51 protein-coding genes (1 of these 51 cut by a window edge) are annotated in these 57,671 nt (G+C 60.7%); 22 read left to right on the top strand and 29 right to left on the bottom strand.

Going from position 1 to position 57,671, the window contains the following annotated elements:
- Positions 1-24 precede the first annotated feature (24 nt).
- The 3 genes from ilvC to C7378_RS01230 are packed head-to-tail and all read left to right on the top strand — an operon-like array spanning position 25 to position 3,101.
- Positions 25-1,074: a ketol-acid reductoisomerase gene (gene ilvC / locus C7378_RS01240; protein WP_131990910.1), complete on the top strand. Its 1,050-nt coding sequence runs from the start codon at positions 25-27 to the stop codon at positions 1,072-1,074.
- Positions 1,075-1,134: 60 nt separating this feature from the next.
- Positions 1,135-1,614 (top strand): DUF4174 domain-containing protein, encoded by a 480-nt coding sequence (locus tag C7378_RS01235; RefSeq protein ID WP_131990908.1) that lies wholly within the window; start codon positions 1,135-1,137, stop codon positions 1,612-1,614.
- A 47-nt stretch (positions 1,615-1,661) separates the two neighbouring features.
- On the top strand, positions 1,662-3,101 hold the full coding sequence (locus C7378_RS01230; protein WP_243647976.1) for a sensor histidine kinase: 1,440 nt from the start codon (positions 1,662-1,664) through the stop codon (positions 3,099-3,101).
- Between the two features lie 106 nt (positions 3,102-3,207).
- On the opposite strand, the gene C7378_RS01225 is transcribed toward C7378_RS01230, so the two are convergent.
- From C7378_RS01225 to pruA, 8 genes are all read right to left on the bottom strand, one after another.
- Positions 3,208-5,883 carry an ABC transporter permease gene (locus C7378_RS01225; RefSeq protein WP_131990906.1) on the bottom strand — a complete coding sequence of 892 codons (2,676 nt, stop codon included), beginning with the start codon at positions 5,881-5,883 and terminating at the stop codon, positions 3,208-3,210.
- 15 nt (positions 5,884-5,898) lie between these two features.
- Positions 5,899-6,264: a PadR family transcriptional regulator gene (locus C7378_RS01220; RefSeq protein ID WP_243647975.1), complete on the bottom strand. Its 366-nt coding sequence runs from the start codon at positions 6,262-6,264 to the stop codon at positions 5,899-5,901.
- 36 nt (positions 6,265-6,300) lie between these two features.
- Positions 6,301-7,122, bottom strand: a complete 822-nt coding sequence (locus C7378_RS01215; RefSeq protein WP_243647974.1) for a hypothetical protein — start codon at positions 7,120-7,122, stop codon at positions 6,301-6,303.
- A 173-nt stretch (positions 7,123-7,295) separates the two neighbouring features.
- The gene (locus tag C7378_RS01210; protein WP_131990904.1) at positions 7,296-8,117 is read right to left on the bottom strand and encodes a hypothetical protein; all 822 of its coding nucleotides are present in this window, start codon (positions 8,115-8,117) and stop codon (positions 7,296-7,298) included.
- A gap of 228 nt (positions 8,118-8,345) precedes the next feature.
- Positions 8,346-11,498 (bottom strand): Rne/Rng family ribonuclease, encoded by a 3,153-nt coding sequence (locus tag C7378_RS01205; protein WP_131990902.1) that lies wholly within the window; start codon positions 11,496-11,498, stop codon positions 8,346-8,348.
- Positions 11,499-11,923: 425 nt separating this feature from the next.
- Positions 11,924-13,024 (bottom strand): rod shape-determining protein RodA, encoded by a 1,101-nt coding sequence (gene rodA, locus C7378_RS01200; protein WP_131990900.1) that lies wholly within the window; start codon positions 13,022-13,024, stop codon positions 11,924-11,926.
- Positions 13,025-13,118: 94 nt separating this feature from the next.
- The gene (locus tag C7378_RS01195; protein WP_165876578.1) at positions 13,119-13,496 is read right to left on the bottom strand and encodes a response regulator; all 378 of its coding nucleotides are present in this window, start codon (positions 13,494-13,496) and stop codon (positions 13,119-13,121) included.
- A 99-nt stretch (positions 13,497-13,595) separates the two neighbouring features.
- Entirely contained in the window at positions 13,596-15,191 is a 1,596-nt protein-coding gene (pruA, locus tag C7378_RS01190) for an L-glutamate gamma-semialdehyde dehydrogenase (protein WP_131990896.1), read from the bottom strand.
- A gap of 348 nt (positions 15,192-15,539) precedes the next feature.
- On the opposite strand from pruA, the gene C7378_RS01185 reads away from it, so the two are divergent.
- A complete protein-coding gene (locus C7378_RS01185) occupies positions 15,540-16,484 on the top strand; it encodes an IS1595 family transposase (protein WP_131990894.1) in 945 nt (314 codons plus the stop codon).
- A gap of 25 nt (positions 16,485-16,509) precedes the next feature.
- Here the strand turns inward: C7378_RS01185 and C7378_RS17605 are convergent, their stop codons facing one another.
- Positions 16,510-16,680, bottom strand: coding sequence for a hypothetical protein (locus tag C7378_RS17605; RefSeq protein WP_165876577.1), 171 nt, complete (start codon positions 16,678-16,680; stop codon positions 16,510-16,512).
- On the bottom strand, positions 16,677-17,459 hold the full coding sequence (locus C7378_RS01180) for a hypothetical protein (RefSeq protein ID WP_131990892.1): 783 nt from the start codon (positions 17,457-17,459) through the stop codon (positions 16,677-16,679). Before C7378_RS01180 ends, C7378_RS17605 begins: the two co-directional genes overlap by 4 nt.
- A gap of 159 nt (positions 17,460-17,618) precedes the next feature.
- On the opposite strand from C7378_RS01180, the gene C7378_RS01175 reads away from it, so the two are divergent.
- Positions 17,619-19,007 (top strand): nicotinate phosphoribosyltransferase, encoded by a 1,389-nt coding sequence (locus C7378_RS01175; protein ID WP_207901288.1) that lies wholly within the window; start codon positions 17,619-17,621, stop codon positions 19,005-19,007.
- A gap of 183 nt (positions 19,008-19,190) precedes the next feature.
- A complete protein-coding gene (locus C7378_RS01170) occupies positions 19,191-19,784 on the top strand; it encodes a LolA family protein (RefSeq protein ID WP_165876576.1) in 594 nt (197 codons plus the stop codon).
- 10 nt (positions 19,785-19,794) lie between these two features.
- On the opposite strand, the gene C7378_RS01165 is transcribed toward C7378_RS01170, so the two are convergent.
- The gene (locus tag C7378_RS01165) at positions 19,795-21,336 is read right to left on the bottom strand and encodes a carboxylesterase/lipase family protein (RefSeq protein WP_243647973.1); all 1,542 of its coding nucleotides are present in this window, start codon (positions 21,334-21,336) and stop codon (positions 19,795-19,797) included.
- Between the two features lie 237 nt (positions 21,337-21,573).
- Between C7378_RS01165 and C7378_RS01160 the strand changes: the two genes are divergently transcribed.
- The 4 genes from C7378_RS01160 (at position 21,574) to C7378_RS01145 (ending at position 29,205) form a co-directional block, all read left to right on the top strand.
- Complete coding sequence (locus tag C7378_RS01160; RefSeq protein ID WP_131990886.1) at positions 21,574-22,149, top strand: ribosome maturation factor RimP; 576 nt, start codon at positions 21,574-21,576, stop codon at positions 22,147-22,149.
- Positions 22,150-22,182: 33 nt separating this feature from the next.
- On the top strand, positions 22,183-23,847 hold the full coding sequence (gene nusA, locus C7378_RS01155) for a transcription termination factor NusA (protein ID WP_131990884.1): 1,665 nt from the start codon (positions 22,183-22,185) through the stop codon (positions 23,845-23,847).
- Positions 23,848-23,992: 145 nt separating this feature from the next.
- Positions 23,993-27,172, top strand: coding sequence for a translation initiation factor IF-2 (gene infB / locus C7378_RS01150; RefSeq protein WP_131990882.1), 3,180 nt, complete (start codon positions 23,993-23,995; stop codon positions 27,170-27,172).
- A 188-nt stretch (positions 27,173-27,360) separates the two neighbouring features.
- The gene (locus C7378_RS01145; RefSeq protein WP_131990880.1) at positions 27,361-29,205 is read left to right on the top strand and encodes a glycoside hydrolase family 43 protein; all 1,845 of its coding nucleotides are present in this window, start codon (positions 27,361-27,363) and stop codon (positions 29,203-29,205) included.
- A gap of 3 nt (positions 29,206-29,208) precedes the next feature.
- On the opposite strand, the gene C7378_RS01140 is transcribed toward C7378_RS01145, so the two are convergent.
- Positions 29,209-29,631 carry a cupin domain-containing protein gene (locus C7378_RS01140; protein WP_131990878.1) on the bottom strand — a complete coding sequence of 141 codons (423 nt, stop codon included), beginning with the start codon at positions 29,629-29,631 and terminating at the stop codon, positions 29,209-29,211.
- An 84-nt stretch (positions 29,632-29,715) separates the two neighbouring features.
- On the opposite strand from C7378_RS01140, the gene C7378_RS01135 reads away from it, so the two are divergent.
- The 3 genes from C7378_RS01135 to C7378_RS01125 are packed head-to-tail and all read left to right on the top strand — an operon-like array spanning position 29,716 to position 31,496.
- Positions 29,716-30,885, top strand: a complete 1,170-nt coding sequence (locus C7378_RS01135; protein WP_131990876.1) for a M24 family metallopeptidase — start codon at positions 29,716-29,718, stop codon at positions 30,883-30,885.
- Positions 30,886-30,903: 18 nt separating this feature from the next.
- Complete coding sequence (locus C7378_RS01130) at positions 30,904-31,317, top strand: DUF6677 family protein (protein ID WP_131990874.1); 414 nt, start codon at positions 30,904-30,906, stop codon at positions 31,315-31,317.
- Complete coding sequence (locus tag C7378_RS01125; RefSeq protein WP_131990872.1) at positions 31,314-31,496, top strand: hypothetical protein; 183 nt, start codon at positions 31,314-31,316, stop codon at positions 31,494-31,496. The genes C7378_RS01130 and C7378_RS01125 overlap by 4 nt, the downstream gene beginning before the upstream one ends.
- A gap of 30 nt (positions 31,497-31,526) precedes the next feature.
- Here C7378_RS01125 and C7378_RS01120 read toward each other — a convergent pair whose 3' ends face one another.
- The 5 genes from C7378_RS01120 to aroB form a co-directional block, all read right to left on the bottom strand.
- Positions 31,527-32,291 carry a PASTA domain-containing protein gene (locus C7378_RS01120; RefSeq protein ID WP_131990870.1) on the bottom strand — a complete coding sequence of 255 codons (765 nt, stop codon included), beginning with the start codon at positions 32,289-32,291 and terminating at the stop codon, positions 31,527-31,529.
- A complete protein-coding gene (locus tag C7378_RS01115; protein ID WP_131990868.1) occupies positions 32,291-32,689 on the bottom strand; it encodes an OsmC family protein in 399 nt (132 codons plus the stop codon). Before C7378_RS01115 ends, C7378_RS01120 begins: the two co-directional genes overlap by 1 nt.
- Before the next feature lie 37 nt (positions 32,690-32,726).
- Entirely contained in the window at positions 32,727-34,142 is a 1,416-nt protein-coding gene (locus tag C7378_RS01110; protein ID WP_131990866.1) for a cation-efflux pump, read from the bottom strand.
- Positions 34,143-34,209: 67 nt separating this feature from the next.
- On the bottom strand, positions 34,210-34,950 hold the full coding sequence (locus C7378_RS01105) for a ubiquinone/menaquinone biosynthesis methyltransferase (RefSeq protein ID WP_131990864.1): 741 nt from the start codon (positions 34,948-34,950) through the stop codon (positions 34,210-34,212).
- Positions 34,947-36,038 carry a 3-dehydroquinate synthase gene (gene aroB, locus C7378_RS01100; protein WP_131990862.1) on the bottom strand — a complete coding sequence of 364 codons (1,092 nt, stop codon included), beginning with the start codon at positions 36,036-36,038 and terminating at the stop codon, positions 34,947-34,949. Before aroB ends, C7378_RS01105 begins: the two co-directional genes overlap by 4 nt.
- Before the next feature lie 118 nt (positions 36,039-36,156).
- Between aroB and C7378_RS17600 the strand changes: the two genes are divergently transcribed.
- Both C7378_RS17600 and C7378_RS01095 read left to right on the top strand, forming a co-directional pair.
- Complete coding sequence (locus C7378_RS17600) at positions 36,157-36,306, top strand: hypothetical protein (protein ID WP_165876575.1); 150 nt, start codon at positions 36,157-36,159, stop codon at positions 36,304-36,306.
- 65 nt (positions 36,307-36,371) lie between these two features.
- Positions 36,372-36,797, top strand: a complete 426-nt coding sequence (locus C7378_RS01095) for a DUF1440 domain-containing protein (RefSeq protein WP_165876574.1) — start codon at positions 36,372-36,374, stop codon at positions 36,795-36,797.
- Between the two features lie 13 nt (positions 36,798-36,810).
- Here the strand turns inward: C7378_RS01095 and C7378_RS01090 are convergent, their stop codons facing one another.
- From C7378_RS01090 to C7378_RS01080, 3 genes are all read right to left on the bottom strand, one after another.
- Positions 36,811-37,278, bottom strand: coding sequence for a DUF1641 domain-containing protein (locus C7378_RS01090; RefSeq protein WP_131990858.1), 468 nt, complete (start codon positions 37,276-37,278; stop codon positions 36,811-36,813).
- Positions 37,279-37,295: 17 nt separating this feature from the next.
- Positions 37,296-40,310, bottom strand: a complete 3,015-nt coding sequence (gene fdhF, locus C7378_RS01085; protein WP_131990856.1) for a formate dehydrogenase subunit alpha — start codon at positions 40,308-40,310, stop codon at positions 37,296-37,298.
- A 105-nt stretch (positions 40,311-40,415) separates the two neighbouring features.
- Positions 40,416-41,708, bottom strand: coding sequence for a homoserine dehydrogenase (locus tag C7378_RS01080; RefSeq protein ID WP_131990854.1), 1,293 nt, complete (start codon positions 41,706-41,708; stop codon positions 40,416-40,418).
- A gap of 64 nt (positions 41,709-41,772) precedes the next feature.
- Here C7378_RS01080 and C7378_RS01075 point away from each other — a divergent pair, with 64 nt between their 5' ends.
- Together C7378_RS01075 and C7378_RS01070 are read left to right on the top strand one after the other, a co-directional pair.
- Positions 41,773-42,153 (top strand): hypothetical protein, encoded by a 381-nt coding sequence (locus C7378_RS01075; RefSeq protein WP_131990852.1) that lies wholly within the window; start codon positions 41,773-41,775, stop codon positions 42,151-42,153.
- 114 nt (positions 42,154-42,267) lie between these two features.
- Positions 42,268-44,538, top strand: coding sequence for a TonB-dependent receptor (locus C7378_RS01070; RefSeq protein ID WP_131990850.1), 2,271 nt, complete (start codon positions 42,268-42,270; stop codon positions 44,536-44,538).
- Positions 44,539-44,595: 57 nt separating this feature from the next.
- Here the strand turns inward: C7378_RS01070 and C7378_RS01065 are convergent, their stop codons facing one another.
- The 6 genes from C7378_RS01065 to C7378_RS01040 form a co-directional block, all read right to left on the bottom strand.
- Positions 44,596-45,954 (bottom strand): sensor histidine kinase, encoded by a 1,359-nt coding sequence (locus tag C7378_RS01065; RefSeq protein ID WP_131990848.1) that lies wholly within the window; start codon positions 45,952-45,954, stop codon positions 44,596-44,598.
- A 54-nt stretch (positions 45,955-46,008) separates the two neighbouring features.
- Positions 46,009-47,376, bottom strand: a complete 1,368-nt coding sequence (locus tag C7378_RS01060; protein ID WP_131990846.1) for a sigma-54-dependent transcriptional regulator — start codon at positions 47,374-47,376, stop codon at positions 46,009-46,011.
- Between the two features lie 89 nt (positions 47,377-47,465).
- Positions 47,466-49,412 (bottom strand): TolC family protein, encoded by a 1,947-nt coding sequence (locus tag C7378_RS01055; protein ID WP_243647971.1) that lies wholly within the window; start codon positions 49,410-49,412, stop codon positions 47,466-47,468.
- A complete protein-coding gene (locus C7378_RS01050; RefSeq protein ID WP_131990844.1) occupies positions 49,412-50,116 on the bottom strand; it encodes an ABC transporter ATP-binding protein in 705 nt (234 codons plus the stop codon). Before C7378_RS01050 ends, C7378_RS01055 begins: the two co-directional genes overlap by 1 nt.
- Before the next feature lie 121 nt (positions 50,117-50,237).
- On the bottom strand, positions 50,238-50,957 hold the full coding sequence (locus tag C7378_RS01045; protein WP_131990842.1) for an ABC transporter ATP-binding protein: 720 nt from the start codon (positions 50,955-50,957) through the stop codon (positions 50,238-50,240).
- A gap of 28 nt (positions 50,958-50,985) precedes the next feature.
- Positions 50,986-52,245: an efflux RND transporter periplasmic adaptor subunit gene (locus C7378_RS01040; RefSeq protein WP_131990840.1), complete on the bottom strand. Its 1,260-nt coding sequence runs from the start codon at positions 52,243-52,245 to the stop codon at positions 50,986-50,988.
- A gap of 299 nt (positions 52,246-52,544) precedes the next feature.
- On the opposite strand from C7378_RS01040, the gene C7378_RS01035 reads away from it, so the two are divergent.
- The 4 genes from C7378_RS01035 (at position 52,545) to C7378_RS01020 (ending at position 55,892) form a co-directional block, all read left to right on the top strand.
- The gene (locus C7378_RS01035; protein WP_131990838.1) at positions 52,545-52,979 is read left to right on the top strand and encodes a DUF4760 domain-containing protein; all 435 of its coding nucleotides are present in this window, start codon (positions 52,545-52,547) and stop codon (positions 52,977-52,979) included.
- Positions 52,980-53,112: 133 nt separating this feature from the next.
- Positions 53,113-53,397, top strand: coding sequence for a DUF427 domain-containing protein (locus C7378_RS01030; RefSeq protein WP_131990836.1), 285 nt, complete (start codon positions 53,113-53,115; stop codon positions 53,395-53,397).
- A gap of 52 nt (positions 53,398-53,449) precedes the next feature.
- Positions 53,450-54,280 carry a phosphatase PAP2 family protein gene (locus C7378_RS01025; RefSeq protein WP_165876573.1) on the top strand — a complete coding sequence of 277 codons (831 nt, stop codon included), beginning with the start codon at positions 53,450-53,452 and terminating at the stop codon, positions 54,278-54,280.
- A gap of 184 nt (positions 54,281-54,464) precedes the next feature.
- The gene (locus C7378_RS01020; RefSeq protein ID WP_131990832.1) at positions 54,465-55,892 is read left to right on the top strand and encodes a tyrosine-type recombinase/integrase; all 1,428 of its coding nucleotides are present in this window, start codon (positions 54,465-54,467) and stop codon (positions 55,890-55,892) included.
- Between the two features lie 231 nt (positions 55,893-56,123).
- On the opposite strand, the gene C7378_RS01015 is transcribed toward C7378_RS01020, so the two are convergent.
- From C7378_RS01015 to C7378_RS01005, 3 genes are read right to left on the bottom strand one after another with little or no spacing between them, the layout of a single operon-like run.
- Positions 56,124-56,474 carry a hypothetical protein gene (locus C7378_RS01015; RefSeq protein ID WP_131990830.1) on the bottom strand — a complete coding sequence of 117 codons (351 nt, stop codon included), beginning with the start codon at positions 56,472-56,474 and terminating at the stop codon, positions 56,124-56,126.
- 15 nt (positions 56,475-56,489) lie between these two features.
- The gene (locus C7378_RS01010) at positions 56,490-57,026 is read right to left on the bottom strand and encodes a hypothetical protein (RefSeq protein WP_131990828.1); all 537 of its coding nucleotides are present in this window, start codon (positions 57,024-57,026) and stop codon (positions 56,490-56,492) included.
- A 21-nt stretch (positions 57,027-57,047) separates the two neighbouring features.
- The gene (locus C7378_RS01005; protein ID WP_131990826.1) at positions 57,048-57,356 is read right to left on the bottom strand and encodes a DUF4258 domain-containing protein; all 309 of its coding nucleotides are present in this window, start codon (positions 57,354-57,356) and stop codon (positions 57,048-57,050) included.
- Between the two features lie 65 nt (positions 57,357-57,421).
- Between C7378_RS01005 and C7378_RS01000 the strand changes: the two genes are divergently transcribed.
- Positions 57,422-57,671, top strand: the beginning of a protein-coding gene (locus C7378_RS01000; RefSeq protein ID WP_131990824.1) for a DUF4238 domain-containing protein. The gene runs 668 nt beyond the window's last position; 250 of the gene's 918 nt are visible here — the first part of the coding sequence; its start codon is at positions 57,422-57,424; the stop codon falls past the right edge of the window.

Genomic DNA, 57,671 nt, shown 5'->3' with positions numbered 1-57,671 from the left:
TTTCGAAAAACCAAACGAGGAAAAATGGCAAAGACATATCACGATCAGGATGCGGATCTCTCCATCATCCAGCAGAAGAAAGTAGCCATCATCGGCTACGGCTCGCAGGGACACGCGCACGCGCTCAACCTCAAGGACTCAGGCGTTCACGTACGCGTCGGTCTCCGCGAAGGCAGCAAGTCTGCCGACAAGGCCCTCAAGGCAGGCCTTGAAGTCAGCTCCGTCTCCGACGCAGCCGCCTGGGGCGACGTCATCATGATCCTCGCGCCTGACGAACTGCAGGCCTCCATCTACGCCAAGGACGTTCAGCCCAATCTCAAGGCGGGCAAGGCGCTGGTCTTCGCTCACGGCTTCAACATCCGCTACGGCACCATTCAGCCGCCCAAGGATGTCGACGTTTTCCTCGTCGCGCCCAAGGCTCCCGGCCACCGCGTACGTGAAGTCTTCGCCGAGGGCGGTGGCACCCCTGGCCTCATCGCCATCGAGCAGGACGCCACCGGCCACGCTCACGAGATCGCCCTCTCCTACGCCAAGGGCATCGGCTGCACCCGCGCCGGAGTCATCGAGACGACCTTCAAGGAAGAGACCGAGACCGATCTCTTCGGCGAACAGGCCGTGCTCTGCGGCGGCACCGCCGCTCTCGTCAAGGCTGGCTTCGAGACCCTCGTCAACGCAGGCTACCAGCCGGAGATCGCCTACTTTGAGTGCCTCCATGAGCTCAAGCTCATCGTCGATCTCATGTACCGCGGCGGCCTCGCCTACATGCGCTACTCCATCTCCAACACTGCCGAGTACGGCGACTACACCGCCGGCCCGCGCATCGTCACCGATGCGGTTCGCGAGGAGATGAAGAAGATTCTCGCTGACATTCAGGATGGAACCTTCGCGAAGAAGTTCATCGCGGAGAACGAGTCCGGCTGCAAGAACTTCGATGCCATTCGCAAGTCCGAAGCAGCTCACCCCATCGAGCAGGTCGGCGAAAAGCTCCGCGCCGCCATGCCCTTCCTCGATCCGGTCACGGTCAAGGATGGCGTGCCGCAGCCCGCGCGCCAGTCCGAGCCCGTAAAGGCATAAACCCTCCAGCCGGGATGCTGCCGCACACGCAGCATCCCGGCTGCAACTCACCTCGTATCCATGACGGCACGCTGTCTTCTTCTCATCCTGTTTCTCTCTGCGGCGCCCGCCTTCTCACAGGCGCATCCCGGCTGCCCCATGCGGCCCACGCGCCTCGCTGCCATGCGCCGCTGCTATCGTCCCCTGCTCGTCTTCAGCCCCTCGCCGCGCGACCCGCGCCTCCGCCGCCAGCAGTCCGCGCTCGACTCCGCGGCCGACGACATGATGGACCGCTTCGTTCTTCTCGTTCCCTTCGCGCCCACCTTGCGCGGCTACAATCCGCCTCTCGATACGCCCTACGCGCTTCTGCCTTCGGCGCAGGTTGCCGACGCCCGCCAGCGCTTCCACGTCCCCGCCGACACCTTCACCGTCATCCTGCTGGGTGAGGACGGCACTGAGAAGCTGCGCAGCGACAAGCCCGTCTCTATCCAGCGTCTCAACGCTCTCATTGACTCCATGCCCACCCGCCGCATCGAGCGCCAGCGCCCCCACGCAAATTAGCTGCCGCTTCTCTCGCTTCGGATACCATTATTAGTGAGGACCGCGCTATGACCTCCGCTACTCCCGTTATCGGCTCACGCCCCGCCAATCCCACTCCCGTCGCTGACCTCATCGACGCGCTCAAGCGCATCGCCCCCTTGCAGGGCATGGAGGAGTGCGAATACGAGTGGCTGGCCACCTATGGCGTCGAACGCTACGCAGAGGCTGGCGCCACGCTCTTTCACGAGGGCGACGCCGCCACCAGCATGACCATTCTGCTCAAGGGCGAGATTCACGTCAGGCGCGAGCGGGGCGGCCCCGCGGCGCTCTTCATCGGGCGCTCGGGCCAGATCACCGGCCTGCTACCCTTCTCCCGCATGAAGACCTACGGCGGCCTCGGTTACGCCGCCGCGCCCACCTGGGCGCTTGAATACGACCACTCGCTCTTCCCCGAGATGGTTCGCGCGGTGCCGTCCATCACTCAGCGCTGCGTCTCCGTTCTGCTTGACCGCGTTCGCGAAGTCACCCGCATGGAGCAGCAGACAGAGAAGCTCAACGCCCTCGGCAAGCTCGCCGGCAACCTCGCCCATGAGCTCAACAACCCCGCTTCCGCTGCCCAGCGCGCCGCCTCCGGCCTTCTCGAAGAGCTGCGCGTCTATGGCCGTGAGAAATACCGCCTCGGCGGCCTCTGCCTTGATCAGCAGCTCACCCAGCGCATGCAGCAGTGGCAACAGCGCATGCGCGATCTCATCGACGAGCGCGCCCACGCCACCCTCACCCCGCTTCTTGAGGACGATCTGCAGACCTGGCTCCGCGCCCACGGCGTGCAGGAGACGTGGCAGATCGCACCCGAGCTCGCCGAGTCCGGCATTACCCCCGCCGAGCTCGAGCCGCTCGCCGAGTTCATGGACGGCCCCGGCATCACCGTCGTCCTCTCTCAGTTCGCCTCATCACTCCGCGCCGAGCGCATTGCCAAAGCCATGCTCGACTCGACCGCGCGCATCTTCGACCTCATGCGCGCCATCAAGGATTACTCCTACATGGATCAGGCGCCCATCCAGGAGGTCGATCTGCCCCAGAGCCTTGAGAACACGCTCACCATGCTCCAGTCGCGGCTCGAGCACGTCACCATCGAGCGCCACTACGCGCCCGATCTGCCCCGCATCTCCGCCTATGGCAGCGAACTCAATCAGGTCTGGATGGCCTTGCTTGAAAACGCGCTCGACGCCATTGAGGATCGCGGCACCCTCACGCTCAGCGTCAAAACCTCCGGCGATCTCATGCTCATTGAGATATGGGACAGCGGCAACGGCATTCCCGCTGAGCTCACTGACCGCATCTTCGAGCCCTTCTTCACCACCAAGGCGCCGGGTCGCGGTCTGGGCCTCGGCCTCGACACAGTGCAGCGCATCATCCGCAAGCACCGCGGCTACGTCAGCGTGGAATCCAGGCCCGGCTCTACCTGCTTCCAGGTCCGCCTGCCCATCGAGCAACTGCAGGCTTACTGAATCGGCCCCGTCCACCACGGCTCAACCTGCTGAGCGCAGCGAGGCATTGCAGCTTCGCTGCGCTACAGCATCCGCGAAAAGTCCCGCTCCAGCCCCAGGCCGTCGCTCACTCCGCGCGCAGCGCCTCCATCGGGTCCACACCCGCAGCCCGCCGCGCTGGCAGATAGGCAGCCACTGCGCCCGCCGCGAGCAGCACCAGCGCCACTGCGGCAAACGTCGCGCCGTCGTGCGCCCGCACCCCATACAGGAAGCTCCCGATCAGACGGGTCGACGCATAAGCAGCGCCCAGTCCGATCGCCACGCCCGCAGCCAGCATCCACGTGGCCTGCCGCATCACCAGCCACAGCACATCGCCCCTCTGCGCTCCCAGAGCAATGCGCAGCCCTATCTCGCGGGTCCGCTGCGTCACCACGTACGCCAGCAGCCCATAGAGCCCCGCCACGCACAACAGCAGCGCCGAGCCGGCAAATATCTCCAGCACATGAGCCGCCATCCTCTGGCTGCCATAGGAGTCTTCGACCACCTGGTCCATCGTGCTCATGGTGCTGCCAGCCAGCGCGGGATCGGCCTGCCGCAACACCTCACGCAGCTCGGGAAGAAATGACGCCTCACTCCGATCCGTGCGCACCGCCAGATCCATCGCCATACCCTCCATCGCCTCGTAGGCAGTACTCTTCGGGCCAAGTTGCGCGATATCGAGATCGACCTCCGGCGAAGGCTTCAACGTAATGCCCGCCTGCCGAACATCGTCCAGCACTCCTATGATCTCCGCCGGCTTCCCCGGTTCGAGATGCCAGAGCTTCTTGCCGATAATCTTCCGCATGTCCTTGTTATTGGAGTAGTAGAGTCGCGCAAAAGCGCGATTGATGACCATCACTGGAGTGGTAGTCGCAGTGTCCTGCGAATTGAAAAACCTTCCCGCTGCCATCTTGAAGCCAAAGACCCCCTGCATCTCCGGACTGACCCCGATCAGTTGCGCGTTCACCGTCTTTGGGGCATTGTCGAGTTCGTCTGCAGCATTCCCGTTTAAGGTCAATTGAATCCGGAAGGTCTTCCCCAGCGGCACTTCAGAGATAAGCCCCGCAGCCTCCACTCCCGGCATATGCCGCACCCGCTCCAGCAGAGGCTCATATAGATCCGAGGTCAGATTCTTTCCCTCGAACTTGTAGCCCGGAATATTCATGCTGGCCACAAAGATATGCTCTGTTCTGAAGCCGAGCTGCACATGCCGCAACGCATAGATCGTGCGCAGCAGCAGTCCACACGCCACCAGCAGTGTCAGTGACAGGGCAATCTCCGTCACCACCAGTCCGCTGCGCAGCCGGCTCCGCGCGCGGCTCGTCCCGCTCTGCTGGCCGCCCTGCTTCAGCGCCGGTTCAATCGGAGAGTAGGCCGCCAGCACCGCGGGCCACACCGACGCGGCCAGCGCGGAGACCAGCGTCAGCAGCACCAGCGCCAGCAGAAGAAGTCCATTCGGCGCCGCTGAAACTGGCAGCGGCAGCATCTTGCTCAGGCTCCGCGCAAACAGCTTCACCGCCATCCACGCAATCGCAGAGCCGATCAGCGTCGCCGAACTGCTAAGCAGCAGCCCTTCCATCATCAACTGCTGCACAATCCGCCAGCGCCCTGCGCCCAGCGCGCCTCGCACAGCAATCTCCCGCTGCCGCGCCATCGCCCGCGCCAGTAACAGGTTCGTGGAGTTCACACAGGCGATGAGCCACAGCAGGCCCGACGCAGCCAGCAGCGCCAACAGCGCATGCTTCGTGTCCGCATCCACCAGCGTATCGCCGTAGGTGCTTATCCGGAATCGCGAATGAGTCTCCCGCGCATCCTTATCGACATACCCCTTGGCGATCTGCTTTTGCAGCACATTCAGCTCAGTCGTCGCCCGCGCAGGAGTCACCCCCCGCCGCAATCGTCCGATCACCTCATAGCCCGGCGTGCTGCTCGTTCTACCCCCATCCGCTGGTCCCGGCTGCGCCGGCATCCAGACCTCGGGGGCCGATCCTGCGAAAGGAAAGGCAAACCCCGGCGGCATGATCCCCACCACGGTGTGACTTTTCCCGCTGATCTTGACCGTCTTCCCCAGCAGCTTGGGGTCAGCGCCAAACATCTGCCGCCACGCGGTGTTGCCCAGCAGGATGGCATCCGCATCACCCGACTTGGCAAAGCTATCCGCCTGCGGGCTGAATCCCCGCCCGAGCATTGGCTTCACGCCCAGCAGATCAAGCAGGTTGGCGCTGATGATCGTCGCCATCACCTGTTGGGAACCATTGCTCCCTTCCAGGTAATTACGGCCGCCTAAGCCGACATAATAGCCGATCTCCGAGAAGCTGCGGTCCCACTTGCGCCACTCCTGGATGTCCAGCAGGGGCACTCCCCACGGCGGCGCCACCTGTTTGCTCTCGAACTCGATGCTCGCCAGCCGCCCCGCATCGCGATAGGGCAGAGGCCGCAGCATCACCTTGTCCACCACCGTGAACATTGCCACAGCCGCGCCGATCCCCAGCGCCAGCGTACCGATCACCGTCAGCGCAAATCCCGGCGACTTCTTCATCTGCCGCAGCGCATACCGCACGTCCTGCAGCAGTTGGTCCAGCCACCGCCAGCGCCACGTCTCGGCCGTTACGTCCTTCACCAGCGCCGCATTGCCAAACTCGCGTTCTGCCTCGCGCCGCGCCGTCTCCGGGTCTTCGCCGCGCGCCATCCGGTCGGCCATCGCCATCTCCACATGCGCCGCAATCTCTTCTTCCAGTTCCCGCTTCCGCCGCCACCAGACCATCGCACGCCTCCTGAGCTACTCCGCCGGATTCAGAATTGCCCCAATCGCCGTCACCATCTGCTCCCACCTCTCGCGGTCCGCCGCCAGCTGCCGCTTCCCTGTCGCCGTCATCTGGTAGAACTTCGCCCGCTGCCCGGCCTCCGTCGTCTTCCACTCCGAGCGCACGAATCCCTGCCGCTCCAGCCGGTGCAGCGCAGGGTAAAGCGATCCAGTCTCCACTTTGAGAATTTCGCCGGACTGCGCGCCGATCGCCTGGCTGATGCCATAGCCATGCTGCGCGCCCCACTTCAGCGTTTCGAGGATGAGCATATCGAGCGTGCCCTGCAGCAGCTCGATGCGGTTCTGATATTTTTCGCGCGGAGTTCCCATAGATGTAGACACCCTACACCTATGGACTGTAGAACGTCTACACCTGTTTCACTGCGGCTTCGGCGTCGGCTCGGGAATAGGGACAGGTGGCCGTCTGCCCCATGAGAAATACCGCCCCAGAATTCCTTTGACGATCCAGTGGTCGGTCGCCGCCGTCGGCCCCACTCCCACTCCGAAGTTGATCTCCCACTTCGGCGAAACGTTCAGGTCAATCGCCGGAAAGATCTGCTGCTGCTGCTGGTGCAGCCCATAGAAATCCCCCAGTCGGCCATAGTCCGCGTAGTATTCCACTCCGCCGCTGATCTTCTTGTTGAACGCGTAGCTCACCTTCACCGCAGGCGCAAACCCCAGGCCCTGGTTCACATCCGGCCCATGCCAGGTGCGCTCCAGTGCGGGATTGATGGCCACGTACCATGGCCCCATCGTCTTATCGATAATCGGCCGGATTTCCCACGTCCATGTGTCCGGCGAGTAGACCGCGCGCTGATAGCCGATCTCCATCGAAAGGCTGGCGCCAACCGGCCAGTGCCACGAGTCCGGCACCCGCACCCGGGGGCGAATGTGATCTCCCACCCACTGCACGCCGTGGCCATTCTGCTCGCTCGTGAAAATATAAAAGCCCACCTCAGACCACTTCGTGATCCCTTCGGTCAGCTCGACCGTCTCGTGTTCCTGGTGGTTCGTGGGATAGACCCCGTCGATGATGTACTTCTGCCCATCGGGGGTGTAGTTCGAGTGCAATTCAGTCATCAGCGTCTTCGGCGCTACGGTGTCCGAGCCATAGACTTGAATTTCGTAGTTGCCCTGCGCTGCAGCCTTGGTACCTGATAGAAATAACCCTCCGCCTGTCAGCAGAAGGAAGAAAAGCAACCACGTCCTCATTCAGTCAGCCTCGCAACTCTATCCAATCCCAATTTACAGTCCAAATATTAAGCTGAGTTCATAAGGGGTCAGACCACCCTTTCTTCCCGCCATAAAAAAAGGGCCCCATCTGCCGCATTCTTCCGCAGCAGTGTTGGGGCCCTCGTCAACCGAAGTTTCGTTTAGAAGCGCAGACCGATGGTGAAAGGAATCAGGTTCTCTGTTCCTGTTCCCAGCTTGGTTGCGGTTCCCTTGGGCGAGTCGATCCACTCATACCGCACCTCGGCAAAAAGCTTGGCGTGGCTGTCTGGACCAAAGGCCTTCCAGTAGAATCCCTGACCGACGTTAAGCCCCATCTGGTTGCTGGAGAACTGGCCGATCGTTACGTTCGTCACACCGTACCCGCAGTAGCCGTAGAAGTAGTTGCAGAACTGCTGCGGTTGCGGCGCCGTGTAGATCGTGTTCTTGTGGTAGAAGCCAATCCCGCCCACGGCGTAAGCTCCTACCTTCTGAGTGTTCCAGTAGTAGTAGATCGGGTCGGCAGTAATTCCATACAGGTGAACATGGCCGCCCGGCGCACCTACATTGGCCAGCACAGCCCCCGGAATCTTGTCCGAGTTGAATTCGAACTCACCCAGCAGCCCGAACTTCTTCGTGAAGTTCCATCCGCCGCCCAGCCGCAGGTTTCCACCAAACGTCTCATAGTGGCCCGTGTTGCCGATTGGCGAGGTGAGACCACCGCCGGCCACGATCGCCAGGTGGCTCCACCGGCTCTGGTACTGGGGATAGCTGTTCGACTGGCCATATTGCGGCGTTGGCGACGGTGATGCCAGAGATGCGCCGTCGATATCTTCGTTCAGCAGCGCGGCGTTCCCGTCAGTCGAGCTTGAATAATTATGCGTCTGTGCCGAGGCCGAAAGTGTTAAAGATGCGAGCGCGAAAACCGATGCGCCCATCGCTATCCGCTTCAGTAACGACCGCGCAGATCCGATGCTTGCAGTCATGGTTGTGTCCCTCAATCGTTTCTATAAGGTAATGCGTACGTGGCATTAGACTACTAAGCCATCTAACCCGTTATCGATGCGAAGGATGCGCTTCCTGTTGTTTTTTCAGCACATTACAGAATTTCAGCCTTATCAACGATAACCCCATACCGCCCCTTCGCCATAAATGGAAAAGCGGCAGCACCCTTTGCAGAACGGGTACTGCCGCTTTTATTTTGCGCCTGCTGTCTAGTGAATGTCGAACTGCTCCGGATGCAGGGCGGGATCGCTCTTCACGATGATCGTCTTGCCCGTCATCTCTTCCAGTTCGTTCAGCCACCGCCCATTGCCTGCCTTCAGCGTCTTCACCACTTCCGGATTCACCCGCAGCAGCACATCGTTCTTCTCGAAATGCTTCTGCATCTTCCGCATCTCGATGTAGATCTCGTTGCAGACTGTGGTCGGCGACTTCACCATGCCGGTTCCCGTGCAGATCTCGCACGGCACGCTCAGCGTCCGCTCGAGCGACTGCTTCACCCGCTTGCGCGTAATGGCAACCAGGCCGAAATCGTTGAACTGCAGCACCTTCGATGGCGCGCGATCGGCCTTCAGTTCGTCCTCCAGCGCCTGCATCACCTTGTGGCGATTCTTGCGCTCGTCCATGTCGATGAAGTCGATGACGATAATGCCGCCCAGGTCGCGCAGCCTGATCTGCCGCACAATTTCCGGAATCGCATCGAGGTTCGTCTTCAGGATCGTGTCCTCAAGCCGCGCCGTCTTGCCGACATACTTGCCGGTGTTGATGTCGATGGCGACCAGCGCCTCCGTCTGGTTGATCACGATGGACCCGCCCGACTTCAGCCACACCTTGGACTTCAGCGCCTTCGTGATCTCGTCCTGGATGCCGAACTGCTCGAACAGCGGCGTTTCCTTCGTGTAGAGCTTCACCCGCCTGACCAGCGACGGCTGGAAGCGATTCAGGAAGCGCACAATGCGCTCGTAGTTGTCTTCGTTATCTACCCAGATCGTTGAGAAGTTGTCGCTCACCTGATCGCGCAGAATACGCTCCACCAGGTTCAGATCGTGATAGATCAGCGCCGGGGCCTTGCCCGCGTCCGACCGCTGTTTGATGTCATTCCACAGGCTGATCAGGAAGCGCAGGTCAGCGCGCAGGTCTTCTTCGCTCGCATTGCCCGCCGCCGTCCGAACGATAAATCCGCCTGACGCCTCACCCTTTTCGCTGATCAGTATCCGCTTCAGCCTCTGCCGCTCTTCATCCGATGCGATCTTCCTTGAGACGCCAACGTGGTTCACCGTCGGCATGAACACAAGGTAGCGTCCGGGCAGCGCAATGTGGCTCGTAATCCGCGCACCCTTCTTGGCAATCGGCTCCTTGGCAATCTGCACCAGGATCTCCTGCCCCTGCTTCAGCAGCTCGCTGATAACCGGCAGATCGCTCATCTGCGCCGTAGGACGACGGCCGCCGCCCTGTCCCGGACGGCGGCGTCCCTGCTGGCGGCGGCCTCCGCGGCGGCTGTCCTCGCGGCGCGGCGCGCGCTCAGGCTGCCCTGCGTCCGCTGCCGGCTCCTCTTCCAGATCTTCGTCCGCCTCCTCGAGGAACGGCTCCGCCGCAAATCCCTCCGCTTCGGCCTCATGCTCCTCTGCCAGCGCGCCCTCGGGGCCATAGCTCAGCCGCTGGTTCAGGTGCGACTCGCGCACCATCTCACCCAGCTCTGTACCCCCGTTCTGCTGGTCCAGCGTCTCTTCTTCAATGTCTTCGAGGTCATGCTCGTCTGCGTTCATGTGCAGCAGTTCGAAGTCATATTCATCCTCGTCGATCACTTCCTCTTCCAGCAGCCCCGCGCCCGGCGCGAATCCATGGAGCTGACTGACCACTTCACCGGCATGAGCCTCGTCCTGCTCCGCCAGATCGACATGGTCACCGGCAATCTCCTGCTCCACCGGCTCTTCTTCTTCGTACTCCACGGCAAAGGAGTCTTCCCTCACCGGAGCCGCAGCCAGCTCTGCCACTGGTTCCGCAGCCGGTTCTGCAACTGCTTCTGCAGCCTCCATCGGTAGACTTTCCTTCTCGGCGGCCTCGATCTGCGGCGCTTCAACCACTGCTGCCTCAGGCTCCGGAGTCTCAGTCCGTGCAGCCTCGACTTCAGGGGCCTGGCTTGCAGGAGCCTCCACTTCGGCAGCCTGCTCCTCCGGCGCTGGAACACGAAACTCTCGCGGCGCAATCGGATCAACCCGGTGCGAAGCCGAAGCATTTTCCGGCTCAAACTCGACTTCCTCTTCCTCGACTTCCTGCGTCTCTAATTCGTGCGCCTCGGCCGCATGCTGCTCCACCGGCGACGCCTGCTGCTCCACCGGAACCGCCGGCTGCTCATGCTCCTGCGCAGCCTCGACTTCAGGCTGCTCTGCCTGCTCTTCTTCAACGACAGGCGCGCTCGCAGCCTCTTCATGCAGCAGCGGCATCGGTTCTGTGATTACCTCGGCGACTCCCTCGGCCTCACCATGCTCTTCCGTCTTCGGCTCTACCGCCTGCTGCGAAGCTGTCTCCTGCACCGGCTTCTGCTCTTTGTTCCTGTACCGCGAAAGTGTCTCTCCCGGCAGCTGTGCTCCACCGTCCCAGGCAAGCACGGCGGCCTCGACCAGCGTCGATGGCTTCGGCGCAACATAGTTCACTCCCGCGGGTGCGGCAGCGGCGGCAGCAGGGGTTGATCCGCTCTCAGCCGCAGCCGTCTTCATCCCATATTTTGAAAGCGACTCGCCGGGCAGAACGATCGGCCCCTCCACCGCAACAGAAGGATGCGCAGAGGTAATGCCGCCGGGTGCGCCGCGCTCCGGCGTCGGTACCGGCTCATAAGCAATTGACTCCTCGACCGCTTCGATTGACTCGATTGCTGCCGGCTCTTCGGCGGCCTGTGCCTGCGGTTCGGTCGCGCGCGGCTCACGCTCCCCGCGCCCGCCACGTCCACGTCCACGGCGGCGTCCACGCCAGCGCCGGGTTCCTGTCGGAGATTCTTCCTCACCCTCGCCTTCCACCGCAGGCGCCTGCGCAACGGCTGGTTCTTCCTGGGGCTGGCGGGGCTGTTGGGCAGCGCGTGGCGCGGCCTCCCTGCGTCCGGGTGCCGGGCCTACGCGCTCAAAATCAGCGGAGTCTTCCTGCTCTTCCAGGAAATCCGTGACGTAAAGGAAAGCATCGCGCTCCAGCCCGATATCGACAAAGGCCGACTGCATGCCTGGCAGCACGCGGGTTACACGCCCTTTGTAAATGGACCCTGCAAGGGTGTATTCATTCTCGCGCTCGTAGTAGATTTCCGTGAGCTGATCGTCTTCGAGAATCGCAAGCCGCGTCTCATGCGGCGTGCTCGAAATGCAAATTTCTTTTGACATGCTGCCTCTCTTGCCCGCTGGCTTCTTCGCCAGTCAGGCGCGGACGAGGCAGATCACGCAGGCGCTCCGGAAAGGAGAAAGTCTGACAAAGAGACGGCCGATCGAAACGCAAACCCTGGGGCGGCCACAACACTCCGGCTGCGCCGTGCCTCTCTTGCAAGACACGAAACGCCGGGTGAAGACCCGCTGAAAGGATTGAGAAATCTGCTGGATACGTCTTTCGGGAGTACTTCCACGCGCAATGAGTTTGTGACCGCTTCTGCCTGTCTGCCAGGCGGGGCCGTTCCCCGTCGTTGCGCGCTCATTCTTTCATCCTGCCCGGCCTGGCAATCTACCTGGCCGGTTAAATTTTCTTCGTCTAAATACTGCTCAAAACTTCGGCGCCGCAACTCTGCGGGATCGCCACTCACTGCCTGAACCTGTTCTCAGTTCACAAAACGGCTCATGCGGACGTTCATTACCATCCCGAGCGCCAGAAATGTGAACAAGACCGAAGACCCTCCATAGCTCATCAGCGGCAATGGAATTCCGGTCACCGGCATCAGCCCCACCACCATACCAACGTTGACCGCGATCTGGAAGATCAGGACTGCTACCACCCCCATTACCAGGAACGTACCCGGAAGGTCGGAGGCTGTTTGAGCGTTTTGAATCAAACGCATCAATATGAGGAAGTATAGCAGCAGAACTACCGTGGCGCCGACGAACCCATGCTCCTCGCAAAACGCCGCGAAGATGAAGTCCGTGTACGGAATCGGCAGAAAGTCCCCCTGCGTCTGCGTCCCCTTCGTCGCTCCCCGCCCGAAAACTCCTCCGTCGCCCACCGCAATCAGCGATTGCCGGATCTGGTACCCCGTCCCCTTGGGATCGTTGTCCGGGTTCAGGAAGCTCGTCAGCCGTGCCTTCTGGTAGGGCTTCAATACCTTTCCGCTCATCCAGATGCCGCCCACCAGAGTCACGCTGACCACCCCGATGATCGTCGCCTTCTTCCAGTCGATGCCGCCCAGAAACAATCCGCACAGCAGAATCGGAAAGTAGGTCAGCGACGTCCCCAGGTCCGGCTGCTTCAGCACCAGCAGCATGGGAACCCCTACCATCGCCATACCCTTGAAGACGTCCACCCACGTCAGCGTCTTGCCCGCCAGCCCGGCAAAGTACCGCGCCATCGCCACAATCAGCACCAGCTTCACCCACTCCGAAGGCTGAAAGTGTATCCCGCCCGGCAGCTTGATCCATCGCCGCGCGCCCAGCACCTTTGTACCCACCACCAGCACTGCCGCCAGCGATACCAGGCAGAACCCGTAGATCCAGTGAATGATCTCCAGCAGCCGGTGGTAGTCGATCAGCGACAGCGTGAACATCGCCACCAGCCCGCCCGCCAGCCACAGCATCTGCATCTTCTCGAAGCCCACAAACTTCGTGTGCATCGTCGCGCTGTAAATCTCCAGGATGGAGATCACCGACAGCACCAGCACAAACCCCAGCAGGGTCCAGTCAAAATCCCGAAAAGATAGAAAACGGCGCATGGAGTTGGCTTGATCTTAATTGTAATGAAGGTGCGGCGGCCGCTCGCGAGATAAATTTGTCTCCGCTGCAGCAACTTGGGCTGCATACGCCGCGCTAGATTCCCAGACTGGCACTGTCGCGCCTGGTCCGCAGCAGCGCATCCACCACCTGCACCAGCTCCCGCGGATCAGCCGGCTTTTCCAGGTAGAGATCCGCCAGCGGTTCCGCCGCCTGGAAAGCCTCGCCTACATAGCCCGAAACCACCACCACCGGCACACTGAACCTGCTCTTCGCCGCCTCGACAATGGTCCGTCCCCGTCCATCTCCAAGGCGCCAGTCCGTTACCACCGCATCAAATCTTTCTTCTTCCAGCAGCCGGATCGCGTCATCCGCCGTGGAACAGGATCTGACCGTGTGGCCAGCCTGCTCCAGAATTGCCGTCTTCAGAACGATGACGGCAGGATCATCGTCCACGCACAGAATCTTGGCCACAGCATGCCTTTCTGCGCCCATTGTGCTCAGTTAGCTTCAGCCTGTCAAACGAAGCCGTCGCTGCATCAGCGGAGATCCGCCCTCACCAGGCGCCCGCAGCTACCCCAGCCGCGTAGCCACAGATTTCGCCTGCGTGAACAACAGCAGGTAATCCGGGCCGCCCGCCTTCGAGTCTGTCCCCGACATATTGAAGCCGCCAAAGGGATGCGCTCCGACCATCGCGCCCGTGCACTTGCGGTTGAAGTAGAGGTTGCCCACGTGATACTTCAGCCGCGCCTGCCGCTGCTTCTCCGCGTCCGCCGTGTAGAGCGCCCCCGTTAGGCCATACTCCGTTCCGTTCACAATCTCCAGCGCATGGTCAAAGTCCCGCGCCTTTGAGATCGCCAGCACCGGCCCGAAGATTTCCTCCTGCGAAATCCGCGCCTGCGGATCGACATCCGCAAACACCGTCGGCTCAATATAGTAGCCGTGCTCCGCCGTCTCTATCTTCTTGCCGCCCGCAATCAGCCGGCCTTCCCGCTTGCCCGTGTCGATGTAGCCGAGAATCGTCTCCAGCGCTCCGCGATTCACCACCGGCCCCATGCCAAAGTTCTCCACCGGGTCGCCGACCTTGATCGCAGCCACCCGTTCCCGCACCCGCTCCACAAAAACGTCATAGAGCGGCTCTTCCACAATTGCCCGCGAACACGCCGAGCACTTCTGCCCGCTAAATCCAAACGCCGACGACACCACCCCTTCGACCGCCTGGTCCAGGTCCGCATCCGCGCTCACGATGATCGCGTCCTTGCCGCCCATTTCGAGCACCGTCCGCTTGATCCAGATCTGTCCCGGCTGCGTCTTTGCCGCCCGCTCGTGGATCTCCAGCCCGACCTGCTTCGAGCCGGTAAACGCGATGAAGCGCGTCTTCGGGTGCTCCACCACCGCATTGCCAAAGGTCGCCCCCGACCCGGGGCAGAAGTTCACCACCCCCGGCGGCATCCCCGCCTCTTCGAGCACGTCCACAAACCGCGCCGCGATCGTCGGCGAATCGCTCGACGGCTTCAGCACCACCGTATTGCCGGTCACAATCGCCGCCGCCGTCATCCCCGCCATAATCGCAAACGGGAAGTTCCACGGCGGAATCACCGCGCCGACTCCCAGCGGAAGATACAGCAGCTCGTTCTTCTCCCCGGGATACTGGATCGGCGTCGTCGCCGCGGCCAGCCGCAGCGCCTCGCGCGCATAGAATTCAAGGAAGTCGATCGTCTCAGCCACATCCGCATCGGCCTCGGCCCAGTTCTTGCCGACCTCATAGGTCAGCCACGCACAGAACTCGAACTTCCGCTCGCGGATAATCTCCGCCGCCTTCAGCAGCAGCGCCGCCCGCTCCTCCGCCGCCACATACTGCCAATGCTCAAAGGCCGCCAGCGCCGCCTGCATCGTCTGCTCGACGTGCTCGGCCCCGGCCTTCTGGTGCACACCCACCACCTGCGCCGGACGCGCCGGATTCACCGACCGGATCTTCTCCGCCGTCCGCAGCCGCTCCCCGCCGATCACCAGCTCATACTCGTGCCCGAGCATGTCCCCCACCCGCACCAGCGCCTCTTTCATCGCATGCGCATTGGCATGGTCGTGGAAGTTCGTAAAAGGTTCATTGCGAAACGGCCCTTTGGGGCTCAGCGGCAGGATGACGGTGGAGATCTGTGCGGTTGACATGACCCTCTAGTTTAGCCGAGAACCGGCGGCCGCAAGAATGAATTTCCAGCGAGCCCCCCCAAGCGCCACCTCACTCAACCCCTCGAACAGAAACAACCATTGATCGCCGCAGGCTTGGCGCTCTATAGATATCCATCAAGGTATCGTTATTCTGGGCAAATCGTTGACGAGGGAACGTCGTGACCTGCATCCTCTTCCTTCCAGCGATTCCGCAGATCAGAGCACAATTACAGCGTCGGCCATCTCGACCGCAAAGCCTCTGGCTGCGCTCTTTTCTGGCCAACTGGTACGCAAAATCCGGCAACAATATACGTGACGAATCAAGTCAGCTTTGACATACTTAAAAACATGAAAGCCCCAAAAACACTTCAAGACGCCATCCTCTACTTCGCAGATGCCGATAACTGCCTGCAATATATGGTAGATAGGCGTTGGCCTGAAGGCGTCGTTTGCCCGACCTGTGAACGCAAAGACCCCACTTTTCTGAAGTCTCAAGGCAAGTGGCAGTGCAAGAGCGCCCATGCCAAGCGCCAGTTCACCGTCAAGGTTGGAACGATCTTTGAGGATTCGCCTCTCGGACTTGAAAAGTGGCTTCCGGCGGTGTGGCTGATTACCAATGCGAAGAACGGCGTTAGCTCCTATGAGCTTTCACGCTCGCTTGGCGTGACTCAGAAAACTGCATGGTTTATGCTCCACCGGATTCGCGAAGCAATGAAGCAAGACACCTCGCACAAGTTCGGCTTTGGCGGCCCGGTAGAGAGCGATGAAACCTATGTTGGGCCGAACCCTCAGAAGATGCACAAGGATCGCAAGGCGAGGATGCAAGCGAAGGATGGCCTCAAGGGTGAATACGTCGGCAAGACTGCCATCCACGGGATGCTGGGTCGGGAGCTTCGGCAGGTTCGCGCCAAGGTCATGCCGAACGTTCGCCGCGATTCGTTGCAGGAATCGATTCTCAACAACGAAACCCCGTTCGCCAAGGTCTACACCGATGAGTTATCTGGATACGACGGCCTCGAAAAGCAGTTCATTCACAAGGTGGTAAATCACTCGATTGAGCATGTACGCGGACAGGTACACACTCAGGGAATCGAGAACTTCTGGAGTCTCCTGAACGCGGCCTTCGCGGAACTTACGTTGCTGTTGAGCCATTCCATCTTGATCGTTACGTCTCCGAACAGATATTCCGTTTTCACAACCGTGCGACCAAAGACAACCCACTTACCGACGCCGACCGTTTCGCTTGTGTGCTCATGCAGGCCGTTGACAAGTGCCTCACCTATGCAGAGGTAACCGGTAAGGCGGGCGAAACGATTAACTAGTCCTTCGCGCCTAAAGCGCGGCCCGCAGTGGAAGGTTTCTTAGCCTTCCGCTTTTCTGCGTTAGCTTTCTTCTCCGCTTCCATCGCCTCTTTCACTACCTTCGGATCGGCGCGAAGAATTGAATTCATCGCATCGTCGAACTGCTCAAATTCTTTGCTCTTCTTCATGGGTTCACTTCCTGGCATCGTTGACTGAGCGCCTTCATTACGGCGCGTACATGCACAAAGACCTCTTCGGATCGCTGCCTGTCATACTTCTCCCGGACGTGCATTGTGTGATTCCGCCAAGCATTCTTGAGGTTGCGAAAATGCGCCGTGATCTCGGAATAATACTGCTCTGTCGCCTTCCAATCGGCGGATTTTGATTCACTGCTTGTCTGAAGTGCTTTTTGGATACCCTGAATAATCTGCTCCCAACTTCGATCTTTGGGATCACAACCTATGCCCAGCGCTAAAGCGGAAAGACCGATCTCTAAAACGCGCATGAGATGAAACACCGCAGCCGTATATCTGCCAACCGCAAAACATTTTGAATACTCTTCTAGTTCGTAATCAGTGGAAGGGAACTTATCAGAGACTTCCTCGCCATAGATGCGCTTCCCCTTCCATGCCTCAGCTTCGGACGGCTCAAGGGAAAAGAAAGTGCGAATTTCTAGTTCATCTTCCAGACGTTGAGCCACAGTTTGGATTGCTCTTTCCAGAGAATCGAAATCTATTCGGGCACCCTCCTGCTGAAGCTTGACGTACTCTGCCATCTTGTCGATCGATTTCACCGTCATCCGCAGTTCGTTTTCAAGACAAAGATTTCTAAATCTCTCAAGAGATGCCTCTATTCGTTCCAGAGCATTCAACTGCTGGTCGAAGTCTTTGTAGATATGGCCAAGTTGTACCTCATTGAGAGTGGAACGCATACACGCTGGAAATAGATACACCTCGACGGCTTGCATGATTAGCTGGGGGCTCCAAATTTGAAGGTTCAAATCACACCCCCATTCTCGAATCGCGCCGATGATTCGTCAAGTATATTATTTCCCAAAATCCCCTTCCATCCTTCAAACCCGGCATCTCCTGAGCCCGCCCACCGCATGCAGTAAAGTAATCCCATTGTGATCATTAACCTCGCGCGCCGCGCGCACAATCACAACTGGGAGCTCGACCCGATCACCCGCTCCCTGCTGGATACCGACTTCTACAAGCTGCTCATGCTCCAGTTCATCTGGAAGCACTTCCCTGCGACCAGCGCCTCGTTTTCCCTCATCAATCGCTCCACCGAGGTCCGTCTCGCCGATCTCATCGATCCCGGCGAGCTTCGCGAGCAGCTCGACAACGCCCGCACCCTCCGCTTTCACAAGTCCGAACTCATCTGGCTCGCGGGCAATACCTTCTACGGCCGCCAGGGCATCTTCGAACCCGCCTTCCTTCAGTGGCTCGACCGCGACTTTCAGCTGTCCGAATACGAGCTGACAACGACCCGCGACGGGCAGCTCTCCCTGCGTTTTCACGGACTATGGACCGCCACCACTCTCTGGGAGATTTACGCGCTCTCCGCCGTCAGTGAACTGCGCACCCGCGCCGCCCTCAAGCGCCTCAGCGAACTTGAGCTCGACATCCTTTACGCCCGCGCCAAGGCCCGCCTCTGGGAGAAGATGGACCGCCTCCGCGGCGTCCCCGGCCTGCGCGTCAGTGACTTCGGCACCCGCCGCCGTCACAGCTTTCTCTGGCAGGAGTATGTCGTCAAGGCCATGAGCGACACCCTCGGAGCCAGCTTCCGCGGCACCTCCAACACCTATCTCGCCTACCAGCACGATCTCGAAGCCATCGGCACGAACGCCCACGAGCTGCCCATGGCGCTCGCTGCCCTCGCCAGCACGGACGAGCAGCGCCGGGCCGCGCAATATCGCCTCCTCGAACTCTGGCAGCAGACCTATCACGGCGAACTGCTCATCCTCCTGCCCGACACCTTCGGCACCACCCAGTTCCTCCGTGGTGCGCCGGACTGGGTCGCCGACTGGACCGGCCAGCGCGCCGACAGCAAGGACCCTTACGTCGCCGGGGACGAATACATCACGTGGTTGCAGCAGCGGGGCCGCGACCCCCGCCAGAAGCTCTTCATCGCCTCCGACTCGCTCGACGTGGACCAGATTCTCGGCCTTCACGCCTGGTTCTCCGGCAGGCTCCTCAACGGCGCCACCCCCGCAGATTTCCGCAGCGCCGCCGACTTTCTCGATACGCAGAAGTGGCTCCCCGAGCCCCGCATCCGTTTCAGCGCAGGCTGGGGCACACTGCTCACCAACGATTTCCGCAACTGCAACCCGCAGGGCGATGGCGGTTTCAATCCCCTCAGCCTTGTCTGCAAGCTCAACGAGGTCGATGGCCGTCCCGCCGTCAAGCTCTCTGACAACTTCAACAAGTCGCTCGGCCCTCCCGAGGAGATCGAGCGCTACCGGGGCGTCTTCGGCCTCGAGGGCATCGCCGGCGCGCCCGTCATCACCTGAGGCTCCCCCGGAAAAGAAGCCCTCAGCCCCGCACAGCATCCAATAATTTCGGTCAGGAAAGCGAATATGAAGATAACCATTATTAGAAGAGAATTATTATCCCTCGCAGCCGTTTTTTGCGCACTTTTATGGCCAATCGCGGCCCATTCGCAGTCTCCGGAGCTGCAGAAAACCCTCTCCGAGATGGACGCCGCAGCCGCGAAATTCCAGAGCGCGCAGGCCGATTTTGCCTGGGATCAGTACACCGCCGTCGTCGACAGCCACGACGTCCAGAAGGGCTCCATCGCCTTTCGCCGCGCGGGTGGATCGACTGAGATGCTCGCTGAAATCAAGACCGACAATGACCAGCCGGCCCCCAAAACCATCCTCTACAAGAGCGCCGAGCTGGACTTCTACCAGCCCACCATCAAGCAGGAAACCATCTTCAGCGCCTCCGGCCGCCAGGATCAGGCCGAGGCATTTCTGACGCTAGGCTTCGGCGGCAGCGGCAAAGAGCTCGCCGCACACTGGAACATCACCTATCTGGGCACCGAGACCATCGACGGTGTGCAGACGACGAAGCTTGATCTCAAGCCCAAACAGCAGTCCGCGAACAATATGTTCACGCACATCACCGTCTGGATCGACGCAGCGCGCGCCGTCTCGCTCAAGCAGCAGTTTTTCGAGGACAGCGGCGACAGCCGCACCACGACCTACTCCAACATCCGCATGAACAGCGCTCCCGCCAGCCTCTTCTCCGTCAAGATTCCCAGCGGCACGCAGGTCATCCGCAAGTAGATCGGCACTCTTACAGCACCTCATCCCACAGCCTCAGCTCAGCCTGCTGAGGCTGTTGCTGCACCTGGCTTACAGTGTTCAGAATCATGGTGGAGCGCTCCGCAAGCGTGTACCGTGGCCATGCAAGCAGGCCCGGGGCAGACGGCGATTCCCCACGGATGAATGCCGCCCAGGCTTGGTGCATCTGCCTGCTGAGCGCGCCTTCCGCTCCTGCGTTTGCCACTCCCGTATGCGGCCTCGCCCACACAATGCCCACATCGAGCGAGTGATACGCGTAGTCCTTGAGCCTCCCGCTGCTCTCCGCAAAATCCAGGCGATACATCCACGCGCTTCCGCCGCCCCGCACATGCGCTTCTGCAACACGCACGGACGGCACCCAGTACTCCTCCGCAGTGATCGCGCGAATCAGCAGATGCTGATGATCCATCTGCGGATAGACAGCTTGATAGCGACTAAAGACGCTGTTGAACCGCGCCAGTGACATATTTCCAAGCTCCGCGGCAGTCGCGTCGCCCATCGGATGCGGACCAATAAACAAGGCGCTCTCATCCCGGTTCGTTCCGATCAGCAGCCGCTTGCCTTTAGTGGAGCCGTCGGCAATTGTCTTGACCGGCAGTTGCGGAATCAGGTGTCCATCCACCTCGGCCCGCAGTGGAAAATGCTGCGGCCACTCTGCAATAAAGCGATGCTGCACCTCGATCAGGGAGCCCGGCGCAGCCGTACGCAGCGCAGCCGGGGTCTGACCCGTATTGCGGCGCCACTCGTCGCCGTATCCCTTGGCAACCACCGCGCTGTCCGGCCTGCTCCCCAGCCGCTCGGCGCCGCCACTCTCTGAAATCATCTGGTGAAACAGCGGCTCCGCCGACGGAATGCCCATCAGAATGTCAGTCAGCTTCGCCCCTGCCGATTCCCCGCCAATCGTCACGCGCGAGGGGTCCCCGCCAAAGGCAGCCACATTGTCCCTAACCCACTCAAGCGAGAGGATGATGTCGCGCAGCGCATTATTCGCACTCCCGGCGTAGCCTGCGCCCAACAGCGGCTCCATATCCAGAAAACCGAAAACACCCAATCTGTAGGCCACCGTAATGCAGACGATGCCTTCGCGTGCAAACGCCGCCCCATCCACCACCGGATCGAAGGATCTGCCACTTAGAAATCCGCCCCCATGAATCCACACATAGACGGGGTAAGGCCCTTTGCCCTCAGGCGCCCAGACATTCAGATAGAGGCAGTCTTCGCTGTGCCGCACGCCTGCATCGCCCCACTGCATGGCAGCAGCGGCAAACTGCGTCGCATTGCGGCTGCCCGTCCAGTGCTCCGCCTTCTGCGGCGGCCGGAAGCGGAGATCCCCGACCGGCGGCCTGGCAAACGGCACCCCTCGAAAGAGTCGAACACCTCCGACTGCCTCGCCCTTTAGCGTGCCGCTGGGCGTGGAAACGGTGACTGCAGAAGATGCCTGCAGTCCGAAGAGCCCCCTGGCCGAAAGAAGTGAGCCTGCTGCAAAGGATGCTTTCGCAAGAAAATCCCGCCTGGACAACCTGGTTGAATGCACGCGCTTTCTTTCCGCCTTTTCCTGTCGTTTTGAGTCTTGCAAGAGAAGATGAATAACAGGATAGCGCCTGCCCTGATCAAAGCGGCCGGCAGATGGGATTTGAAAACCTCATCGCCCGGCGTTATCCTAAGGAAGCATACGAATTCACCCTCCGTCATGGCGGAGAGAGATGAGTGGGCGAAAGCCCACTTTTCTTTTGCACGAGAATTCGCTCGGCCTACAGCTGGTTTTCGTCATATGGCTCTTAACCTCGATCAAATCCGAACCCTTGCCGAGCGCGTTGCCGCCTCGCATGGCCTCGACATCGTCGAGGTCGAGTACGAGGGCAACCCCAAGCAGCGACTGCTCCGCGTCTTTATTGAGAAGAATGCAGAGGAGCGCGCCCGGCTTGCCGCCGCTCCCCCTGAGGACTCGCCCCTGCCAGCCGGCATCAGCGTCGAGCACCTCTCCGGAGTCACGCACGACGACTGCACCGCCTTCAGCCGCGATTTCGGCACCGTGCTCGACATTGAAGACCTCGCGCCCGACTCCGAGTACACCCTCGAGGTCTCATCGCCTGGCCTTGAAAGGCGGCTTACCACGCTGGCGGACTTTCGCCGCTTTACGGGCAGTCTCGTCAAGTTGCAGACTTTTCAAGCGGTTACAGGCAACCGGCATTGGCGCGGCAGGCTCACAGCAGTAGGCGATACAGCCATCACGCTAGACCTCAGCGCGGTAAAGCAAACTGGCAAGGCGGCAAAAAAGGCCACCGCGCAGACCATTGAGATCCAGCTCGCGAATATCGAGAAAGCCAACCTCGTTCCCGAGTTTTAACCAGCAGTTTTTTGAGAAGCAGAGAGACAATTTATGGCAAGCGTTCTATACGAAACCATTGAAGCACTCAGCCGCGATAAGGGCATCGACCCCGGCATCGTCGTCACCGCGGTTGAAGACGCGATCGCCCTCGCGACCCGCAAGTACTACAAGACGCAGGAGAACATGCGCGCCGAACTCGACCGGCAGACCGGCGAGATTCGCGCCTACGTCTACAAGACGGTCGTCGAAACGCCTGAAGAAATTGAGGATCCGGTCAACCAGATCACCCTCGCCGAAGCCCGCGCACTCGCGCCGGACGTCGAGGTGGGCGGCGAAATCCGCTACTACAAGCCAACCGACGTACTCGGCCGCATCGCCGCGCAGATGGCCAAGCAGGTCATCTTCCAGAAGGTGCGCGAAGCCGAGCGCGACACGGTGTTTCAGGAGTACAACCACCGCGTGGGCGAGGTGCTGAACGCAACCGTCAAGCGCATCGAACTGCAGGACGTAATCTTCGACCTCGGCAAGGCCGAGGCCCGCATGCCCCGCCGCGAGCAGTCCCGTCTGGAGCAGTTCTCAGTGGGCGAACGCGTTCGCGTCGTGCTGCTGCGTGTGGATCGCGCGGCCAAGGGCCCCCAGGTCATCGTCTCCCGCGCCGCGCCGGAGCTGGTGCAGAACCTCTTCCAGAGCGAAGTGCCCGAGATTTATGACAACACCGTTGCCATCCGCGCCATTGCCCGCGAAGCTGGCGAGCGCACCAAGATCGCCGTGCAGTCCCGCGACAAGGATGTCGATCCGGTGGGCGCGTGCGTCGGCATGAAGGGGATGCGTGTACAGTCGATCATCCGCGAACTGCGCGGCGAAAAGATCGACATCATCGAGTTCAGCGAGGAGATCACCACCTTCGCAGAAAAGGCGCTGCAGCCTGCCAAGGTCAGTCGTGTCAGCATCGCCGATCTGGGCGAGAAGCAGATCGAGGTCATCGTCGATGACACCCAGCTCTCGCTGGCCATCGGCAAGAAGGGCCAGAATGTGCGCCTCGCCGCCAAGCTCCTGGGCTGGAAGATCGACATCAAGAGCGAAGAGGAGAAGCGTCAGGAAGTCGAGCAGCAGATGCAGGCTTTCTCCGGTGGCCCCTCCACTCCGATCGAGCAGGTGAGCGAACTGGGCGAAACGATCATCCAAAAGCTGGTAGCCGCCGGTATTACCACCGTCGAATCTCTGGCCGACATGACGCCGGAGCAGCTCGAAGAGATTCCCGGCATCGGCGAGAAAACTCTGGAGAAGATCAGCGTGGCTGTCAGACACTATTTTGGGCAGTATGAACCGGGCGAAGAGCGCAGCGCAGTGGCCGCAAACAGTGAGGTCGAGGCAGCGCGGCGGATCGAAGCAGCGCAAAACGCGGAAGAGATTGACGCCCTCGAGCAGGATCTCAGCCAGGCCGGAGAGCAAAGCGAAGATGCACACGATGGCTCCGGCCTGATCAACGATGATCTGGCCGAGGAGCGGCTGGCCGAGATTACCGAGACTGGCCCGATGCTTGACGAAGAAGGCGCGGAGTCGCTGGTTCCAGGACGCGACGACACCAGCGCGGTACTGGCGGAGCATCATCCGAATACGGATCTTGCCCGCTCGGAAGTGCTCGGCGAGGGCAACCTCGACGAAACCCGCGATGAGCGTCGTGAAGATGTAAAGGTCGATGAGGGCGGCGCGTAATGCGCTGCCCTGCAGCATTCCACTCTCCTGAAATCGCACAGCATGCAATTTCGGGGGATAATAGATTAGCGGTTATATCCCACAACGGCGAGGTTGCGATGCACATCTAACGGCGTTGTGGAGGGTGCAAGCATAAAAGGGGCGGATGAGCAAAGTTCGAATCAATGATTTGGCGCGCGAGTTGGAAGTGAAGAGCAGAACTGTGCTCGACGCGCTCACGGCAATTGGAGTTACTGAAAAGAAGACCCACTCCAGCTCAGTAGAAGCGGATGAGGCCGAGCGCCTGCGGGCGTATATCAACGGCGGCGGCTCACGTGGCGCCTCGTCCAGCACTGCGCGGAGCGCACAGGAACCCAGGCCGAAGATTGACTGGTCGCGTGTGTCCAAGCCGGGCGACGTGCTCAAGGCTATCCAGGAACGCAAAGAGGCTGAATCTGCGCCCCCGGCAGCCCGGGTGGCCGCGACACCTCCTCCGGTGCAGGCTGCACCACCCCCTGTCGCTTCTTCACCTGCACCTGTGCGGCCGGCAGTCACTGCGGCTCCGCCCGCCGTCAAGCCCGTCAGCGCTCCGCCTGTCAGCAGCACCCCGGCTGTGCCGGCAATTCCCCAGCGTCCGCAGGCTGCCGCGCCGGTTCCACCGCCCGCGCCGCGCCGCATCGTACCTCAGCCGCGTCAGGCTCCGAACATCGTAGCTGCGCCGCCGACTCCGGCCATCGCCGCCAAAGCCCCCACAGGGCCTGTCGTCGCGAAGCCGCCGGTCAGCGCTGCGCCAAGGCCCCCGGCTGCACCTGTGGTGGCTCCTGCTGCTTCGGCCGCGCCCGCCATCCCCGCACCAGCACCAGCAGCACCTGTAGTTGCAGCAGCTCCGCCGCCACCGGCTCCGCCCGTAGCGGCGCCGGCAGCGCAGCCTCCTGCACCGCCCGTTGCAGAGACACCTGCTCCGGAGCCGCAGGCCGCCGCGCCAGTAGCGCCTCAGCCACCAGCCCCGCCTGCCCGTCGCGTCATTATGCCGCAGACCGGGCCGCGACCTGTGTACACGGCTCCGCCGCCGCCGAAGCCCGTAACTCCGGCCCCAAGCGCGACCAATCCGCAGGGCGGCATCGTCCAGCGCGGCAGACCTATTTTTGATCGCCGGCCTTCCGGCGGCCCTGGTGGACCAGGCGGCTATGGGCAGCGCCCGCAGGGTGGCCCTCCCGGCCAGTTCCCGGGCGGACGTCGTCCCATGCATCCGACCCGCAGCACTCCCGGCGGCCCTCCCGGCGCGCGTCCCGGTTTCCCCGGAGCACGTCCCGGCTTCGGCGCTCGCCCCGGCTTCGGCGGACCACGCCCCGGTGGACCCGGCGGTGCACCGGGCGGCATGATGCCGCCTCCGGGCGAAGCACCACGCCCGCAGCGCCCCAGCGGCCCGCCGCGCGGACGCGGTCGTCAGCAGTACCCGAAGACCAAAGAAGGCCCAATGAAGGGCTTCAATCCGCCGCCGCGTTACGGCGGCGCACCGATGATGTCCCAGGAGCCGCTGCCGATCACGCGCACCATTACCGTGACGGAAGGCATCAGCGTCAAGGACCTCGCGGAGAAGCTCGAAGTACGTGGCAAGGATCTCATCGCCTCGCTGCTGATGCGCGGCGTCTTCGTCACCGTCAACCAGTCGCTCGACGGCGAACTGGTGAAGGAAGTCGCCCGTCAATTCGGCGCAGACACGCAGGTCATCACCTTTGAAGACCAGATGGCCAACGAGGCCATCGAAAGCATGCTCGCGCAGCCGAATCCCGACGAGCTTGAAGTCTCGCGTCCGCCGGTCGTCACCGTCATGGGTCACGTCGACCATGGCAAGACCTCGCTGCTCGACGCCATCCGTGAAACCGATGTTGCAGGCGGCGAAGCGGGCGGCATCACCCAGCACATCGGCGCATACAAGGTGCGCATCAACAAGGCCGACTCGCCCGCCTTTGGCCGCGAGATCGTCTTCCTCGATACGCCGGGCCACGAAGCCTTCACCCGCATGCGCGCTCGCGGCGCAAAGGTCACCGACATCGTTGTCATCGTCGTTGCAGCAGACGACGGCGTGATGCCGCAGACCCTTGAAGCCGTCGACCACGCCAAGGCTGCAGGCGTACCGATCATCGTCGCGGTCAATAAGATCGACAAGCCCGATGCCCAGCCGGATCGCGTCAAGCAGCAGCTTGGCGACCGCGGCCTCGTCCCTGAAGCATGGGGCGGCGACACGGTCTTCGTCGACGTCTCCGCCAAGAAGCGCATGAACCTCGACCTGCTGCTCGAAATGATCTGCCTGGTCGCGGACGTGGGCAACCTGAAGGCGACGCCTGCCCGCTCAGCTGTGGGTACGGTGATTGAAGCGAAGCTCGACCGCGGTCGCGGCGCTGTCGCCTCGATCCTCGTTCAGAATGGCACGCTGCGCAACCAGGACAGCTTCATTCTCGGCAACACCTTCGGCAAGATCCGCGCCATGTTTGATGATCGCGGCCGCGCCATTGAGGAAGCCGGACCATCAACCCCGGTCGAGATTCTCGGCCTGGAAGGTATGCCCGATGCGGGCGATACTTTCCTGGTCGTAGCCGATCGCGACAAGGCCAAGGGCATCGCGCAGTACCGCAAGATGAAGGAGCGCGAGTCTCAGCTGGCGAAGAGCTCCCGTGTCTCCCTCGAAGGGCTGGCCGAGCAGATCAAGCAGGCTGGCGTCAAGGAACTACCGCTCATCCTCAAGGGCGACGTCGCCGGTTCGGTCGAAGTGCTGGCCGACTCGCTCCAGAAGATGTCGACCGAGAAGGTGCGTATCAAGGTCATCCACTCCGGCGTCGGCGCCATCACCGAGAGCGATGTGTTGCTGGCTTCGGCCTCGAACGCGATCATTATCGGCTTCAACGTCCGCCCCGAGCGGAAGGTTGCCGATCTGGCCGAACAGGAAAGCGTCGAGATCCGGCTGCACTCGATCATTTACGAGCTGCAGGACGAGATTCGCAAGGCGATGCTCGGACTGCTCGAGCCTGTCTTCCGGGAGAACTTCCTTGGCCGCGCCGAAGTGCTCAATGTCTTCCGCATTCCGAAGGTCGGCACCATCGCCGGCTGCCGGGTTACGGATGGCGTGCTCAAGCGTGATGCGGAGATCCGCCTCATGCGCGAAGGGGCGCAGGTCTTCAAGGGCAAGCTCACCTCGCTCAAGCGCTTCAAAGATGACGTCCGCGAAGTCACCAATGGCATGGAGTGCGGCGTGAGCCTGCAGAACTTCACCGACATCAAGGTAGGCGACACGATCGATGCCTTCGTCACGGAGAAACTGGCTGCCGAACTCACTGCCAGCAGCTAACCGTCACCGAAACAACAGAAAAGGCGCATGGGGACTCTCCCCATGCGCCTTTTTCCTTTTGCCTACGGTTCCTGCCCGGCATAGATGATCCCGTCAAAGTTCTAGGCCATTCAACCTATTGCCCGTCTCCTGTTGGAAAAAATACCTTCGGGGCGCTGGGAAATCCAAGCAAAGGGACACTACGACGCATGATCTTGCTCAGAAACCTTCCAAAAATCTCCGCCGTATTTCTACTGGTAACAGGCTCCGCCCTTGCGCAATCGACAGCGACTTCAGGGCCTCCGCCAAACTACAACTGGCCAAAGACCTACACAAATCCATTGCAGCTGAATACCGCAAGTGGCCCTGCGGTGAGTTGCCCTGATCCGGCGATCATCAGGCAGCGAATTGAGCAGAACGACACATGGTATCTCTACTGCACGGGCGACCCACTGAATTCGGCTGACATGAATGCAAACGGCCAGCTCAACGCGCATCTGATCACTCAATTCAAGTCCTATGACCTCATCCACTGGACTTACATCGGAGACGCATTCCAGCACACGCCCGCCTGGGTAGGCAATGCAACGAATCAGTTCTGGGCCGCGGCAGTGAAGCACTTCAATGGCAAGTACTACCTCTACTACGTTGCGCCTAATACACTCCAGGGTGGCGCCGCAATCGGTGTAGCAACCAGTCAAAGCCCGGCTGGCCCTTGGACCGATGCCGGAGCGCCGGTTGTCGCACCTGAAAATAACCCCTACAACGGCGCGCCAGGACGCGCAGTGATTGACCCCGATGTGGTCAAAGACGATACCGGTCAGCGCTATATCACCTATGGCAGCTTTAACGGCGGCATCAGTATTCGCAAGCTCTCTGCCAGCGGGCTCACCTCCGATCCTGCCACGGAGAAACAGATTGCCGTCGACAATTACTACGAAGGTGGAAACTTCTTCAAGCATGACGGCTACTACTACTTTTTCGCCTCCGTCACGGGCTGCTGCGATGGGCCGCTAAGCGGCTACAGCGTACGCGTAGGGCGCGCCAGGTCACCGATGGGCCCGTTTCTTGATCAGAACGGCGTCGATATGAATAGTTTCGATCCCGGCGGCAACATCGCTATCGCGGCAAACGGAAACCGTTGGGTCGGCCCCGGCGGCAATGTGATCTTCCAAGATGACTCAGGGCAGGCTTACATGCTCTATCACGCAATCGACGCGAATGCCCCTTACTTTGATGGCTACGCCGGCTACACGAGGCGGCCAGCGCTGATCGACCCGATTGACTGGGTAGATGGATGGCCGACAGTGCGATCGGGTCGATGGGCATCGGTACAGCCGCAGCCAGCTCCGGCTGCACAGCCCTGGCAGTACAACACTTATCAGCAGCAATTGCCGCCGCTTGAGTACGCTCCCGGAAAGAAGATTGCCGCACTCTCGGATGAATTCAACTCGGCGAAGCTCTCTCCGCAGTGGCACTTCATCCATCCAAATGCGAACAACAGCTACAGCCTGACAGGCAGCGCCTACGAGGCCTCAACCCAGGGTTTTGATGAGAACAGCGATCCTACGCAGGTCTCGATTCTGGCCGAGCCTGTGCCCTTGACCGGAGACTGGATGGTGGAGACAAAGGTGACCACCAGTGTGCCGTTCAACAATCAGTGCTGCTATAACTTTGCGCAGGGAGCGCTGTTCATCTACCTGAACGACCAGAACAGCATCAAGCTCGACGTCTTTCCGGATTTCGACACACGACAGACGGAGTTCGGCAAGCAGGTTGGGCCTGTTCCAGCCCATTATCCGACATACGATCATCAGGCTGTCGGCAATCCGGGCGCAACTACCTGGCTGCGGATTGTTCGTCGGACGATTGGAGACCGCGGAGAACTGTACACCGCTTACTCCTCTACCGACGGAGAGACTTGGACAAAAGGGGGCACCTGGCAACACCAGCTTGGTTCGAGCGCACAGATTGGAATCTCAGCACTGAACGCCGCCGGCTTCACGATGGACTTTGACTATGTGCGGGTCTACCGTCTCAGGCCTGAACGTTAGCGTTCAGGCCTTCTCTTCGCCAATCGCCACTACGAAGTACTGCGCGGGAACGCTGCCTGTATTCACAATCCCGTGCTGTTCCCCTGAATGGATGAAGGCCGCCGATCCTGGACCGGCGGTCTGCGTCTTGCCGTTGATCGTAATCGCAAGCGTCCCGGTCGAGATCAGGAACAGCTCCTCATGCACGTGGTGGTGCGGCGGGTGCGGCGAGCTACCCGGCGCCAGCACGCTTTCATGCACCTCAAGGTGCGCGCCCGCATGGGTCATTCCATCCAGAATCGGACGCGATGAATTCGCGCCGTTCGGGTGCACCGGCAGCGTATCAAACGGCGCTACAAATGACTCAATCGGCTTGTCCGACCCCAGCGCAGCCGTACCCAGCAGCACCGGCAGCAGCGCACAGATATTTCTTCTCGACAGACTCATGCCATTCTCCTGAAACAGTAACCCGCCCAGTATGCCACGCGCCGCATACGACTGATAAACTCATCCTTCGTCGCAAACAAAGCCATGGACCTCTCTGCTATCCAATCCGCCCTTCGCGAAGCCGGCCTCGACGCGTGGCTCTTCTACGATCATCATCACCGCGATCCCATCGCTTACCGCATCCTTGGGCTCAGCACCTCCCTGCACGTCACCCGGCGCTGGTTCTACCTGATTCCCGCCGAGGGCGAGCCGCAGAAGCTCGTCCACCGCATTGAGCAGGGACGTCTCGACCCTCTGCCCGGCGCGAAGACGCGCTACTCCTCATGGCAGGAGCTGGAGCAGTCGCTCCAGACCATCCTCGCGCCCTACCAGCGCATCGCCATGCAGTATTCGCCGCGCAACGCCATCATGTACGTCTCGATGGTCGACGCCGGCACCATCGAGATGCTGCGCGAGATGGGCAAGACCATCGTCAGCTCGGCCGACCTCGTCAGCCAGTTTGAGGCGGTGCTAACTGATGCGCAGATCGCCAGCCACTACGTGGCCCAGCGCGCCATCGATGAGCTGCTTGCCGAGGGCTTCCGTCTGCTGCGCCAGAGAATTGACAACAAGGGTGCGGTCACCGAGCATGACCACGCCGCGTGGTTGCGCCAGGCCATCGTCCGCGCCGGGCTCATCACTGAAAACGGCCCCAACGTCTCCGTCAACGCGAACAGCTCCGACTCGCACTACGAGCCCACCGCCGAACGCTCGCAGCCTATCGCCAACGGCGATTTCCTGCTTATCGACATCTGGGCGCGGCAGCCCGAGGCAGGCTCCTGCTGGTATGACATCACCTGGACGGGTGTTGTAGGCCGCGAGCCCACGGAGCGCGAACAGCTCGTCTTCGCCACCGTGCGCGGCGCGCGCGACGCTGCCATCAACACCATTCAGCAGGCCTTCCGCAGCGGCGAACCCATCGCAGGATGGCAGGCAGACGATGCCGCCCGCGCTGTCATCCACGGCGCAGGCTTCGGAGAATATTTCACTCATCGCACGGGTCACAATATTGCCGCGGAGCTGCACGGCAACGGCGCGCACCTCGATAATCTCGAGACGCACGACGAGCGGCTGATCCTGCCGCAGACCTGCTTTTCTGTCGAGCCGGGCGTTTACCTGCCGGAGTTTGGAGTGCGCAGCGAGATCAATATGCTCACCTCCGCCACCGATGCTGTAGTCACCGGACGCATCCAGAACGAACTGGTGCGGGTTTAGTGGGGTATCATCAAACAGATGGCTTCTAACGTTCAGGTCGCGGCCGGGTCGCGCTCGCGAAACAGTTTGTTTTCTCTAGCGCTCCTGGCAGGCTGGCTCATACCCGGTGCGGGACACCTCTTTACCCGCCACTGGATACGCGCCCTGCTGCTTTTTCTTTCGATCACAACCATGTTCTCGCTCGGCCTCATGATGCAGGGCAAGCTCTACGCGCCGAATACCGGCGATACCCTGGAGATGCTCGGCTTCGTAGGCGACATCGGATCAGGGCTGCTCTACTTTATCGGGCGTATCGCCGACCTCGGAGGCCCTGCGGTTGAGCTGGCCACGGCCGACTATGGAACCAAGTTCATCGTGGTCGCCGGACTGCTCAACTTCATCTCTGCCGTGGACGCGCACAATCTCAAAATTGGAAGAAAGCCAGCAGCATGACCTTTACCCCGTCCCATTTCACTGCCGTGCTGCTTTTCGCTACCTTCGCGTCAATTGTCTTCGGCATCACGCAGCGCACTTCACCCCGCGCCATGGTTCGCTACGGAGCCTATTGCTGGGTCATGTTTGTCGGGATCGTCATCGCCGCAAGCTGGGTGATGTACTTCATCCGCCGCTGACGCGCCAGATCTTCCGCAAGGCGGAGTGCTCTACTTCGCCACTGTAAACTCTACCTGCGCCCCGAGATCGATACGATAGCCCGCAGGCGGGCTCTGGCTCACCACCGCTCCGGCCGGAATGGGCGCAGCCATCGGCTTGGTGGAGGCCACGTCAGGAACCGCCGGTATACTCACCGCCATATCCTTTGCCGGGGCCAGCTTCAGGCCTGCCTTGGTGACAGCAGCGGCAGCCGCCGCATAGGGCTGGCCGGTGAAGTCCGGCATGACCATGCCGCCGCTTGCCACAACATCGGGAGCAGCCGCCACCAGCAGGCTCACCACCGGCCTCTCCACTCCTGCAGCATCCGGCGCCGGAGTCTGTGCGATCACCGTATTCTCAGGCGACCCGGCGAAGGGTAGATGCGCGACTGAGCCAATGTCGAGCCCTGCGCGCCGAACTTCAATGGTCGCCACGCGCTCCTCTTTCCCGATCACGTTTGGAATTGCCGCCTTTTGCGGCCCCAGGCTCTCCGTAAGCCGCAGGTGCCACTCGCGCCGCACGACCGTGCCAACAGCAGGTGACTGGCTCAGGACGCGGCCTGCGGGCATGTCTGCGCTGTAGAAGCGGCTGTCGACACTCTGCGTCAGCCCCAGCGATGCGGAGCGCCGCGCCGCCTCGGCGGTGGTCAGCCCGCGGTAGTCCGGCACCGTCACCTCGGCTCCGTGGATGGCGAAGTGCATCGTCATCACGGCCGACAACATGGCCACGACAAACAGCCCCAGCACCACCACGCCAAACCGGAAAGCGCGCAGCATCAGGCGTACTCGATCTCGTAATCGATCTTGGCTGCCTTATCCAGCATCAGCGAAACAGAACAATACTTTGTCTTCGAGAGCGTCACCGCGTCTTCCATCGCCTTCTGGGAGACGCCGCCGCTCACGCGGTAAGTCAGCATGATCCTGGTAAAGACGCGCGGCGCTTCGCCAGCCTGCTCCGCTTTGGCGGAGACAACCAGCCCGGTGACCGGCTCGCGCTTCTTCTTCAGGATGGAAACCACATCGACGGAGGTGCATCCACACAGCGCCGCCAGCACTGCCTCCATCGGGCTCGGCCCGGTCGTGTGCTCCGGCGTTGCGTCAAAGTGGATCGAATGCCCACTCTCAGAACGCCCCTCGAACTCCATGCCCTGCTTCCACTCTGCGCTTGCAATCATGCCTGTATTCTCTCCTCTGGATCTAGACGCCACTCTCTTAATGATGATGATTATCGGTCGCAGGTTCAGGATGTATCAGCACTCGCTGCACCTCCGGAGCCTCCAGCTTGAAGCGGTCCTCGAGGGCAGTAATTACCTCGTGCACCCGCTGCATCGTCAGCTCATCGGGCAGCGTGCAGTGGCAGGAGAGCTGCAGCTTGTCCCCTACGCGCCCTACCGCCACTTCGTGGATGTCGATCACCTCTGGCAGCTGCGTCGCCGCGTTGCGCAGATGCTGCTCCAGCTCGCGGTCAAGTTGCGCCATCACCGGCTCTTCGATCGTCGCCGGTTCGCTCTCGATGTGGGTCAGCACCGACGTCACCTGCGGCAGCTCCTGCCGTATCTCGTCCTCGATGCGACGCACGAAGTCATGCGCCTCACGGAGCGCCAGCCTTTCATTGACTTCGATATGCTGCTCCACATGCAGCTTGCCGCCCAGCGACTGGATGCTCACATCGTGCAGCATCACATTGTTGCGCGAAGCCACCGCGCGCACCTTGTCGAAGATGCTCTCTGCGCCACCCGCCCGCGGCACGGGATGGATGACGACATCGGCTCCCGGCAGCACGCGCCGCACCGCCTCTGTGGCCTCACGGACCAGTTCCTCGGTCTTCTGAAAAGTAAGCTGCCGTGAGAGAGAGATCGTCAGGTCAGCAAAGTGCGAGTTGCCCGAGCGCCGCATCCTCGCCTTATCAACGGACAGCACACCGTCGATCTTCTGCACCTCGACGAGCATCCGGTGGCGCGTCTCCGCAGGAATGGCATCGACCAGGGCCTCCACCGTGCGCCACGCCAGCCGCCAGGCAAAGCGAACGATCAGTCCCGAGACCGCTATCGCCGCGATAGGGTCAGCAAGCCGCAGCCACCCTATGCCGAAGTGCGCGCCGACCCACGCGGCAACCAGCCCTGCGAGTACCGCAGCGCTCGACCAGATGTCCGAGGCAAAGTGCATAGCGTCCGCTTCAAGGGCCGAGCTGCCATGCCGCGCAGCCACCGCGCGCAGCCGCCGCGAACGCCAGGTATCCACCACGATCGACAGCACCAGCACTCCCGCCGGCCAGAGCGTAAATCGCAGCACCACGGGATGGTAAAAAATGCGGATGACGGCTTCGGTGGTGATCCACACCGACGAGGCGACCATCAGGAAGGTCTCAACGAAGGCCGAGACGTTCTCGATCTTTTCGTGGCCGTAGGTGTGCTCTTCGTCGGCGGGCTTATCTGAGATGCTCACCGAGAGCCATGTCAGCGCGGCGCCGGCCAGATCCAGCGCGGAGTGCGCCGCGTCTGACAGAATGCCGAGGCTACCCGTCAAGAGCCCTGCCGCGAGCTTCAGCGCAGTCATTACTACCGCCGCCAGCACAGAGGCTAACGCTACAGATCTCTTCTCGGTACGCGCGGTGGCAGAGGTGACCATATCAGTGTTCTAGTTTCGCATCTCTCGGGCGAATGCAGGGAGCCGCATACCGGCCCGAGGCAGCCAGCTACGTCGCGATTCCGCGATAAAGCCCGGCAATCCCGAAGCTGTAGGGGGTCCAGCTTACATCGCGAAAGCCCACCGAACGCATGAGCGCCAGCATCTCCGCCGGCGGCGGAAATCGCTCCACCGACGATGGCAGGTAGGCATACGGCCCCGCTACACCTGAGATGCGCGATCCAATGGCCGGCAGCACGCGCCGGAAGTAGAAAGCATAGAGCCTGCCCACTGCACCCTCGGGCTCGCTGAAGTCGAGGATGCCCAGCTCCGCGCCCGGCTTCATCACCCGGCGAAACTCTTCCAGTCCCGCCCGATAGTTGGCAAGGTTGCGAAAGCCGAAGGCCGAGGTAACCAGGTCGAGCGAGCGATCCCGCAAGGGCAGGTGCAGCGCATCGGCCTCGACAGCCACCGCGCCCCTCCCTGAGAATTTCTTCGCTCCCCGCACCAGCATCTGATGCGCAAAATCCGCTGCAATCACCGGCCGTCCGCCCTCCGGACGACGTTTGAGCAGCGCCAGCGTCATATCGCCGGTTCCGCAGCAGATGTCCAACACAGCCGCGTCGGGATTCGCCAGAGTCTGCCTGAATCGGCGTGCCGTCCGCCACCACCACAGCCGGTCGATATTCATTGAGAGCACATGGTTCAGCAGGTCGTACTTCGGAGCAATCGCGTCGAACATCTCGCGAACAGCCGCGGCAGCGCTCTGCTCAGTGGTAGCCCCGGCAGGCTGTGCGCCGCTTGCGCTCATCGCCGCCCCAGCATCTGCTCAATGGCAGCCAGCAGCTCAGCTTCGCTTACGTCGTCGACGACGGTGCTCGCTCCAATGCCCACCGGCAGCACAAAGCGCCGTGTGCCGGCTCGGTTCTTCTTGTCCCGCGCCGTCGCCTCGGCCAGCGCTTCAGCCGTAGCGCGAAAACCCGGCAGCGGCCCGTAGGCCTTAATCACCCGCTCGATCCGCTCAGCCTGTGCATCCGTTACCGTCTCGCGTCCGCGTGCAATCTGCAGCGCCGCCAGCATCCCCCAGCCCACAGCCTCGCCATGCAGCAGCACACGATACTTCGTTACCGCCTCGATAGCGTGGCCCACCGTGTGTCCCAGATTCAACACCATCCTCAGGCCTGACTCGCGCTCGTCGATCCCCACCACTTCCGCCTTCATCCGCACGGACGTGGCGATCACATACTCCAGCGCCTCGGCATCGCGCGCGAGAATCCTGGCCGCATTTTTCTCCATGTAGCTGAAGAGTCTCGCATCGCGGATGATGCCCGCCTTCACGCTCTCCATCAGCCCGGCGCGAAGCTCGCGATCCGGCAGCGTGTTGAGCACATCAATATCCGCATACACCGCGCGAGGATGATGGAAGCTGCCGATGAGGTTTTTGCCTGTTGTCAGGTTGACGCCCGTCTTGCCGCCAACTGAGGAGTCCACCTGCGACAGCAGCGTGGTCGGCAGCTGAACATAGTCAATGCCGCGCATGTAAATCGCTGCGAGAAAGCCGCCGACATCGCCCACAATCCCGCCGCCAAAGGCCAGCAGCAGCGAGGACCGGTCTGCGCCCGCCGCCGAGAGCTCCGCTGCGAGCCGCTCTACCTCAGCCAGCCGCTTAAAACGCTCCCCCGCGGGTAGAAAAAGCACCTCCGGCTTCGCCTGTTCCGGAAAGGAGCCGGTAAAACGCTCTCCCCACAACGCCCATATCTCAGGCGAGGTCAGCACAAAGATCCGGCCTCTTGTCTTCGCGACAAGCGGCCTCACCAGGGCGGAAACTTTATTAACGAAGCCATCTCCTACAAATACGGAATAGCTGGCAGAAGCAGTTTTGACCTTAATTGTTCGCACGCAACCTCATCCTAACAAGTAGCAGAAGCGGATGTCGGCTCGCCGCCCACTTCCAGCATCTACTTCTTGCAGCCTTGCTATATTAAAGGCCACTCTAATGTTGCATTGATGGAATAGTATGCCCCGATCCGTGATTACCACCAGCAAAGCCTGCAAGACTCTTACCTGGGTATTCGTGTTGATTGCCTGCTCTCTGCTCCTCGGCTATTACCTCTTCTATACCCAGGGCCACGACAATTCGATCCAGACACAGCAGTCGCCGCAATAGCGAAATCGCTCCAAACAGCATCTATGGAAAGCATGAAGAGCGGCAGATCAATTTTGAAGGGAGCCTTGGCAGGATTCGTGGGTGGCCTCGCCGGGGCGGCTGGCAGCATCCTCGCCGGAAAGCTGGTTCCTGCGCACGTACATGGTGAGCCCGTACCTCATCCGTCCCCCATGCCGCATCCGTCCACGGAACAGCAGAGATCCCCACAGGCGCTTCACTGGGCCTTCGGCGCTGTGGCAGGCGCAGCCTACGGAGCCATGATGGAGTATCGTCCGCCTGTGTCTGTATGGCGCGGTGCAGCCTTTGGGGTCACCGTCAACAAGCTGACCCACCGCTCCCTGCTGACCGCTCTCAATTCGGATGGGCCCGTTGACCAGCAAATTTCTGTTGCCCCGCAGACATCTCAGGCGAGAGTCAGCGAATGGTTTACCCATGTCGTCTACGGACTGACGACGGAGATTACCCGCAGGGCGGTAAGAAAGCGGCTCTAGATGCAGCCGTCTTTCATTCCGCGGGCTTCTTTGCCAGCACGCGGCCCGTCCGCTCCACGATGCCCGCGGCTGCGCTCAGTGCGCGGCGACTGTCGCGGGAGGCGAAACGCCGCAGGATAGCGAAGAGAGAGGGCGGCTCCGCCTGTGGTGGTACGCGCTCTCCGCCCAGCGCTGCCTTTGACACTCCATGCAGCAGCTCAGGGTCGATGCTGCCCATTAGCTTTCCAAGAATCAGCAGGTTGCGCAGAGCCGTTACCGTCTCCGGCTCCGTAGCCAGGGTGGCTACATGATTCACGACCACGTCGCCTGCCCCGAAGAGCCCTCGAAGCGTGTCCAGCGTCCCTGTATCGTGTAGCTGCTGCAGCAGTTCATATCCTGAGAGCAACGCCGCCGCGTGATCCACGGGCGCGTTCGCCAGCTTCCGCTGCAGCTCCTCCCGCGCATCCTTTGAGCGCGGCTTTATCTCAATTGGCTTTGCCATTCGATCGTGCTCCCGTTTTACTGCGTCTTGATCTGCACCAGTTCATCGCCCGGCAGGCGGTAATCCTTACGCGCCCACTTACGCTCCACCTCGACTCCCCGCTGAGGTGTCGGATGCCCATTACGGAAGTTGATCCCCGGCAGCGGGTTCTCGCCCTTCCACGGCAGAATCTTCATGTGGACCGGCGTTTCCTTGTATGCAGGCGTGTGGGTCACACGATCGGTAAAGTGACTCGTCAGCAGGTTTACCGGCTTCTCGGGTGAATTCAAAGGAATGAACACCTGCTTCCCTTTGACCCGATCCGTCACCAGCACCTGCACCCGCAGCTCCCCGTAGCGGGACGTGACGTCCACCCATTGTCCGGTCTGCAGGTTGCGCTCCTCAGCCAGCTCCGGCGAAACCTCCAGGAAGCGATTTGGCGTCTCTTCGTGGATCCCCTTCACGCGATAGGTCATGTTGCCTTCATGGAAGTGCTCGAGCAGCCGCCCGTTATTCAGGTGAATGTCGTATTCCTGGTCAATCTCTTCGCAGGGCGCGATCCATTCCAGAGGATAGAAATTCGCCTTGCCATCCGGGAAGTTGAACTTCTCCGTGTAGAGCAGCGGCTGGTCTGTTCCGTCGATCGCCACCGGCCACTGCAGCGTCTTGTAGCCCGCCAGCCGGTCATAGGTCACTCCGGCAAACATGGGAGCCAGCGACGCTGCCTCATGCATCACGTCAGCCGGGTGAGTGTAGTTCCACTTAGCTCCCAGGGAGTTGGCGATGTCCTGCACAATCCGCCAGTCGGGCCGGCTTTCGCCAAGCGGTTCCAGAACCTCATAGAGCCTCTGAATGCGCCGCTCCGTGTTGACGAAAGTGCCCTCCTTCTCAAGACTCGGACTGGCAGGCAAAACCACGTCCGCATAGCGGCAGGTTTCGCTGAAGAAGATGTCCTGCACGACAAAGAAGTCCAGCTTTGCGAACTGCGCTCCTACATAATTCGCATTCGAGTCGGCACTGAACATGTCTTCCCCGAAGAGATAAATGCCCTTGAGCTTGCCATCCTCAATCGCGCGCACCATCTCATGGTTGTCGAGACCTTTGGATGATGACAACTTCACTCCCCAGGCCTGCTCGTAGCGATGGCGAACCTCGTCGTCCGTAACTTTTTCGTAGCCGGGAAAATAGATTGGCATGCAGCCGAAATCACTCGCTCCCTGCACGTTGTTATGTCCGCGCAGAGGATACGCGCCGGTTCCGGTGCGCATATAGTTGCCGGTCGCCAGCAGCAGGTTCGAGATGGCCGTCGATGTGTCCGACCCTCCGCAGTGCTGCGTTACCCCCATGGCCCACAATATGCAGACCGACTCAGCGGCCGCAATCTCTTCGGCCACCCGTGTCAGGGTCTCAACGCTGAGCCCGGTAATTTTTGCTGCGTACTCCATCGTGAAAGGCTCGAGGCTCTTCCGGTACTCCTCTACCTTGTTGACCCAGCGCTCGATGAAGTCCATCTTCGCCAGCCCGTTGTCGAAGATGTACTTCGTCACCGCAGAGAGCCACACCAGATCGGTCCCTGGGCTGGGCTGGATAAAGATATCTGCGCGGTCGGCCATCTCATGCCGCCGCAGGTCGGCAACAATCAGCTTCTGCCCGTTCAGCTTGTGGGCGCGCTTCACCCGCGTCGACAGCACCGGATGGCTCTCGGTCGTGTTGCTGCCGATCACCACCACCATTGCCGCGCTCGCGATGTCTGAGATAGACCCCGAATCGCCGCCATAGCCAACGGTTCGGAAGAGTCCCTGCGTCGCTGGCGACTGGCAGTAACGCGAGCAGTTGTCTACGTTGTTCGTTCCCACCACAGCGCGTGCCAGCTTCTGCATCAGGTAGTTCTCTTCGTTCGTGCACTTTGACGAAGAGATGAACCCCAGCGCATCCGGCCCATGCTCGGCCTTGATGCCGCCAAGCCGCTTCCCGATCAGCGCAAGCGCCTCTTCCCAGCTCGCCGGGCGAAACGCATCCCCCTCGCGGATGAGCGGCTGCTGCAGCCTGTCCTCGTGGTTCACGTAGTCCCAGCCAAACTTGCCCTTGACGCAGGTGGAGATATTGTTCGCCGCGCCCTCGCCGGGCTCGACTTTCAGAATGTGGCGATCCTTCGTCCAAACGTCAAAGGAGCAGCCCACGCCGCAGTAGGTGCAGACCGTCTTCGTCCGCTTCACGCGAACCTCCCGCATGGCGGCCTCGGTCTCAGAAACCATCATGATCGGGCCATAGCCGGTCTCCGGCTCAAGCTCTTTCACGAGGTCGATCATCTTCTCCAGCCCCTCAGCAGGCAGGTGCGTCAGGTAGCCCGCTTCCCCGAGCATTGACTTCTCCATCAGCGCATTGCACGGGCAGACTGTGATGCAGTGGCCGCAGGAGACGCAGCTCGAACCGGCAATCTGCTGGCCGCCATCCCACAGCACGCGCGGATGATCCATCTCCCAGCCGATCGAGAGCGTCTCGTTGACCTGCACATTCTGGCACGCCTCTACGCAGCGACCGCACAGGATGCACTGATCCGGGTCATAGCGGTAGAACGGGTTCGACATGTCTTTTTCGTAGGGCTTCGGCGTGTAGGGATATTTCTGGTGCTCGACCTTCATCTTTGCGGTCGTGTTATGCACCGTGCAGTTGCCGTTGCTGTTGTCGCAGACCGTGCAGTAGAGCAGATGGTTCTTGAGGATGCGGTCAAAGGCCTCGCGCTGCGCGGCCCGTGCCTCCGCTGCTTCTGATTCGACAACCATGCCATCGGCCGTCTTTGTCCCGCAGGCCCGGACGAGCTTGCCGCCCACCTTCACCATACAGGTGTCGCATGTCTGGATCGGCCCCAGCCTGGGGTGATAGCAGACCTGCGGCACCTCGATTCCGCTGCGGTTCAGCGCATCGACCAGCGGCTCGCCGGCGATCGCCATCGCCTGCCGGCCATCCACTGTGATGGAGCAATTCAGTTGAGCAGCCTGCTCCGGGGACCCTACCGGGGCAAGTGAGTGAGGAGCGACCGTAATCCCGTCCATATAACTCCTTCGATGCCGTGGATCACCCATGAGATGACACGACGGCGAAACTATAGCACCCGCGGCGGTCGCCATGCCCGGGGCGAAGGACTCAGGAAGCCGGCCTCAGCCCTCCGGTTCCAGTATCTGTAGATCGAGCGGCGGTTGCCGCAGGCAGTCCATCTCCGCGACCTTGGCCAGCGCCCGGCGCAGCGCCGAGACCGGACAGGGCTCTACTGTCACGACAAAAGGCATGCTCACCTTATCATGGCCTGATTTCTGCAGAATTACATTGATGTTGATGTCCTGCTCGGCGAGCGCCCCCGCAATCCCGGCCACAATTCCTGGCCGGTCATCCACCACAAAGCGAATGTAGTGCCGCAGCAGAAAGTCTGCGCTCACCGGGGTCTTCTGGCTGGGAAGGTCGACCGCACGCGAACCATGTGCAATCGCAAGCAGATCGGAAACGACCGCCACCGCCGTAGGATGGCCTCCCGCGCCGTGTCCGGAAAAGACCACATCGCCGCCGTACTTGCCGCCAGCCAGCACCATATTCTCCGTGCCCCGCGACCACGCCAGCGGCGATCCCTTCGGCACCAGCATCGGCGCAACCGTCGCCAGCACCTTGCCGTTGCGCAGCTCCGCACGCGAAATCTGCCGGATCGTGCAGCCTAAATCTTTCGCGTAATCAAAATCGATTGCCGCTACCGGCGTGATCGGACGGCAGTCAATCTCCTCAATCGCCAGATCGGCTCGCAACGCGATTCTAGACAGGATCACCAGCTTGGCGCGGGCGTCATAGCCCGCTACATCCTCGGTGGGATCGGCTTCGGCGTAGCCCAGCGCCTGCGCCTCGGCGAGCACCGGCGCGAACTCCGCGCCCTGCTCCATCTTGCTCAGGATGAAATTGCATGTCCCGTTGAGAATGCCCTCGATCCGCTCGACCTTTTCCCCGGCCAGCCCCTGGTTCAGCCCCGGAATTACCGGGATTCCACCCGCAACCGCCGCCCCGTAGAGCAGGCTTGCCCCCTTGCTGCGCGCCAGCCGATCGAGCGCCACTCCATCCTGCGCAATCAGCTTCTTGTTCGCCGTAATGACCGACTTGCCCGCTGTCAGCGCCTCGCGAACCCACGTTCCCGCAGGCTCCAGTCCGCCCACCAGTTCAATCACGACATCCACGTCCGAGGCGAGAATCTCCTTCACGTCACTCGTCCAGCGCACCTGCGAAGGAACCCAGTCCACGCGCTTGCGCTCCACATCGCGATTGAAAATGGAAACCAGCTCCACCCCCTCCGGTTTCAGGTCGCCCAGAATACGCGCCACTGAGCTTCCAACCGTGCCGAAACCGAGAATTGCCGCCTTGATCCTCAATCTTTTGATCCGCCTGAAATAGAAATGGAGGCCGAAGCCTTGCTTCATACTAATCGCTGCATGTGTTAAAAGGGCACACCCGTGTGTGCGTTAAACTCGTGAAAGGGTCATTGTGGAACGCATACTCTCATGGGCACTCCTTCTGCTCTTCGGCCTCATGCCGGCTGCGCCCCTGTTCGCCTCCACGCCCACTGAAGCATCCCTGCCCGCCTGCTGTCGCCGCAATGGCAATCATCACTGCGCCATGAGCATGGCCGGAGGCGCTGCAGCCGCAACCAGCAGCAGAACCATCGCAAAAGTTCCGGAACGCTGCCCATGCCTACCCAAGTCCACCGCGCCTGCTTCGAGCTCCTCGCTCAGCCAGCCGACGGCCTTCAGGCAAACCATCTCTCTCCACATCCAGCAGAACTCGCCCCAGCAAGCCGAAGCCCGCTACCGGCTCTCCTTCTCACGCACGCGCCAGAAGCGCGGCCCTCCCGCCAGCAGCCTCTAAGCTCCTCAAGCCCTGCTCCCCGTTCTCTCTCACCGCGCCACAGAGGCCCTCCTCTGCCATGCGCCGGAGCCCGGGAGCACTCCTTTTGCAGCATCGCTATTCCGTGAGGACTCAGTGCGCCGTTATCTCTTACTGCTTTTTCTTTGCTCTTTCATCTTCATCCCCGTTTCGCATGCAACTGTCTTTGGAGAGATCCAGGGCATTGTGCATGACCCGCAGCATCGCCCGCTGCCGGGCGCAGCAGTCACGATTCACGCCGTCCACTCTTCCTTCTCGAAGACGGCCACGACCAATGGCGACGGCTACTTCGCCCTGCTTGCCGTTCCGCTCGGCGAGTACCGCATCGAGATCGCCGCCCAGGGCTTTGACCGTCTGGAGCAGACCCTGCGCGTCGCCTCTGACAGTTCGCCCATCCTGCACTTTCAGCTGCAGGTGGGCAGCGTCCAGCAGTCGGTCAAGGTGACCTCGCAGACAGATGTCGCCAACGTCAACTCCGTCACCCCGACCACCACTATCAACCGCATCGATATTGCCCGTACGCCCGGCGGCGACCGCACCAACAGCCAGGCCATGATCACCAACTATGTCCCCGGCGCTTACATGGTGCATGACATGCTCCACATGCGCGGCGGTCACCAGGTGAGCTGGGAGATTGACGGCGTTGATATCCCAAACACCAACATCGCGAGCAACCTCGGGGCGCAGATCGACCCCAAGGACATCGACTATCTTGAAGTCCAGCGCGGCAGCTACAACGCTGACGTCGGCGACCGTACCTATGGCGTCTTCAACGTCGCCCCGCGCACCGGCTTCGAGCGATCGCGAGAAGCCGAACTCGTTACCAGCTACGGCAGCTTCAACCAGACTAACGACCAGTTCAACTTCGGCGACCACACCGAGCGCTTCGCCTACTACGCCAGCCTCAACGGCAACCGCACCGACTACGGCCTGATGCCGCCCGTCTCCAAGGCATATCACGATGCGGCCAACGGCTATGGCGGCTTCAACTCGCTCGTCTATAACCGCACGCCCAGGGATCAGCTGCGCCTCGTCAGCCAGCTTCGTACGGACTACTTCCAGATTCCCTACGATCCTAATCCCGACAGTCTTGAAAACCAGCTCTACAACTCCAGCGGCCTCCGCGACGGCCAGCATGAGGTGGATGGATTTTCCGCCTTCACCTGGGCGCACAGCTTCAACAGCACAACCCTGCTGCAGCTCTCGCCTTTCTACCACTACAACAGCGCCAACTATGAACCAAACCCGCAGGACATGCCCGTCGCCACCACCTCAGACCGCGCCACCAATTACGGCGGTGTGCAGGCCTCCCTCTCTACAGAGTGGAAGAAGCACACTCTGCAGGCCGGCTTCTACTCCTTCGGCCAGCACGACGGCTACACCTTCGGCTCGCGTTTCAACGACGGCAGCTTCCCCAACTTCTCCGTCAAGGACAGCGCAGCCGGTGGTCTCATCGAGGAGTATGTCTCCGACAACTACAAGGCAACCAGCTGGCTGACGCTCATCGCCGGGCTGCGCTCGTCGCAGTTTCGCGGCACCGTCTCCGAGAGCGATAACGATCCGCGCTTCGGCATCGCAGTCCAGATTCCTAAACTGAACTGGGTCTTCCGCGCGTTCTACGGGCGCTACTACCAGGCGCCGCCGCTGCTTACCGCCGCCGGGCCGCTCATCGGCTACGCCAATAGCACCAATACTGCCTTCACCCCGCTGCACGGCGAGCGCGATGAGGAGCATCAGTTCGGCCTGCAGATTCCCTTCCACGGCTGGCTGCTCGATGCGGATACGTTCAAAACCCGCGCCAACAATTTCCTCGACCACTCCAACGTCGGCGAATCGAATATCTTCTTCCCCGTGACCATCGACGGCGCGCTGATTCAGGCCTGGGAGCTCACTATTCACTCGCCGACCATCGCTCGCCTGGGCCAGGTGCATCTGGCCTACTCCAACCAGGTCGCGCAGCAGCGCGGTCCCATCACCGGCGGCCTTATCTGCACGCCTGTCTCCTCGCCGCAATGCGATGCAGGCTTCAGCTATACGCCGCTCGACCACGACCAGCGAAACACGCTCAATGCTGGCATCGACAGCTCGCTTCCGTGGCACGCCTATGGCTCGGCCAATCTCTACTATGGCTCAGGATTTACCAACGGCGACCCCAACGCGCAATATCCGGGGGAATATCTGCCTCACGATACTTCGCTGAACCTCGCGCTGGGCAAGGTCTTTCGCGAGAAGACGACTCTCTCAGTCAACGCAACCAATGTCACCAATCACCGTGTGCTGCTGGACAACAGCCTCACCTTCGGCGGCTTCCACTACAACGATCCCCGCGAGATCTACGGCGAGGTTCGCTACCGCTTCCACTACTGATCGGCTGCCTGCGGTGCACTGCCCCATTCTTTCCCGCGAAAGAATGGGGCAATCCTCTTACTCCGCCAGTGGAATACGCACCTCGGCCACGCACCCGCTAGCATCGGTCCGATTTCGCAGCTCCACCGTTCCCTGATGCCCTTCGGCAATCTGCCGGGCCAGCACCAGCCCCACGCCGCTGCCGCTCTTCTTTGTCGTGTAAAACGGCACAAACAGATTGGACGCATTCGCAAAACCGGGACCATTGTCGATGATCTCGATCACCGCCATTCCTTCCTCGACCAGGCATCGTACCGTGACCCGTGCCTCAGCGCTCGCGTGCTCTTCGCGTGGCATCATCGCGGCCTCGACTCCATTGCGCACCAGGTTGATCAGCAACTGCTCCATCTGGTCCGGATCGGCCAGCAATTCCACCTCGGGGGCCTCACCCACCTCGACCGCAATCCGCGTCTCCAGCCGCGCCGCCTGCTCCAGCAGCGGACGCACCGCCACGCGCCGCAGCACCGGTTGCGGCAACTGCGCCAATTGACGATAAGCCTGCACAAAGCGGTTCAGAGACTCGGCCCGTGCTTCGATCACTCCCAGGCCTCGTTCCAGATCTCCCCCATCTGCAGGCAGCCGCGAGCGCAGGCTCCCGGCAATCGATTTGATGGGCGCCAGCGAATTGCTGATCTCGTGGCCCAGCACGCGGATCAGCCGCCTCCATGCCACGCGCTCCTCCTCGCGTAGCGCTGAACTCACGTCAGATAGCAGCAGCAGCGTATGAGGCACACCTCGCTGGCGAAAGGTTGTGCGCCGCACCATCCAGCGCGCCGAGTCAAGCGTGATCACCTGCTCAGCGGTGTCCGCAAGCAGCGGCGCCACCTTCAACTCCGCAACGCCGCGCCCCAGATCGCTCTCCGAGCTCAGCCCCAGCACCCGCTCGGCCGCGGGATTGACCAGCCGCAGCCGCAGCTGCTGATCGAAAGCAACCACCGGCGCATCCAGCTCTTCAATCACCCGCCGCAGCAACGCGGTTGCCTCCAGCGCACTCACCCGCTGCCCCTGCAGCGTATCTGCAAGCGCATTGATCTCCGCCGCAAGCTCGCCCAGCGAATCGCCTCGTGCGGCGCCGCGCGCGCGAAAGGAGTAGTCCTGCTCCCGCAGCGAAGCCACCACGTTTGCCAGTGTCTGCAGCGGACGGACAAATTGTTCAAAGAGCGCGACAGAGAGAATCGCCAGCAGCAGCGCGGCGGCTACCAGTGAACCGACAAGACCGAGCAGCGGGACGCGCTCGATCCACAGCAGAAGCCACAGCAGCACCAGCGCGGGCAGGCAGAGGAGCAGCAGCAGCAGTTTGATCCGCGCCTCAAACGCGAATCCTGTGCCCGGCCTCTTGCCCGCATGCCGTCCCGCAGCTCGACCCCGCTGTGTCATGCATTTCTTATACAGCCAGGGAGCAGCTCATCGACGGGCAAACAGTCCGCCCTGCTAGAGACCATACTTTTCCATGCGGCGATAGAGCGCTCCACGGCTCAGCCCCAGCGCCTCGGCGGCCTGGCTTACATTGCCCCCGGCGCGAGTGAGCGCCTTGCGGATCAGCGCACTCTCCACCGATTCCAGGCTCATCTCGTCGAGCGTCTGCGTAGAGGAGCGGCTCACGCCAAGCCCCAGGTCCACCGCTTCGATCTTTTCTCCGCGCGCCATCAGCACCGCGCGCTCCATCGTATGCTCAAGCTCGCGAACATTCCCCGGCCACGCCGCCTGCGTGAGAACGCCCATTGCCTCCGGCGTAAAACCGCCCAGCTGCTTGCGATACCGCTCCGCATAGCGGCTGAGAAAATGCGCCGCCAGCAGCGGAATGTCTTCACGCCGCTCGCGCAAGGGCGGCAGATGAATCTCGACCGTGTTCAGCCGGAAGAGCAGGTCGCCGCGAAACCTTCCCGCCTCGACCTCGGCGCGCAGATTCGCGTTCGTTGCCGAGAGCAGCCGCGTATCCACCTTGCGCGTCTTTGACGATCCGACGCGCTCCATCTCGCCCGTCTCCAGCACCCGCAACAGCGTCCCCTGCTGCCGCAGCGGGATGTTTGCAATCTCGTCGAGAAACAGCGTGCCGCCGTCAGCCAGCTCAAAGCGTCCGATCCGCTCCGTTCGCGCGTCCGTATAGGCGCCACGCACATGGCCGAAGAGTTCGCTCTCGAACGTGCCCTCAGGCAGCGCGCCCGTGTTGACCGCTACCAGCGTGCGCTGCGCCCTCGCCGACAGGGTGTGCAGCGTCTGCGCCACTACCTCTTTGCCGGTGCCGTGTTCGCCCGTAATAAGAACATTTGCGTCGGAAGGTGCGATCCGCGTTATCGTGCTCAGCACTCCTTCCATCGCGGGCGAGGTCGCGATCAGCTGCGGCAGCTTGCCGCCCCGCAGAATGCGGTTCTCCGCCTCCAGCCGCTGGGCTTTTCTCATGGTCTGCTGCAACTCGATCTGGGTGCGCAGCACCGTCAGCAGGCGCGCATTCTCCCACGGCTTTTGGATGAAATCCCGTGCGCCGCGCCGCATTGCCTCCACCGCCAGCTCGACGTTCGCCCACGCCGTCATCACGATCACCGGCACCTGTGCGTCGACTGCCTTGATGGCGCTCAGAAGGTCAAGCCCCTCCTGTCCTGAGGTCGTATCGCGGGCGTAGTTCAGATCGATCAACACCGCGTCGAACTGCGAAGCCCTGACTGCGGCGAGCGCCATGGCCGGGGAGTCGGCGCGCTCCACGCGGAAACCCTCCGGGCGCAGCAGCAACTCAAGCGCATCGAGTATGTGCGGCTGATCGTCGGCGATCAGCACGCACGGATTGGGAGAAACGTTCGTCATTGACTTTGCAGATCAGCTGTCCCGTTCAGAAAATTTTCCGTTCCGGCGGAGAGCAGCCATCGCCTGCAATTCTTTCCGCCTGCACCAGCTTACATGTGCGTCACGACACCGCTCTTGGCATCGTCGATCGAGATGCCGTTGTGCTCCAGCGTATCGCCTACGGCGCGGTCGATGTCGATCTTCGCCTTCTCATAGGCCGCCTGCGCTGCTGACAGCGCTGATTCGGCCACGGCGAGGTCGTGCTGCGCCGACAGCGTGTCGTAGCTGGACTTCGCCCCCAGCTGCTGCTCCTGCCTGGTGATGTCGAAGGTCTTCTGCGCCAGGTCCCGCGCCTTGCGCGCCGCATCCACATGCGCCTCAGCCTGCTGCAGCGCAAACTGCGAGTTGCGCACATCAAAGCGGATGCTCTTCTTCTGTTGCTCAAAGGTCAGCTCGCTCTGGCGATACTCGAGCACCGAGCGAAACTGGTCTGCCTTCGCAATTCGATTGCGTAGCGTGATGTTCAGTTTGAAGCCGGCCTGGTACTCCGGCGCAGTGTAATTGAAGGTGTTCTGCAAAGTCCCACCCAGGCCGGTGGGAAGATTTGAAACGCATCCGGTACCCAGGCTGCACGCCGGGTTCAGGCTGCCGCCATTGGAGTTACCTACATACTCGCCGTAGAGCCGCAACGATGGCAGCAGCTCGTTCTTGATCGTGCGCAGGCTTATCTGCGCCACCTGCATGGCAATCTCATCCATCGCCACGTCGGGCCGGTTCTTCTCCGCCGTCGCAATCAGGGCTTCGATGGGCTTGGTGGCGTTCTCGTCGGGCGCGCCCATGCGGTCGAGTGGGATCACCGGCATATCTTCCAGCTGCGGGTCATCGATCGTCTTCGTCAGCGCATTCTTGATCAGCAGCTCGTTGAGCTTCAGCGTGGCTTTTGCCACCGTCAGGTCGCCCTCACGCGTCGCCACATCGGACTCGTCCTTCATCACCTGCATCGCGGGAATGGCTTTCAGCTCAAGCTGCTTCCGGTCGTCATCCAGCGTCTTGTTCGCGAACTCGAGCGAGCGCTCCATGACCTGTTCGTTTTCATAGGCGCTCACCAGGTCCCAGTAGATGTCCTCCACCTGCGTAATCGTCGCAATGGCCTGCGCCTTGAAGCCAAGGTTGGTGAGCTGGATGTTCTTCTTCGCGATGTGAATGTAGCGCTCGTTGGTGGCGAGTCCGAAGCCGGCAAGCACCGGCTGGCTCACATAAAAGAGGAGATTTGAGTAGAGATTCGGATTGAGAATATTGAACTGGCTGTTCGTTGTCTGCCGATATCCCGTGTAATCCACCGCAACGTGAGTGCCGAGCGGGAAATATTGTGAATACTCGGAGAGCAGCTCCGTCGTATTCTGCCGGTACAGCGGAACACCGAACTGGACCGTATTCACCAGCTGCTGCGTCGTATGGTCGTTGAAGCCCTGCACATAGAGCTGCGGGTCAAATGGATTGACAAAGGTTCCCGCGCCCAGCGTGGAAGTTACAATACCGCCCGCGCCTGCCGCATTCGTGCCTGAACTTGTGCCGCTGGCGCCGGACGGTGTCTGCGTGCTGCCAAAGCCTCCTGCCGTACCCTGCTGCACATTGGTGTTCACACCATAGGCGATGCCGCCGGCCTTGGTGCGCGCAAGATCCGTCTCCGCGATAGGCATGTTGTAGCGGAAGTAGGCCAGGTCGAGATTGTTCTCAAGTGCCAGAGCAATCACATCGCGCAACGACAGATAGAGCTTGCCGCTATGCACCAGCTGCTGCAGCCGCGGCGAATTCGACAGGTTCAGCGGCGCCACGTTGCTCGACCTGTAGGCCGAGAAGGGATTATGCGAGTGCGGCAGCTCCACATGGAACCCCTGGGGCATCACGGCCTGACCCTGCACCTGCGCCTGTTGCGCCTGCTGCGCTATCGTCGGGGGAGTATTCACCGGTCCCGGAGCATCAGGCGCCGCTGACTGCTGCGCCAGGGCCGAAGCCGCAAACCATCCGCAAAACATCATCGTCACTACACGCCGCACTATGCGTCCACCTTTGTCATTTCCATATCGGGATTGGCAGTATCGCGCGTCATCCATCCATCGCGGACTTCAATCACGCGCGAACCGTAAGCCGCGTTTGCCTCCGAGTGCGTCACCTGCACGATCGTCGTTCCCTGCTGGTTCAGCTCGCGGAAGAGCTCCATGATCTCCTTGGCCTGCGTCGAGTGCAGGTTGCCTGTCGGCTCATCGGCAAGCAGTAGTGCGGGCTTATGGATCACCGCGCGGGCAATGCCGACCAGTTGCTGCTGGCCACCCGAAAGCTGCGAAGGAAAGAGATCCTTCTTGCCGACTATGTTGAATCGGTCAAGGGTGTCGGCCACCATCGCCTGCCGCTCGGAGCGCGAGATATTCTTGTAGCTCAGCGGCAGATCGATGTTCTCAGCGACCGTCAGGTCGTCGAGCAGATGATAGCTCTGGAAGACCATGCCGGTGTACTGCTTCGCAACTTCAGCCCGCTGCTTGCGGTTCATGGTGTGCACTGCCTGCTCGCGAAACCAGTATTCGCCCAGCCATTGATCGTCGAGCAGCGCCAGCACATTCAGCAGGGAAGACTTCCCCGCGCCGGAAGGCCCCATGATGGTGATAAATTCGCCTTCGCGAATATCCAGTTGAATGCGCCGCAGCACCCACGTCTGGCCCACACCTGCCTTGTAACTCCGCTCGATATTGCGTAACTGAATCATCCGACCTTCTCTCCGTCACTGGCTGCGGGGCGCAGCTGGCTCTTTCCACACACGTATCCGCACAAGGCCACGCTGCCTTCCACTCGCCGCTCGATTGTGTGCTGGGAAGCGCGCTCTATCTTCAGCGCGCCTCGAGCACATGCTCCAGCGGATCGCCCTCTGCGACCACCTTGCCATCGAAGAGATGCACCTGCCGCTCAGCCTCTTTTGCAAAGCGGGGATCGTGCGTCACCATGCAGATCGTCGCCCCTTCGCTGTGCAGGTTATGGAGCAGCTCCATCACCGCTTCGCCATTGCGCGAGTCCAGGTTGCCGGTAGGTTCGTCAGCCAGCAGGATCGATGGAGATCCCGCGAGGGCGCGAGCCACCGCCACGCGCTGCTGCTGACCACCTGAGAGCTGCGAGGGATAATGCCGCATCCGGTGCGCCATGCTCACGCGCTCCAGCGACTCCTGCACCCGGCGCTTGCGCTCCGCCACCGCCATGCCGGAGCGATAGGTGAGCGGCAGTTCGACATTCTCATACACCGTCAGATCACCGATCAGGTTGAAGCTCTGAAAGATGAAGCCGATCTCTTGGTTGCGAATGCGCGAGCGCTGCGCAAAGTTCAGGTTCTCGACCGCATGCCCGTTCAGCATGTAGCTACCGCCGCTCGGCGTGTCGAGCAGTCCGACGATCGACAGAAGGGTTGACTTGCCGCAGCCCGAGGGGCCCGACATCGCGACGTACTCACCCTTCTTGATCTCGAGGTGAATGCCGGACAGCGCGTGCGTTTCGATCTCATCCGTGTAGAAGACCTTTGTCAGACCTTCAATTTGTATCAGTGGCTGTTGCATATCCATAGGCCTTCGCTCCTTGGTTGCTGCTGCGTTATTCCAGACGCACGCGATCCGTGTTGTCGTACCGCGACATATCAGACAGGATGACCCGGTCGCCTTCTTTCAGTCCTTCGAGAACCTGAATCTGCGTCACCGACGCCATCCCTACCTTTACCTGCACCCGCGTGGCGTACTTGCCGTCAGGATCGATTCTGAAAAGGCTGATCGTACTGTTCTCGTTGCCGAAGGCAGGGCGTCCGACATAGAGCACATCTTTCAGGCGATTCAGGTCGATTGTCCCGTCCACGCTCAGGTCCGGTACCGCCCCGGGTGGCAGCGGTCCATCCAGTACTACGTCAACTGTGCGCGTTCCGTTCACTACCGCGGGATCAATTCTGTTCACATGCCCCGGCACGATGCCGTTATGGGTGTCGATCTCCGCTGGCTGGTCAAGTTGAATATCGTGCGCCTGCGTCTCAGCAATCTTGAGCTCGGCCTTGAGCTGGTCCGGCTGCACAACCTTCGCGAGCGTCGTTCCCGGCGCAACGTGTTCTCCCACCTGGTGCGGCAGATCGATCAGCACGCCGTCGATTCCGGCGCGCACTTCGAGCGCATTTTGCTCGTTCTGCCTCAGCTCCAGCATCGCCTTCGCCTGCTCCACCTTGGTCTGTTGCACCTGGAGCTGCGTTTCGATCGCCTTCTGGTTCATGTCCACCTGTTCCTGGCCGATCTTGTTGCGAATATTCAGCTCATCGGCGGTGGACTTCGACTTGTTATAGGCCAGTCCGCTGATCACTCCCAGCTTGTATAACTGGCTGTCCGTCTGCGCCTGCAGCTGCGCCTGGCTGGAGTCGGCAGTCACCGTCGCCGCGGCAGCGCGCTTATCCATCAGCTCGCTCTCCAGCTTCACCTGGAGGTTGTGGTAGTCCACCTGGGCGGCCTTCAGCTGCAGCTGGGCATCGAGCAGCTCCTGCTGGAGTTGCGGGTCTGTCAGATCCATCAGGATCGTGTCCGCCTGAACCTTGGTGCCCGGAAGCACCCGGATGCGGGTCACCGTCGCCTCCGTCTGCGAGGGAATCAGCCGGATGCGATCTTCGCGCGGGACAAGCGTGCCCAACCCGTGCACCTGCCTGATCATCGGGCCGCGCTTGACCGTATCGGGCCAAATGGTGCTCGCGTCTACGGTAGGTGCAGCCGGTTTCAGCCTGAAAACTGCCGCCGCTGCTGCTGCCGCGACGAGCACTACAACCACCACCGTTGCAACCTGGCGGCGAACCTTCTTCTTCTTAATGTCTGGCCTGGCGATATCCACGACTCTTACTTATGCAGGAAGAGGGCCAATGCATCCTGTTTTGCATCTCGATGATTTTGCGATAGTTAGCTAAATAAGGAGCTTGGACAAAGGTCACTTGGTGTCCATTTCCGGACATCTGCTGTCCATTTCCGGACAACAGCGCAGAGCGATCAGGGTCCGGAAAGCGCCGGAAGGTGATAATGATTCTCCTTTGATAACTGTTATCCACAGACTGGCTTCTCAGCCCGGCAAACAGCCCTTGGCAGCTATGATGGGAGGGCAGGAACTTCGGAACGCTAAAGGAAATCGCTCGACTTATGGAAACAAATCTGGCTACGAATGCCGATGCGCAGCTGATTCTAAAGCTTTATGAACTACGCACGGAGGAGACCATGCGTGCAGCGCGGAACTGGGCCGTGACCGAGTTCTGGCCGTCCACGGCGGACGATGTCTTTGCCGTGCTCCGCGCGATGGACCACCCGCGCAATGCTTATCTGCGGCAGGTGTTGAGCTACTGGGAGATGGCCGCATCCTTCGTGCTGCACGGGGCGCTCAACGCCGAGATGTTTCTCGATTGCAACGGCGAAAACCTCTTCCTTTACGCCAAGCTGCAGCCGCTGCTGCCGGCCATTCGCGAGCAGGTGCCGGAGCTCCTCGCAAAAACCGGACAGTTGCTCGACAAGTACCCGGAGGCGCGGCGGCGGGTAGAACTGATCCGTCAGCGGATAGAAGTGATGAGAGCCAAGCCGTAAGCGATCGGAAACCAAATCGGAACGGGGTCAGTCTCTCCTGGAAAACCTCGAAATCCGATCCTTTCGCCGATGGTCTGCATCTGGTAAGTTGTACGAGGTTGTGTTAACGCAGGAAGGGAATCGGCAGAGCACCATGGCAAAAGCGACCTGGAACGGAAAAGTAGTAGCGGAGAGTGACACATTTGAAACGGTTGAGGGGAATATTTACTTCCCTGAGAGCGCGCTGAAGCGCGAGTATATCCGGCCGAGTTCGACGACCTCGACCTGCCCATGGAAGGGCCAGGCGCGGTACTACTCTCTGATGATCGACGGTCAGGAGAACCAGGACGCCGCCTGGTACTACCCCGACCCCAAGCCAGCAGCCCGGAACATCAAGAATCATGTAGCCTTCTGGCGCGGGGTAGAAGTCGAGAAGTAACTCACCCTTATCTCATTCCCAGGCCGTCTGAATGGTAAGCTCGATGGAGTTTATGTTCAGACGGCTTTCTCTTTTCCTTGGCTTGATTTTCCTCTCGTCCTCCCTGCTCTATGGCCAGAGCGAAACGCTGTCGGCCGAGGACTGCGGCATCACCGCGCTGGTCACCTGCGCCAAGATGATCGGGCAGGATCAGCTCGGCATTGTCACCAGCCCGCTGCGCACCACACCCAAGGATCTGCTTTGGATTGTGCCATTTGGCGTTGCCATGGGGCTGGGGCTGGACTATGACGCGCACGCCATGCGGACACTCGGCGTCGATCCCAGCAGGGAAAACAAGTTCAAGAAAGTCTCAGACTACGGCGGCCTCTATGGCCCGGCGGCTTCGGCGGCCATAGGCTATTTTCTCGGCGCGAAGACGGGCAACAGCCAGCTGCGCGACACCGGCGTGCTGGCAGGCGAGGCAATGGTGGACGCAACCATAGTCGATCAGGCGATGAAGTATGCCATCGACCGGGAGCGGCCGAATACGGGGGATGGCACAGGGCGATTCTGGCCGCATGGACTGAAAACCTGGCCGGACGGCGGCTCGATGCCCTCCGAGCACACCATGAATGTCTGGGCCTTCGCCCACGTCGTCGCGGCGCAGTATGACGGCTGGAGAACGCGGCTGGCGGTCTATTCCCTGGCGACTACCGTCTCTGCCTCAAGGGTGATGGCACGGGACCATTTTCCGTCGGATGTAGTGGTGGGGAGCACTTTCGGCTACCTGATCGGCGGATTTGTTGTCCGTCATCGGTCGCCGGAGAAGCGCTACTTCTCCCTCTCCACGGTGAATACCGCGAATGGCCGCGGGCTGCAGCTCTCGTACAACTTCGCCCGTTAGAGCCCGCTAAAAAACTGCTGCGGTTCGGTCAGGATGACAGATATAACATAAATAAATGCAATAAAACAAGTTAGTATTCTGATATTATCTATACGAGTCCTACACAAATACGAGGATTCAACAACTTGCAGAAAAAACCTGCACAGAATCTGCACGGAACACGTCTAAATCAGTGGAGGCGAACATGGCATTCGTCACCGACAAAGCGGAACTCAAGCCGGGATTGATTATCTTCCGGCGTGGCGATGTGGAGCATCGCATGTGGTACTGCCGGATGAAGATTCCGAAGGCAGACCGCTATAAGACCGTTTCCCTCAAGACAACAGACGTTGATGTGGCGCGGGAACGCGCCTTCGACCAGGATGCGGACATCAGGTTCCGGCTGAAGCATGATGTCCCGGTGTTCAACCATCCCTTCCGTGAGGTTGGCCGCGAGTATCTGCTAACGCAGGAAGCGCGAGCGCAGCGTGGGGAGATCAGTGCGGCGCGGCCTAAGAAGATACGCGCCGTGATCGAAGGTGCCTTGGATAGGTACGTCGGTTCGACTCAGGTGCATTTGATTGGAGATGAGCTGTGGGGTGGCTATCCGGCTTGGCGCAGAGTGAACGGAGCGGGACGCCTGAAGCGGAACGGCGTCCGCGAAGTCAGCGACGAGATGGCGCAGGAGTTTGCGGACAAGGAAGCTGAGCGCCGCACCAAGACTCAGAATTCTCTCGGTATTCGTGTTCTGAAACCTATTAAGGTGGAACCGTCCGGGGAGCGGACGGTTCCCTTCATCAGCGATTCCACGATTCGCTTCGAGATGTCGATCTTTGGCGCGGTGATGAACTTTGCCATCAAGAAGCGGTACGTTCCTGCCAGTCAGCGTTACGACGAGCGCCCAAAGCTCAAGACGATGCGGAGGGATGAGTTCACGCTGGAGGAGTATCGCAAGCTCCATACCGTTGGCAGGAAATGGATCGCGGAAGCGGACAAACCTTCAAGCACCTGGTATCGCACCGTCACCTACAACATGATTTTGATTGCCTGTAACACCGGCATGAGGCCGGCGGAGATGAAGAATCTCCGCTGGCGCGACATTATGCCTGCAAAAGATCGCGAGGGGCGTGAGATCGTTGTGCTGTTCGTCCAAGGCAAAGGCAAGTCGCGCAAGCTGGTAGCGCCAAAGAGCGTTGGGGATTATCTGGAACGCATCCGCTCAATCTCCAAAGCAATAGAACTGGAAGATCGGGTTTTTACGACGGTGAATGGCAAGCCTGCCAAAAGTCTCTATGTGTCTTTGATCGCTGACCTCTTGGACAAAGCAAACCTGCGCGAAGGCACGCAGGGCGTGCCGAGATCGACTTATTGCTTTAGGCATACGTATGCCACGCTGCGATTACAGGAGGGCGTGGACGTGTACTTCCTTGCTGAACAGATGGGGACATCCGTGCAGATGATCGAGCAGCACTATGGGCATGTGAACACGATCAAGCACGCGGATCGCGTGCTACAAGGTATGACGGGATGGGAACTGCCACACCCGGAAGTGGACGTTACCAGGGCTAAAGCATCGAAAGCGGCGGAGACGCACGATAAATCCAAGAGAGGTCAGCACCGCAGAGTAGGCTGACCGTGAACCTTCCCCGAAGCCATCTTTGGCCGGAGCCGTGGCGGAGGCTGGCGCAGATTTCCTGTCCAGTCTGGACTCTTCTCACTGACATGATTCTTGATTTGCCGCTGCCCCGCCGGGGCGTTCTTAGCGGCAAATCTCCGCGCACGAGCCGCCGCTGGCGGCTGTTCTTCGTGCAGCGTTGTGATCCTTCCTCTGATGTTTCAAGGCTTCTGCTTAATCGGCCTCAGCTCACGCTTCGATTTCATCACGCCACGGACGTAGCTCTTCCTGCTTAAAACCAAATGGCAGAATCTCTGCGGAATTGAAGATGCAGCGAATTGGCTTAGTTGCCCCATGCTGTGCAATCAGGTCGGCGTAGTGGTGATCCTGGAGCTGTTGGAACCACGAGTCAACGATGTTTTTCTCATGGCCGTATGCGAAATTGAGTAGCGCACGAGTGCTCTCAAGCGTCAGCCATGCTTCTGTCGTCGAGCCATCCTCCATGTTTGTTGCGATACAGCGCACGGGCAAGGCAGGTTGCGCGAGGTCCGCTGGCATTTCCAGTTCGATGCTGTAACGGTCAATCACTTTATTCGTCATCGTTTCCTCTAATGCCTAAGCTGCCGTTTTCAGCGCATAGGTGTAGCCGTCCTCGGCATGGTCCAGTTGGACTCGCACCGGGTTCGTCTCCGGCTCGATGGCGCTTAGACGTTCCAAAATCTCCTGGGTACGCCCCAGTCGTTTGAGCTTATCCAACAATGACGGATCTCTTACGAGAGCGACAGTCCTCACCAACCGATCGGTTTGTTTGCTAATCGCCATCGCTCCATTTTCCACTCGGGAAAGATGAGAACGGTCGATTCCTAGCATCTGTGCGAACGCGATACTGCCTTCCCCGAGATATTTTCGGAGAAAGCGGACTTCATCACCGGCCAGTTCAAACGGTTTGTCAATCAGCGCCACGGCAATCGTTCGCATCAAGTCATCGTGGTTCGGAATCCTCGGCGATTCACTCTTGCACTTCGCACAGAGAACAACCTCAATGTCCTTGAGAAAGACGTTGTTCAATCCGCTTTCAGTAAACCCATAGTCCTTCCGCACGATTTTGGCGTTTCCGCCGCACTCACGGCACACTCGCTGCTTTCCTTTCATGACTTTTCCTCACCGTCGGTATTATCGTTTGTCGAGCATGACTGTAATGACCAGCACTTCGTCTCGTTCCATAAACGTAATTACCACTTTTAATCTCTTCTCCCTGTCCGGGGGCTTGCCCTCAACTTTGTAGCGCCACTCCTGAAAGCGCACATCCAGCTCTGGTTCGTCGTAGATGATTCCCTTACGGAGGACAAACTGCGCATCCGCTGGGTCAACATCGCGCTCTCTACACCTCTGCGCAAAATGCGGATGATATTCCACGACGCCGCTCTTAAAACACTCGCGCAGCAGTTTGAGAGCGTCCGATTTGCTGAGCCGTGGCACCATTCGTCTTATGTGATAATATATCACATAAAGTTGCTGTGAATTGAAAATCTCTGCCGAGGCCGTCTATGAGTTCCAACGCAAGAGCACACCATTACGTTCCGCAATGCTGGCTGGCCGGGTTTACAGATTCCGGCGAGAAAGACGGCCGCCTCCAACAGACCGACATTAAAACCGGCAACCAATGGCCTACTAATCCCAGGAACGCAGGCCATCAGCGCGATTTTTACCGTCTTTCCGATCCAGAGAAAGACCCTCTATTGGTGGAAACGAAACTGGCCGGGATCGAGGGAACCATTGCCCCCATCCTGCAACGCT

Origin of the sequence: Acidipila rosea, from assembly GCF_004339725.1 — a bacterium.
GTDB classification, from domain to species: Bacteria; Acidobacteriota; Terriglobia; order Terriglobales; family Acidobacteriaceae; genus Acidipila; species Acidipila rosea.
The sequence above is the reverse complement of the archived record's forward strand: the minus strand, read 5'-3'. Positions and strand labels throughout refer to the sequence as shown.

Excerpts from the sequence above, each read along its gene's own strand:
- C7378_RS01160 (WP_131990886.1), top strand. The coding sequence starts at position 21,574 with ATGGCTCTTAACCTCGATCAAATCCGAACCCTTGCCGAGCGCGTTGCC.
- C7378_RS01235 (WP_131990908.1), top strand. The coding sequence starts at position 1,135 with ATGACGGCACGCTGTCTTCTTCTCATCCTGTTTCTCTCTGCGGCGCCC.
- fdhF (WP_131990856.1), bottom strand. The coding sequence starts at position 40,310 with ATGGACGGGATTACGGTCGCTCCTCACTCACTTGCCCCGGTAGGGTCC.
- C7378_RS01135 (WP_131990876.1), top strand. The coding sequence starts at position 29,716 with ATGGACCTCTCTGCTATCCAATCCGCCCTTCGCGAAGCCGGCCTCGAC.
- C7378_RS01115 (WP_131990868.1), bottom strand. The coding sequence starts at position 32,689 with ATGATTGCAAGCGCAGAGTGGAAGCAGGGCATGGAGTTCGAGGGGCGT.
- C7378_RS01020 (WP_131990832.1), top strand. The coding sequence starts at position 54,465 with ATGGCATTCGTCACCGACAAAGCGGAACTCAAGCCGGGATTGATTATC.
- C7378_RS01090 (WP_131990858.1), bottom strand. The coding sequence starts at position 37,278 with ATGGCAAAGCCAATTGAGATAAAGCCGCGCTCAAAGGATGCGCGGGAG.
- C7378_RS01230 (WP_243647976.1), top strand. The coding sequence starts at position 1,662 with ATGACCTCCGCTACTCCCGTTATCGGCTCACGCCCCGCCAATCCCACT.
- C7378_RS01010 (WP_131990828.1), bottom strand. The coding sequence starts at position 57,026 with ATGAAAGGAAAGCAGCGAGTGTGCCGTGAGTGCGGCGGAAACGCCAAA.
- C7378_RS01065 (WP_131990848.1), bottom strand. The coding sequence starts at position 45,954 with ATGACACAGCGGGGTCGAGCTGCGGGACGGCATGCGGGCAAGAGGCCG.
- C7378_RS01050 (WP_131990844.1), bottom strand. The coding sequence starts at position 50,116 with ATGATTCAGTTACGCAATATCGAGCGGAGTTACAAGGCAGGTGTGGGC.
- C7378_RS01140 (WP_131990878.1), bottom strand. The coding sequence starts at position 29,631 with ATGAGTCTGTCGAGAAGAAATATCTGTGCGCTGCTGCCGGTGCTGCTG.
- C7378_RS01035 (WP_131990838.1), top strand. The coding sequence starts at position 52,545 with ATGGAAACAAATCTGGCTACGAATGCCGATGCGCAGCTGATTCTAAAG.
- C7378_RS01205 (WP_131990902.1), bottom strand. The coding sequence starts at position 11,498 with ATGTCAAAAGAAATTTGCATTTCGAGCACGCCGCATGAGACGCGGCTT.
- C7378_RS01080 (WP_131990854.1), bottom strand. The coding sequence starts at position 41,708 with ATGAAGCAAGGCTTCGGCCTCCATTTCTATTTCAGGCGGATCAAAAGA.
- C7378_RS17605 (WP_165876577.1), bottom strand. The coding sequence starts at position 16,680 with ATGAAGAAGAGCAAAGAATTTGAGCAGTTCGACGATGCGATGAATTCA.
- C7378_RS01110 (WP_131990866.1), bottom strand. The coding sequence starts at position 34,142 with ATGGTCACCTCTGCCACCGCGCGTACCGAGAAGAGATCTGTAGCGTTA.
- C7378_RS01170 (WP_165876576.1), top strand. The coding sequence starts at position 19,191 with ATGGACGCCGCAGCCGCGAAATTCCAGAGCGCGCAGGCCGATTTTGCC.
- C7378_RS01225 (WP_131990906.1), bottom strand. The coding sequence starts at position 5,883 with ATGGTCTGGTGGCGGCGGAAGCGGGAACTGGAAGAAGAGATTGCGGCG.
- C7378_RS01105 (WP_131990864.1), bottom strand. The coding sequence starts at position 34,950 with ATGAGCGCAAGCGGCGCACAGCCTGCCGGGGCTACCACTGAGCAGAGC.
- C7378_RS17600 (WP_165876575.1), top strand. The coding sequence starts at position 36,157 with ATGCCCCGATCCGTGATTACCACCAGCAAAGCCTGCAAGACTCTTACC.
- C7378_RS01060 (WP_131990846.1), bottom strand. The coding sequence starts at position 47,376 with ATGACGAACGTTTCTCCCAATCCGTGCGTGCTGATCGCCGACGATCAG.
- C7378_RS01025 (WP_165876573.1), top strand. The coding sequence starts at position 53,450 with ATGTTCAGACGGCTTTCTCTTTTCCTTGGCTTGATTTTCCTCTCGTCC.
- C7378_RS01120 (WP_131990870.1), bottom strand. The coding sequence starts at position 32,291 with ATGCTGCGCGCTTTCCGGTTTGGCGTGGTGGTGCTGGGGCTGTTTGTC.
- C7378_RS01210 (WP_131990904.1), bottom strand. The coding sequence starts at position 8,117 with ATGACTGCAAGCATCGGATCTGCGCGGTCGTTACTGAAGCGGATAGCG.
- C7378_RS01185 (WP_131990894.1), top strand. The coding sequence starts at position 15,540 with ATGAAAGCCCCAAAAACACTTCAAGACGCCATCCTCTACTTCGCAGAT.
- C7378_RS01015 (WP_131990830.1), bottom strand. The coding sequence starts at position 56,474 with ATGACGAATAAAGTGATTGACCGTTACAGCATCGAACTGGAAATGCCA.
- pruA (WP_131990896.1), bottom strand. The coding sequence starts at position 15,191 with ATGTCAACCGCACAGATCTCCACCGTCATCCTGCCGCTGAGCCCCAAA.
- C7378_RS01125 (WP_131990872.1), top strand. The coding sequence starts at position 31,314 with ATGACCTTTACCCCGTCCCATTTCACTGCCGTGCTGCTTTTCGCTACC.
- C7378_RS01130 (WP_131990874.1), top strand. The coding sequence starts at position 30,904 with ATGGCTTCTAACGTTCAGGTCGCGGCCGGGTCGCGCTCGCGAAACAGT.
- rodA (WP_131990900.1), bottom strand. The coding sequence starts at position 13,024 with ATGCGCCGTTTTCTATCTTTTCGGGATTTTGACTGGACCCTGCTGGGG.
- C7378_RS01005 (WP_131990826.1), bottom strand. The coding sequence starts at position 57,356 with ATGGTGCCACGGCTCAGCAAATCGGACGCTCTCAAACTGCTGCGCGAG.
- ilvC (WP_131990910.1), top strand. The coding sequence starts at position 25 with ATGGCAAAGACATATCACGATCAGGATGCGGATCTCTCCATCATCCAG.
- C7378_RS01180 (WP_131990892.1), bottom strand. The coding sequence starts at position 17,459 with ATGCAAGCCGTCGAGGTGTATCTATTTCCAGCGTGTATGCGTTCCACT.
- C7378_RS01145 (WP_131990880.1), top strand. The coding sequence starts at position 27,361 with ATGATCTTGCTCAGAAACCTTCCAAAAATCTCCGCCGTATTTCTACTG.
- C7378_RS01045 (WP_131990842.1), bottom strand. The coding sequence starts at position 50,957 with ATGGATATGCAACAGCCACTGATACAAATTGAAGGTCTGACAAAGGTC.
- C7378_RS01030 (WP_131990836.1), top strand. The coding sequence starts at position 53,113 with ATGGCAAAAGCGACCTGGAACGGAAAAGTAGTAGCGGAGAGTGACACA.
- nusA (WP_131990884.1), top strand. The coding sequence starts at position 22,183 with ATGGCAAGCGTTCTATACGAAACCATTGAAGCACTCAGCCGCGATAAG.
- infB (WP_131990882.1), top strand. The coding sequence starts at position 23,993 with ATGAGCAAAGTTCGAATCAATGATTTGGCGCGCGAGTTGGAAGTGAAG.